The organism is Streptomyces sennicomposti (genome assembly GCF_019890635.1).
Classification (GTDB): Bacteria; Actinomycetota; Actinomycetes; order Streptomycetales; family Streptomycetaceae; genus Streptomyces; species Streptomyces sennicomposti.
In genome coordinates this window covers 1-57,671 of record NZ_JAIOAB010000007.1, presented here as the reverse complement: position 1 = coordinate 57,671, position 57,671 = coordinate 1, and the positions used below count along the sequence as shown (strand labels likewise).

37 protein-coding genes (1 of these 37 running past the window's edge) are annotated in these 57,671 nt (G+C 76.1%); 19 read left to right on the top strand and 18 right to left on the bottom strand.

All coding sequences use genetic code 11. From position 1 onward, the window contains the following. Positions 1 to 406, top strand: the 3' portion of a protein-coding gene (locus K7787_RS06460) for a sulfite exporter TauE/SafE family protein (RefSeq protein WP_223000756.1). 410 nt of this gene lie to the left of the window's left edge; only the last 406 of its 816 coding nucleotides appear in the window; its start codon lies beyond the left edge, outside the window; it ends in the stop codon at positions 404 to 406. A 21-nt stretch (positions 407 to 427) separates the two neighbouring features. Here the strand turns inward: K7787_RS06460 and K7787_RS06455 are convergent, their stop codons facing one another. From K7787_RS06455 to K7787_RS06430, 6 genes are all read right to left on the bottom strand, one after another. After that, a complete protein-coding gene (locus K7787_RS06455; RefSeq protein WP_223000755.1) occupies positions 428 to 2,368 on the bottom strand; it encodes a hypothetical protein in 1,941 nt (646 codons plus the stop codon). Continuing rightward, the gene (locus K7787_RS06450) at positions 2,365 to 6,879 is read right to left on the bottom strand and encodes a vWA domain-containing protein (RefSeq protein ID WP_443742879.1); all 4,515 of its coding nucleotides are present in this window, start codon (positions 6,877 to 6,879) and stop codon (positions 2,365 to 2,367) included. The genes K7787_RS06455 and K7787_RS06450 overlap by 4 nt, the downstream gene beginning before the upstream one ends. Continuing rightward, entirely contained in the window at positions 6,876 to 8,045 is a 1,170-nt protein-coding gene (locus tag K7787_RS06445) for an ATP-binding protein (RefSeq protein ID WP_223000754.1), read from the bottom strand. The genes K7787_RS06450 and K7787_RS06445 overlap by 4 nt, the downstream gene beginning before the upstream one ends. Before the next feature lie 104 nt (positions 8,046 to 8,149). Then, entirely contained in the window at positions 8,150 to 13,405 is a 5,256-nt protein-coding gene (locus K7787_RS06440) for a hypothetical protein (protein ID WP_372456611.1), read from the bottom strand. Beyond that, positions 13,402 to 14,256: a DUF4132 domain-containing protein gene (locus K7787_RS06435; protein WP_223000753.1), complete on the bottom strand. Its 855-nt coding sequence runs from the start codon at positions 14,254 to 14,256 to the stop codon at positions 13,402 to 13,404. Before K7787_RS06435 ends, K7787_RS06440 begins: the two co-directional genes overlap by 4 nt. 243 nt (positions 14,257 to 14,499) lie before the next feature. After that, positions 14,500 to 15,459 (bottom strand): NADP-dependent oxidoreductase, encoded by a 960-nt coding sequence (locus K7787_RS06430; protein WP_164387764.1) that lies wholly within the window; start codon positions 15,457 to 15,459, stop codon positions 14,500 to 14,502. Between the two features lie 71 nt (positions 15,460 to 15,530). Between K7787_RS06430 and K7787_RS06425 the strand changes: the two genes are divergently transcribed. Together K7787_RS06425 and K7787_RS06420 are read left to right on the top strand one after the other, a co-directional pair. Continuing rightward, positions 15,531 to 16,529, top strand: a complete 999-nt coding sequence (locus K7787_RS06425; protein ID WP_247720607.1) for a GlxA family transcriptional regulator — start codon at positions 15,531 to 15,533, stop codon at positions 16,527 to 16,529. Positions 16,530 to 16,838: 309 nt separating this feature from the next. Then, on the top strand, positions 16,839 to 18,188 hold the full coding sequence (locus tag K7787_RS06420; protein WP_223000752.1) for a chloride channel protein: 1,350 nt from the start codon (positions 16,839 to 16,841) through the stop codon (positions 18,186 to 18,188). A 207-nt stretch (positions 18,189 to 18,395) separates the two neighbouring features. Here the strand turns inward: K7787_RS06420 and K7787_RS06415 are convergent, their stop codons facing one another. From K7787_RS06415 to K7787_RS06405, 3 genes are all read right to left on the bottom strand, one after another. After that, the gene (locus tag K7787_RS06415) at positions 18,396 to 19,226 is read right to left on the bottom strand and encodes a hypothetical protein (RefSeq protein ID WP_223000751.1); all 831 of its coding nucleotides are present in this window, start codon (positions 19,224 to 19,226) and stop codon (positions 18,396 to 18,398) included. 124 nt (positions 19,227 to 19,350) lie between these two features. After that, entirely contained in the window at positions 19,351 to 20,001 is a 651-nt protein-coding gene (locus K7787_RS31610; protein ID WP_247720605.1) for a hypothetical protein, read from the bottom strand. Continuing rightward, the gene (locus K7787_RS06405) at positions 20,001 to 21,152 is read right to left on the bottom strand and encodes a molybdopterin-dependent oxidoreductase (RefSeq protein ID WP_223000749.1); all 1,152 of its coding nucleotides are present in this window, start codon (positions 21,150 to 21,152) and stop codon (positions 20,001 to 20,003) included. The genes K7787_RS31610 and K7787_RS06405 overlap by 1 nt, the downstream gene beginning before the upstream one ends. Before the next feature lie 250 nt (positions 21,153 to 21,402). On the opposite strand from K7787_RS06405, the gene K7787_RS06400 reads away from it, so the two are divergent. Beyond that, entirely contained in the window at positions 21,403 to 22,455 is a 1,053-nt protein-coding gene (locus K7787_RS06400) for an NAD-dependent epimerase/dehydratase family protein (RefSeq protein WP_223000748.1), read from the top strand. A 312-nt stretch (positions 22,456 to 22,767) separates the two neighbouring features. Here the strand turns inward: K7787_RS06400 and K7787_RS06395 are convergent, their stop codons facing one another. Further along, a complete protein-coding gene (locus tag K7787_RS06395; protein ID WP_223000747.1) occupies positions 22,768 to 23,880 on the bottom strand; it encodes a sensor histidine kinase in 1,113 nt (370 codons plus the stop codon). Then, positions 23,870 to 24,607, bottom strand: coding sequence for a response regulator transcription factor (locus K7787_RS06390; protein WP_164388996.1), 738 nt, complete (start codon positions 24,605 to 24,607; stop codon positions 23,870 to 23,872). Before K7787_RS06390 ends, K7787_RS06395 begins: the two co-directional genes overlap by 11 nt. A 113-nt stretch (positions 24,608 to 24,720) precedes the next feature. On the opposite strand from K7787_RS06390, the gene K7787_RS06385 reads away from it, so the two are divergent. From K7787_RS06385 to K7787_RS06360, 6 genes are all read left to right on the top strand, one after another. Next, the gene (locus tag K7787_RS06385) at positions 24,721 to 25,446 is read left to right on the top strand and encodes a glycosyltransferase family 2 protein (protein ID WP_308036295.1); all 726 of its coding nucleotides are present in this window, start codon (positions 24,721 to 24,723) and stop codon (positions 25,444 to 25,446) included. Further along, on the top strand, positions 25,443 to 26,108 hold the full coding sequence (locus K7787_RS06380; RefSeq protein ID WP_223000746.1) for a TIGR04282 family arsenosugar biosynthesis glycosyltransferase: 666 nt from the start codon (positions 25,443 to 25,445) through the stop codon (positions 26,106 to 26,108). Before K7787_RS06385 ends, K7787_RS06380 begins: the two co-directional genes overlap by 4 nt. Positions 26,109 to 26,113: 5 nt before the next feature. After that, entirely contained in the window at positions 26,114 to 26,962 is an 849-nt protein-coding gene (locus tag K7787_RS06375) for a class I SAM-dependent methyltransferase (RefSeq protein WP_223000847.1), read from the top strand. Beyond that, positions 26,959 to 28,401, top strand: coding sequence for a glycosyltransferase 87 family protein (locus K7787_RS06370; RefSeq protein ID WP_223000745.1), 1,443 nt, complete (start codon positions 26,959 to 26,961; stop codon positions 28,399 to 28,401). Before K7787_RS06375 ends, K7787_RS06370 begins: the two co-directional genes overlap by 4 nt. A gap of 327 nt (positions 28,402 to 28,728) precedes the next feature. After that, positions 28,729 to 30,177, top strand: coding sequence for a molybdopterin-dependent oxidoreductase (locus tag K7787_RS06365; protein ID WP_247720604.1), 1,449 nt, complete (start codon positions 28,729 to 28,731; stop codon positions 30,175 to 30,177). A gap of 2 nt (positions 30,178 to 30,179) precedes the next feature. Further along, the gene (locus tag K7787_RS06360) at positions 30,180 to 30,683 is read left to right on the top strand and encodes a hypothetical protein (protein ID WP_223000845.1); all 504 of its coding nucleotides are present in this window, start codon (positions 30,180 to 30,182) and stop codon (positions 30,681 to 30,683) included. A gap of 105 nt (positions 30,684 to 30,788) precedes the next feature. Here K7787_RS06360 and K7787_RS06355 read toward each other — a convergent pair whose 3' ends face one another. Then, positions 30,789 to 30,956, bottom strand: a complete 168-nt coding sequence (locus tag K7787_RS06355) for a hypothetical protein (RefSeq protein ID WP_443742878.1) — start codon at positions 30,954 to 30,956, stop codon at positions 30,789 to 30,791. Between the two features lie 155 nt (positions 30,957 to 31,111). Beyond that, complete coding sequence (locus K7787_RS32055) at positions 31,112 to 31,243, bottom strand: hypothetical protein (protein ID WP_267907394.1); 132 nt, start codon at positions 31,241 to 31,243, stop codon at positions 31,112 to 31,114. 261 nt (positions 31,244 to 31,504) lie between these two features. Between K7787_RS32055 and K7787_RS06350 the strand changes: the two genes are divergently transcribed. Together K7787_RS06350 and K7787_RS06345 are read left to right on the top strand one after the other, a co-directional pair. After that, complete coding sequence (locus K7787_RS06350) at positions 31,505 to 32,614, top strand: acetate/propionate family kinase (protein WP_308036294.1); 1,110 nt, start codon at positions 31,505 to 31,507, stop codon at positions 32,612 to 32,614. A gap of 371 nt (positions 32,615 to 32,985) precedes the next feature. After that, entirely contained in the window at positions 32,986 to 39,948 is a 6,963-nt protein-coding gene (locus K7787_RS06345; protein ID WP_223000742.1) for a glycoside hydrolase domain-containing protein, read from the top strand. A gap of 276 nt (positions 39,949 to 40,224) precedes the next feature. Here the strand turns inward: K7787_RS06345 and K7787_RS06340 are convergent, their stop codons facing one another. Then, complete coding sequence (locus K7787_RS06340) at positions 40,225 to 43,521, bottom strand: LuxR C-terminal-related transcriptional regulator (protein ID WP_308036293.1); 3,297 nt, start codon at positions 43,519 to 43,521, stop codon at positions 40,225 to 40,227. A 683-nt stretch (positions 43,522 to 44,204) separates the two neighbouring features. Between K7787_RS06340 and K7787_RS06335 the strand changes: the two genes are divergently transcribed. Further along, entirely contained in the window at positions 44,205 to 45,809 is a 1,605-nt protein-coding gene (locus K7787_RS06335; RefSeq protein ID WP_223000741.1) for a S8 family peptidase, read from the top strand. 132 nt (positions 45,810 to 45,941) lie between these two features. Here K7787_RS06335 and K7787_RS06330 read toward each other — a convergent pair whose 3' ends face one another. Then, entirely contained in the window at positions 45,942 to 47,084 is a 1,143-nt protein-coding gene (locus K7787_RS06330; protein ID WP_164393244.1) for an FAD-dependent oxidoreductase, read from the bottom strand. 179 nt (positions 47,085 to 47,263) lie between these two features. Here K7787_RS06330 and K7787_RS06325 point away from each other — a divergent pair, with 179 nt between their 5' ends. The 5 genes from K7787_RS06325 (at position 47,264) to K7787_RS06305 (ending at position 51,448) form a co-directional block, all read left to right on the top strand. Beyond that, positions 47,264 to 47,848 carry a TetR/AcrR family transcriptional regulator gene (locus K7787_RS06325; protein WP_223000740.1) on the top strand — a complete coding sequence of 195 codons (585 nt, stop codon included), beginning with the start codon at positions 47,264 to 47,266 and terminating at the stop codon, positions 47,846 to 47,848. A 107-nt stretch (positions 47,849 to 47,955) separates the two neighbouring features. Then, positions 47,956 to 48,174 (top strand): hypothetical protein, encoded by a 219-nt coding sequence (locus K7787_RS06320; protein ID WP_169437212.1) that lies wholly within the window; start codon positions 47,956 to 47,958, stop codon positions 48,172 to 48,174. A gap of 188 nt (positions 48,175 to 48,362) precedes the next feature. Continuing rightward, on the top strand, positions 48,363 to 49,553 hold the full coding sequence (locus K7787_RS06315) for a glycoside hydrolase family 6 protein (RefSeq protein WP_164393237.1): 1,191 nt from the start codon (positions 48,363 to 48,365) through the stop codon (positions 49,551 to 49,553). A gap of 272 nt (positions 49,554 to 49,825) precedes the next feature. Next, positions 49,826 to 50,134, top strand: coding sequence for a hypothetical protein (locus K7787_RS06310; protein WP_019981184.1), 309 nt, complete (start codon positions 49,826 to 49,828; stop codon positions 50,132 to 50,134). A gap of 135 nt (positions 50,135 to 50,269) precedes the next feature. Next, positions 50,270 to 51,448, top strand: coding sequence for a PP2C family protein-serine/threonine phosphatase (locus K7787_RS06305; protein WP_239116118.1), 1,179 nt, complete (start codon positions 50,270 to 50,272; stop codon positions 51,446 to 51,448). A gap of 134 nt (positions 51,449 to 51,582) precedes the next feature. Here K7787_RS06305 and K7787_RS06300 read toward each other — a convergent pair whose 3' ends face one another. The 3 genes from K7787_RS06300 to K7787_RS06290 form a co-directional block, all read right to left on the bottom strand. Continuing rightward, positions 51,583 to 52,542 carry an XRE family transcriptional regulator gene (locus tag K7787_RS06300; RefSeq protein ID WP_223000739.1) on the bottom strand — a complete coding sequence of 320 codons (960 nt, stop codon included), beginning with the start codon at positions 52,540 to 52,542 and terminating at the stop codon, positions 51,583 to 51,585. Positions 52,543 to 52,729: 187 nt separating this feature from the next. Continuing rightward, positions 52,730 to 53,935 carry a S1 family peptidase gene (locus K7787_RS06295; protein WP_308036292.1) on the bottom strand — a complete coding sequence of 402 codons (1,206 nt, stop codon included), beginning with the start codon at positions 53,933 to 53,935 and terminating at the stop codon, positions 52,730 to 52,732. Positions 53,936 to 54,331: 396 nt separating this feature from the next. Next, the gene (locus tag K7787_RS06290; protein WP_247720603.1) at positions 54,332 to 55,288 is read right to left on the bottom strand and encodes a helix-turn-helix domain-containing protein; all 957 of its coding nucleotides are present in this window, start codon (positions 55,286 to 55,288) and stop codon (positions 54,332 to 54,334) included. A gap of 363 nt (positions 55,289 to 55,651) precedes the next feature. Between K7787_RS06290 and K7787_RS06285 the strand changes: the two genes are divergently transcribed. Next, the gene (locus K7787_RS06285; RefSeq protein ID WP_247720602.1) at positions 55,652 to 57,151 is read left to right on the top strand and encodes an MFS transporter; all 1,500 of its coding nucleotides are present in this window, start codon (positions 55,652 to 55,654) and stop codon (positions 57,149 to 57,151) included. Positions 57,152 to 57,671 lie beyond the last annotated feature (520 nt).

Below are 57,671 nucleotides of genomic sequence, written 5' to 3'. Positions count from 1 at the left end.
GGCCGCCGCCGTCCCCGCCGCGCTCGGCGTGCCGATCGGCTCGGTGGCCTCGTTCCTCGGCGTCGGCGGCAGCGTGCTGACGGTGCCGCTGCTGCGCCGCTCAGGGCTGCGGATGGCCGCCGCCACCGCGCTCGCCAACCCCCTCACCCTCTGCATCAGCGCACCCGCCTGCGCGGTCTTCCTGACCACGAGCCCCGCGACGGGCGACGCCGGGGACACCGGTGCGCTCCTGCTCGCCGCCGGTTCGGTCGACCTCGGGGCCGTCGCGCTGCTCCTGCTGGGGGCCGTGCCCGTCGTCGTCCTGCTGCGCCGCAGGCCGCCCCGCATCACCGACCGGGTCCACGCCCGGGGCTACGTCGCCCTGCTGGCCCTCGTCCTCACCGCCATGCTGCTGCGCCTCCCGTGACTTCAGGGGCGCGCGGCGGACTCAGAGGCGTGCGGCGGACGTCTGCGGCGCGGGCGCTCCCCAGCCGTCCGCGCACAGCGCTCGTTCGACCGTCTCGGTGTAGACCGCGGCGGCGAGCCAGGCCCGGGCGAAGCGGTCCGGGTCGGCCGGGAGCAGCCGGCCGAAGGCGTCGCGGGTGCGGTCCGCGGCGGCGGCGTGCAGTTCCCCGAGGAGAGCGGCCGCCGTCGCCAGGCCGTTCCGGCGCAGCCGCTCGCCGTCGCCCGCGCCGCTCCGCGCGGACGCGAGGACAGGGCGGCCCCCCGACACCGCCTGGTGCACCCGGCGGCGCAGCAGGTGCAGCGGGGCCTCGTCCACGGCGGGCACCGCCACGGCCGGTGCCGCCGCCGCTCCGACGGGCAGGTCCGCGTGCCGCAGGCGGTCCAGGCCGAGATCCACCCGTGCCGCCGGATCGGTGGGGTGCCGCACCGCCAGCAGCAGGGCACGGGGACGCGGACCGGGCGCCAGACGCGCGACGATCCGCAGCCGGCTGCCCTGGGCGGCGGCGAGCAGGCGCAGGTTGTCGCGGTAGGGGAGCGCGAGATCGTCGTGCGCCACAGCCAGCCGCAGCGGCACGCCCCCGCAGTCCGCCAGCAGACTCTCGCCGCCCGCCTCCCGCACCGCGCCCGTCAGCGTCACCTCCAGGAACAGCAGGTCGTGCCCGCCGTCCAGGGCCCGGGCCACCTGCTCGGCGGCCGGTACGGCCCACAGCCGCCGCAGCGGCTCGGAGTCCCAGGCGACGCCGGACGCGCGCACCGCCCGCACCCCGGCCCCCGCGCCCAGCCGGCCCGTCGGGGACACCGTGGCGCCCGACACGGCCAGCCCCGCCCGTGACAGTTCGCGGTGGGTCAGCGCGGTGTCGCCGAGCCGTACGGCCCGGTCGGCGGCGCCGGTCGCCCGGGACGGGCCGCCCGGCGCCACGTCCGACACCGAGTAGAGGCGGCCGCCCGCGTCGGCGGTCCAGGTGACCGCGCCCGCGTAGCCGGTCGCCGTGAGCACGGGCTCCGAGAAGAGCCCGTACAGCCGCAGGGAGCCGTCCGGGCGGTACGGCCGGCGGACCGTGCCGCGCAGCGCGGCCAGTTCGGGCCCGGCGGCGTACGGCAGGCGGTGCGCCACGCCGAGGACGCCGGACAGCGCGGTCGCGAGGTCCGCCAGGCGGTGGCCGGGGTCGGCGGAACGGGCGGCGCGCACTCCCGTCACCACGGCGACCGCCGCCGCGGCGGCCCGGGGGAGGCCGGCGAGCCGGGCGGTGTGCGCCGCGCGCAGCAACTCCGCCTGGAGCACGGCGCCGGAACCCTCCGTCCCGGCGTCCAGGACGGCGGCCGCCGCGTCGAACACCGCCCGTGCGGCGGTGCGTTGTGCGTCGGTGACGGACTCGGCGTCCTCGGTGTGCCCGGTGTGCCCGTCGTCGGCCGTCGGCGGCGGACCGGGCTGGTGCGGTCGGTCCGTCTGTCCGCTCGCTCCCGGCCCGCCGGCCCGGTCGGCCGGTTTCGGCTGCCTCGTACGACTCACAAGACTTGAAGGGCCTTGCGGGCCGGGCTGTTTCGCCGGCTCCGCCGCGACCGGTTCCCTCTCCGCTCCGGCGGTCTCGCCGGGGGCCGCCGTCTCCTCGGCGACCGGGGCCGCCGCCTCGTCCGCGACCGGGGCGGCCGAGGCCGCCGCCGCGCGGTGCAGGCAGTCGGGGGCCAGCAGGCAGCCGCAGCGGATCGCGTCCGCGCCGGTGACCGCCCCCTCGGGCGCGTGCAGGACGACGTCGGTCTCGTCGTCCACGGCGATCCGTACGGTGTCGCCCGCGCGGACGGCCGGACGCGCCAGGAGCTTGGCGACGCCCGCGTCCAGCCGCTTGCGCAGCCGGGGCGAGAGCGCCTCGACGAGTTCGGCGGTGACGGACGGCGCCACCGGCGGTAGCTGCGGCTGTGGGCTCATGCGATCTTCTCTCCTACCCAGCGGGCGAGTTCGAGCGGGCTCAGGGCGGCGACGGGCATGCCCGCGGCGACCAGCCGGCCGGCGACCCCCGTGGAGTAGCGGGGCCGGCCCGTGTCGTCGAGGCTCGCGCAGCCCAGGACGTGGCAGCCGGCCGAGACCAGCGCGCGGACCTCGGCGAGCAGGCCGCCCAGCGGATAGCCCTCCTCGAAGTCGCTGACGACCACGACGAGGGTGCGCGACGGCACGGTGACCAGTTCGCGCGCGTGCCGCAGCCCCGCGGCGATGTGCGTCCCGCCGCCCACGCTGACCTCCAGCAGCAGCGACAGCGGGTCCGCCACGTGCCCGGTGAGGTCGATGACCTCCGTGGAGAACGCCAGGAAGTGGGTGGACAGCGTCGGCACTCCGGCCAGCACCGAGGCGGTCAGCGCCGCCCACACCGTGGACGCCTCCATGGACCCGGACACGTCCGTGACCAGGATCAGCCGCCAGTCGGCGGCCCGCCGGCCTCGGGTGCGGAACACCGGCCGTTCCGGGATCACCCGGACCGTGCCGTCCGGGGCGCGGCGCGCGGTCGCCAGGTTGGCCCGCAGCGTGCGCGGCAGGTCCAGGCCGCCACCGGGCCGCCGGCTGGGGCGGGGCAGGGTGGTGCCGTGCAGGGCGGGGCGCAGCCGGGTGGCCAGCTCCCGCGTCAGCGCGTCCACCAGCCGCCGGACGAGCGGACGCAGCGCGGCCAGCCGCGCTTCGGGCAGGCCGCCCGCGTGCCGCAGCACGGTGCGCAGCAGGTCCACCGAGGGCCGTACGCTGTCCGCGTCCAGCTCGGTGAGGACGTCCTTGCGGCCCGCCGCCGCGGCCGCCGCCAGAACCTCCTCCCGGATGCCCGGCCCGAACAGCGCGGCCAGTTCCTCGGACCACTCCCGCGCGCCGGGGTACGACGCCTCGCGGCCACCGCCGCCGCCCGGCCCCGTCAGACCTCCCCGGCTGCCCTCGCCGCGCCCGCTGCCGTACAACTCGTCCAGCGCGGTCGCCAACGGGACCGCGGAGGCCGGCAGCCGGTCGCTGCCGCGCCCGAGGAGAAGCCGCCAGCGGTCGGCGGGGGCGAGGAAACGGTCTTCGGCGGGGGGCGCGGCGGCGCCGCCGACGGGCGCGGTCCCTGCGGCCCGGCCGCCGCCGGGGCCACCGTCCACCGCCCGCGCCGCGGCGGGGCCGGGCTCCTCCGGTGCGGGTTCGTCCGCCGGTGGGGCGTCAGGGGCCGGTCCCCGGCCTGGCCCGCCGTGCGCCGGCTGCGCCGTGGCGGTGTCGCTGTCCCGTGCGGGTTCGTCTTCCGGCGCGGTGTCTTGGGGTGGGGTGGTGTCGGGGGTGTCGTGCGTGGGTGGTTGCGGGGTGCTGGTGGTTCGGCCGTGTGCCGGCTGTGGTGCGGCCGGGGCGCTCTCCGGTGCGGGGCGCCGCTCCGGGGCGTCGGCGCGGGCAGGTTCGCCCTGCGGGCCGACGCGCGGCCCGGGCAGCAGGGCCAGCGAGCGGAGCGCTTCGCGGGCGGCCAGGTCCGCGCCGGTCCAGACGGCGAGCGCGGCCGGGTCGACGCCGCCGGTGTCGGTGAGCCGGGCCGTGTCCAGGCGTTCCTCGACGGCCGCGAGGAGCCGGTCGCGGGCCGCCGGGCTGAGCGTGTCGAAGCCGCCGCGCAGCGCCGGGAGCCGGTCCAGGAACGCCCGGTCGGGCAGCGCCGACACCCGGTTCAGCAACGGCTCCAGCGCGGGCGGCGCCGCCTCCAGCAGCGGCCCCGCGGCGGTCAGCAGACCGGAGAGCCGGGCCGTGAGCGCCGCGCGGGAGCCGGAGTCGGTCGCCCCGTCCACCCAGGAGGCCACGCGGTCCCCGAACTCCCGCGCGTCCTCGTGCCCGAGCAGCACACGTACCGCACCGGCGGCCCCGCGCATCAGCGGGGAACCGTCGGCGGCCAGGCGGGCCAGGGCGTCGGTGAGCCGGATGCCGCCCAACAGGTCGGCGCGGTGCGCGAGTTCGAGCAGGGCGTGGGCGTCGGCGGGGTCCTCCGCGCCGGTCAGACCGTCCACCTGCCGTACCGCCGCCGCCGTGAGCAGTTCCGCGACGGCGGCCGCCTCGGCCGTACGCTCCGGGTCGGCGCCGAGCCCCGGGATGTGACCGGCCCGCAGCCGGTCCAACAGGGCCAACGCGGCCAGGAGTTCGGGCAGGGTACCGGCGTGCGGCACGATCTCGGCGACGTCGTCCAGCCGGTCGTCCGCGAGGCCGGGCAGGCCGCACTCGGCCGCCCGCTCCAGCCCTTCGAGGACCTGCGCGGCCGTGGGGCCGCCCTCGTCCCGCTCCGCGCGCCGCCGTTCGCGCAGCACACCCTCGGCGGCCTGTTCGAGGGTGACCCCGCGCACGCCGGCCACGGTCAGCATCGCCGCCGTGGCGGGCGTCCAGCGCACCTCCCAGCGGGAGGTGAGCGCCGTGGCGCCGCCCGCGCCGACGACCTCCCGCGCCTGCCCGTACGGCACCCCGCACACCGCCAGGCGGCGCAGCAGCAGTTCACGGCGCCGGTCGAGGTCGGAGCGCAACGGGTCCAGCCGCAGCTCCCGCGCCGCGCCCGGACCACCCGCCGCCGGTCCGCGACCAGCCGCCGGTCCGCGCCCCGCAGCCGGTACGCGGCCGTCCGTCGCGCCGGAACCACCCGCCGGACCGGGGCCGTCCGCCGCCGGACCGGGCAGGCCGAGCCGCGTCAGCTCGGCCTCGACGGCGGGGGCGAGGCCGCTGCGCGGCGCCCTCGGGGCGGGGCGTCCGGCGCGGGTGCCGACGAGCACCCGTTCCATCGCCCGCGCCACGGCACGTCCCCGCCCGTACGGCTCACCCTGCGCCAGCACCGTCTGCACGGCTTCGACCAGTTCGCCGCGGCCCGCCGCGGGCAGGCCGCGCAGCCGGGCGAGATCGGCGGCGAGCCGGCTGATCTCGCGGGCGTCGGCGGGCCCGGAAGGATGGCCGAGATCGCGCAGCTCGGCGCAGATCCGGACCGCGGCCCGCGTCAGCGCCTCCTCCAGCGCCGCCGGATCGCCCGCCGCGTGCAGCACCATGTCCTGCCACTCCGGGTCCCGGATGCCGGCCGGGTAACCGGACCGTTCGTCCAGGAGGGCGTACGTGTACGGAATCAGTGACGTGGTCCACCCGCCCGTCCGCGCGCCGCCGCCGACGGCGGCCGTGTCCTCCCCGGCCGCCGGGACGGAGGGCACCCTTCCGCCGGCGTCCGGCACGGCGAGCGCGGGGGAGTCCGGGAGATCGCCCACCGGGATGTCAGCCGCCGGGAGGCCAGCAGCTGGGAGGCCAGTAGCTGGGGTGTCGGCCACCGGGATGTCGGCTGCCGGCGGGTCGGCTGCCGGGACGTCGGACGCAGGCTCGGGTGACGGCTCCTCCTCCGAGGGCCGCCCCGCGACGGCCGGCGCGACTTGGGCGCCGGTCGCCGGGGCGGGTGAGGCGTCGTCCTCTCCGTGCTCCTCGCCGTGCCGTGTGACGGGGACCGGGTCGCCTTGGGCTCCGCCCGCCGGGGCGTGCGGGGCGTCCTCTCCGTTTTCCTCGCCGTGTCGTGCGACGGGGGCCGGGTCGCCTTGGGCTGCGGTCGCCGGGCCGGGCGGGGCGTCCTCCCCGTTCTCTCCGCCGGCCCGCCCGACGAGAGCCGGTGCGTGGAACGCGCCCACCAGCACTGCCGCCCGTTCCCCGCGCGCGGTGGCCTCCGCCAGCCGGGCCCGCATCCAGCGCTCGCGCCGCAGGTCCAGCTCCGGCACCCCGCCCGCCGCGGCCGCGTCCTCGCGCAGGGCCCACCCGGTGAGCAGGGCGGCCCGGCGCAGGGCCTCGGGCGGGGAGCCGGGGGCGGTCGCCTCGACGAGCCGGTCCCACAGGTCGTCCCCGGGACGGCCCGTCAGCCGGGCCCGCAGCGCGTCGGCGAGACCGGGGCCCGCCGCCGGCACTCCCGCCGCCCGCCGTCCCTCGCCCCACGCGCGGTCGCCCAGCGGCAGATCGCAGGCGACCACCGGCACACCGCGGCGGGCGGCCCAGCGCACGGCCGCGAGTTCGGGCGAGAAGTCGGCGAACGGATAGAACGCCGGACCCTCGCCGCCCGCGCCGCTCCCGTCGGAGGGGGCGGCGGCGAGTGCCACCGGAGCGCGGGTCTCCTCGTGCGCCAGCCAGGGCAGCCACGGCTGCATCTCGGCGGGCAGCTCGACCAGCAGCACGTCCGGTCCGGCCTCGTCCAGCAGCGCCGGCACGACGGCCGCCAGGGAGGGCGCGTGGTGGCGTACGCCGATGAGGTAGGGCGCGCCCGGAGCGGTGAGCGCGGCCAGCGCCTCCTCGGGCCGGACCCGCAGGTCCTCGGGCGAGCGCGGCACGAGGCGGTCTTCGCGACCGGAAGGACCGGACGGACCGGAAGGACCGGACGGGACGCCCGAGTCCCCCGGATCGGACGGGACACGTGAGTCGGCGGAGCCGAGCGCAGGGGGGAAGGACACGGCCGTCATCCCTCCAGGACCGTGCGCAGGTCCCACAGGGTGCGCCAGGTGGCGGAGCCCTGTTCGGCGCGGCGTCGCACCGGACCGTCCCAGTAGCCGCGCAGCCGGGCCGCGTCGGCGGGGTCGTCCTTGCGGACCACGCCGAGCAGATGCCCCGGCAGCAGCCCGAGCACGTCGCGGTCGCCCGGGAAGTACGCCGCCGCCAGCGCGAGCGCACCGGCGACGGACACGGCCTCCGCGGTGCTCATCACCGTGGACGGCCGCTCCACCTCCCAGCCCTCCGCCGACCGGCCCTCGCGCAGGTCCCGGAACGCGGTGACCAGGGCCTCCAGCACCGCGTCGTCGACCTGGAACGGGGCCCCCGCCCGCTCCACCGAGGCCCGGGCCTGGCTCCGCACCAGCGCGGTCTCCGCCTCCAGGTCGCCGATGGGACCGACCGTCTCGAAGTTGAAGCGGCGCTTGAGGGCCGCGGACATCTCGGAGACGCCCTTGTCGCGGAGGTTGGCGGTGGCGATGAGGTTGAAGCCGGGAGCGGCGTGCGCCAGGGCGTCGGCGGTGCCGGCCAGTTCGGGCACGGCGATGCGCCGTTCGGAGAGCAACGACACCAGCGCGTCCTGCACTTCGGGCAGACAGCGGGTGATCTCCTCGACCCGGGCGACGGCGCCCCGGGACATCGCGGTCAGCACCGGGGAGGGCACGAGCGCCTGCCGGGTGGGGCCCTGCGCCAGCAGCAGCGCGTAGTTCCAGCCGTACTTGAGCTGGTCCTCGGTGGTGCCGGCGGTGCCCTGCACGACCAGGCCGCTGGTGCCGCACACGGCGGCGGACAGCAGTTCCGACAGCATCGACTTGGCGGTGCCGGGCTCGCCGACGAGCAGCAGACCGCGCTCCCCGGCGAGCGTCACCACGCACCGTTCCACCAGCGCCCGGTCACCGACGAACTTGCCCTCCACCACCAGGCGGCGCGGCACGCCCCCGGGCGCCTCGGCGTCGTCGGGCAGCTTCAGGGCCGCGCCGTCGCTGCCCATGACGAAGGTGACGACCGCGCGCGGGGTGAGCCGCCACGCGGGCGGGCGCGGACCGTCGTCGTAGGCGGCGAGGAAGGCGAGTTCGGTGGCGTACCGGTCCTCGGGCGGGACGATCTGGCGGTCCGGGGCGGCGGGGAGCACGGTGGTCATCGGCACGGGTTCTTTCGACTGCGGGTGGACGGTGGTGGCGGTGCGCGGGGGCGCCCCCTGAGGGCGACGCCCCTTCGCGTGCGGCCGCTGCGGGCCGGCCGGGGTCATCGGCGGCGGCCCTTGCGGGTGGCGCGGGTGGTCAGCTCCTCGTAGGCGGGCGCGTCACCGGAGCGGACGCGCTCCCACGCGCGCGTGAACAACTCGGGCACCGGCATGGGCGGCACCGCGCGGCGGTGGTCGTCCACCGGGTAGAGGCCCTGCTTCCACACCTCCACCGGCAGCGCGGGCGCCTTGAGGTCCAGCCAGCCGCCCGGCAGGAACAGGGTGCGCCCGGCGCGCGCCCGCTTCGCCTCCACGACCAGCCCGGAGGCCGCGAGTTCGGTGCGGGCCCGCTTCGCGCGGGCGGGCTTCCAGCCCGTCCAGCGGGTCCGGTCGCGGTCCGTGGGGTCGGGCAGCGCCAGCAGTTGCAGATACAGCGCCGCCGCGTCCTCGGTGAGGCCATGGGCCTCGGCGACCTCGGTGACCAGAGCGGGCACGCTGACGGCCGGGTCCTGCGCGTGCCCGGCGGGCGCGTCGGGGTCCGTGCCGGCCGCGAGGGCGTGGGCGAGTTTGTCGCCCAGGATCGCGCGCAGCGCCCGTACGCCCGTGCTCCGCCAGGACGCGACGATGCCCTCCAGCAGTCCGAACACCGGGTCGTCCGCGCCGTCCAGCCCCGCCGGGCGGATCAGGACGGCCTCCTGGTCGCCGTACCACGGGCGCAGCACCAGCGCCTCGCCGACGCGCGTCAGACCGTCCGGGCCCGCCCCGCCCGCGGCGGGCAGCCCGTGGACCTTGCGCAGCTCGGCCGCGACCGAGGAGCCCTTGTCCGTCCAGGTCAGGTCGAGGTCGAGCAGCAGCCCCGGGTCGGCGACGCGGCGGCGCAGCGCGGCCAGCGCCCCGGGCAGCCCGGCGCGCAGCGGGTGTCCGTACGGCAGGTGGTAGGCGAGCCCGGCGAGGGCTTCCACGGCGCGCGTCAGGTCGTACCGTCCGGGCAGCGCGTGGGGGTCCTCGGCGACCAGGTCGCCGTCCTTGTCCGGCCGTTGCACCGTGGTGCGGCTGATCCAGGGCGTGCGGCGGGGGTTGAGGACCTCCTCGGCGGCCGCGGTGGACAGGCCCGCCCGGGTGAGCTCCGCGGCGAGGTCCTCAGGCAGGCGGACGACGTCGCCGAGGCGCTCCGCCCACACCCGGCCCGCGGCCTCCGTGTCCGGTCCGGACGTCCACAGCGCGGCCGGGTCCTCGGGCAGCAGCGCGCCGACGAGCGCCGCCCGGTCGGCGGACCCCAGCACGTCCAGCAGCGCGTCGCCCAGCTCCTTCTGGCGGGGCTTCAGACCGGTCGCCGCGATCACCTCGTCGGTGAGCTGCGCCGGCTTGCCGGCCAGCAGCAGGGCCGTCTGCACGGGCCCGAGGCCGTCGCGTGTCGCGGCGGCCAGCGCGGCGGGCGCCTCGGGCTGCCAGGGCGCGGCGCCCTTGTCCCGGATCAGCCCGGTCACCGCGGCCAGCGCGGCGGCCGGGAACACCGGCGGGTGTGCGGTCTCCCGCTCCAGGGTGAAGTGCGCGATCGCGCCGAACGCCCCGGCCGGGTCGTGGTCCAGGGCCAGCCAGTGCACGCGCCCCTCGCGGTGGTCGATGTTCTGGCAGCCGAGGACGACGACGGTACGGCCGCCCTGGCGCAGCACCTGGCCCACGCGCTCCTGCTTGTGGTGCGGCTCGCTCAGCCGGATCTCGCGCAGCGCGCCGCCCGGCGCGGCCAGCGGGCCCTCCGTGATCGCCTCGAACAGCAGCAGCAGCGCCTCGCGGTGGGCCTCGGGCAGGGCCGGCGACGCGGCGCGGTAGGCGAGCGGGCGCAGCGCGCCCAGCACGGACGGCCACAGCACGCCGATGCCCGGCACGGTGAACTCGTCGCTGTGCCAGCCGTCGTCCGCCCCGGCGAGCCGGGCGGCGGCGGACAGCGGCTTGCCGTCGGCGGGCCTGCCGGACAGGACGTGGTTCACGGCGCGGATCTGCCGCAGCGCGCTCCAGCGCACCTCGCCGCCCCACCAGCCGTGCAGGTCGGCGAGGCCGGTGACCGCCTCGCGCAGCGTCTGGTCGTCGCCGTGCTCGGGGCTGTGGTCGGCGAACATGCCCTCGGTGCGCCTCAGGTCCGTCTCGGTCCGCTCCACCGGGGGCGCCACGAACGCGGCGGCCGAGCGCCCCAGCCGGAACACCCCGTGCACCAGGGCGGCGACGCCGATGAGCAGACGGGGCTCGGTGAGGGCGGGCAGGCAGCGCGCGACGGCCGTCCGCAGCACCTCGTCGGCGGTCGGCACGGCCGGCTCCCCGGCCCCCGCGGACCCCCGCGCACCCGCGCCCTGCCCGGACCCCTGACCGGCGCTGTGCCCGGTCACCTGGCCGGTGGCCGCTGCCTGCCGTCCCGCGGCCAGCGCCTGCCGCTCGGCCAGCGCCTCGGCGGCGGCGCGCAGCAGTTCGTCCGCCTGCTCGTCGCCCAGCGCCCGCAGGAGCGCCGACGCGGCCTCGTCGCGCGGCCGCAGCGCGTGCCAGAAGTCCACCGGCGGCACCAGCCGCGTTCCGGCGGCGAACTCGCCGCCCCGCTCCAGTGCCGTCACCCGGCCCAGCTCCCGCACCCCGTCGTCGTCCCGCGCGTACAGGGCGATCTGGCGGTGCCGGGCGACCACGAGGGGCTCGGCGCCGCCGGGCAGCCGCAGCGCGCCCACCGGAACGCCCGCTCCCCGGCCGTCCGGCGTCGGCAGGGCGGCGGTCCGCCCGTCCGGGGTGCCCACGGTCGTACGGGCCTCCTCGCCCTCGCCCTCGACGCGCACCCAGCGGCCCAGCACCGCGCCGTCCGTGCCGAACGGGCTGTGCTCGAGACCGGGCTGGAGGGGCAGCACCGAGCAGTGCGGCTGGATCAGGGTCGCGCCCTCCCGGATGCCCGAGCGCAGGAACGCGGGCAGCGAGGCACGCCCGTGCGTGCCGCTCGCCGGGTCGTACTCCAGCCACACCTGCCGCCGTCCCTGCCGGCCCTGGCGCCAGTACGAGGTGCCGTCCCCGAGGACGGGGCGGCCGGGCGGCAGCACGGTGTCGCCGGCGTGCAGGGCGCGCCCGCCGGTGGCCCGGCCGCCGCCCGGCAGCGGCAGCGAGGTGTCGTCCGGGTCGCCGCCGTACCAGCGGGCCGCCCTCTCCCCGCCGAGCTGGAGGACGTCGGCGGGCCGGGCCGACCAATAGCCGTACTGCTTGCCGTTCTTGTGCCACGCCACCAGCAGTTCGCCGTCCGTGTACCGGAACGACGGGCGCTGCCAGCGGTCCAGGCCCGGCGGCAGCCGCAGGTCGTGCTCCAGCAGGACCTCCTCGGGTCCGACGACGACCGCCTTGTGCGCGCGGGCGAGGATCAGCGCGGGCCAGGCTTCGTGGACGCAGAGCGAGTCGTTCGGGTCGCGCCGGGTCTCCGCGTCCAGGCGGCGCAGCGCCTCGTCGAGGGCGGGCCAGCCCAGCTCGTCCAGGATGCCGGCGCGCAGCGTGCGGCCCAGCAGCGGCGCCACGTCGACGGCGGCGACGGTGGCGACGGCCCCCGGGGCGACCCGGGCGGCCACCGCACGGAACGGACGCATCCGCTCCAGCGCCGTGCGCGCGGCGGGCAGGCCGGTCGCGGCGGCCAGCTCGCCGGCCGCGTCCTCCAGCCACTCGCGCAGCACGTCGGCGAGGACCGGGTGAGCGGCCAGTTCCTCCAGCGTCGAGGTGTCGTGGCGGTGGCCGCACACGGTGCCGACGGCCCGGTACAGGAGACGGCGGCAGCCCGCGTCGGCGGCCACGGCCGTCAGGTCGCGCCGGCCGGGCCGGGTGTCCGTCAGCCACTGCTTGACGGGGAGGCAGTCGTCGTGGAGGTCCTCGGCGGACTCGGGCAGCGTCAGCGGTATGCCGTGCGCCGCGCACAGGTCCAGCAGGTCGAGATCGGCGCTCGGGCGCCAGCGGCCGGTGAACAGGTCCACGGGACGCCCCTGTTCGCGCAGACGGGCGGCCATGCGCTCCACCAGGGAAAGGGTGGTCCGCGACCGCACCGCGGCCAGGGAACCGCGCTTGCGGTGCAGCGCCCAGCGGCTCAGCCAGTCCGCCGCGTCGACCGGACCGCCCGCCGCGTCGACCGTACCGCCCGCCGCGTCGACGGGACCGTCCGCCGGCTCGGCCGAACCGTCCTCCGGGCCGCTCTCGCCCGTCAGCAGCCGGTCGGCGCCGGTCTCGGCGAGCAGCGCCAGCCAGAAGTCGTCGTCCTCGGGCGAGCGGCCCAGGCCGGCCGGCATGATCTCCAGCAGCCGGGCCCGCACGGCGGGCTGCCGCTCGGCCAGGGCGACGAGCGTGGCCCGGTAGGTGTTCCAGAACGACGCGGGGGCCCGCACCGCCGCCGGGGAGGCGAGGAGTTCCGCCACCAGGGCGCACTCCTCGGCGTCCCGGTCCAGCCCGGCCGCCTTGATCAGAGCGCGCGCGTCCTGGGGCAGCGACGCGTACGGCGGCAGGCCGGCCGCGCAGCGCTCCACGCTCAGCTGCCGGAACTGCGCCCACGCCTCGGCCGGGGTGAGCCGCGCCGCGAGGGCCCGCACGTACTCCTTGAGGGCCTTGACCGTCAGCGCCCCGGCGAAGGCGAACTCCAGGAACACCGCCCGCTGCCGCTCCTCGTCCACCGCCAGCGCGTGCACCCGCTCCGCCTCGCGGGCCTTGCCGAAGAAGGCGGCGGCGTACGTGGTGTTGTCGTACTGGAGGAAGACCCGGGCGGCCTGCTCGTAGAAGGTGGGCAGGAAGTGCGGCACGGCGCGGCCCAACTGCTCCCCGAGCGCCTCGAAGCCCTCCTTGGCCGCGCCCGGGCGGGACTTGGCCTGCCGGGCGAGCCGTTCGACGTCCCGGACCAGGGCCAGCGCGTGGTGGCCGTTGGCCGGGTCGTTCACCAGCGCCCACGCGGGAAAGCCGAGCGTCTCCCGGCGCACCTGGCCGACCTCGCGGACCTCCTCCTCGCGGACGAGCCCGAGGAAGTCCAGGGCGAGGTCCTCCGCCTCGCCGAGGGTGCCCGGCACCAGCCGGACCGTCCTGCGGCCGTCCAGCGCGGGATGCGTGTACGCGCGCGCGGTGAGAACGTCGGCGTCCTCCCGGTCCGTGGCGCCGAGGGGCAGCACGGCGCCGCCGTCGAGCAGGGCCGCGGCAGCGGCCTCGTCGTAGGTGAACCCGTCGTACGTCATCGCCCCGCCCGCCGTCACTTCGTACGCCGCCCCGTCGGCCCTGGCCGCGCCGGTCGTCGTCTCGCCCGCCGTTTCGTCCCGCATCGTCGTGCCGCTCGCCGTCATGCCGCGCGCTCCTCGTCCTCGACATCGCGCCCGGCGTACAGCGCGGCCGCCATGCGCATGCCCTCCGACCAGGCCACCGGCCCGACCTGACCGAGCTTCAGCGCCCGGCCGGCGGGGTCGGTGAAGACCAGCGGGCCGGTCTCCGCCTCGTCGTAGCCGTCGTAGTCGCCGACCCACACCCGGGCCTCGACGCCGCGGCCGTCCTCCAGCACGGAGCACACGGCGTGGCCGCCGCGCACCCGGTACCCGAGCTGGGCGGCGCGGCCGTGCAGGAACCTCAGCTCCTTGAAGGCGCCGCCCGCGTAGTCCTCGACGGACGTGGCGTCGGCGTCGAGCGCCGCCGGGCGGCGCCACACCTCGCGGAAGAGCTGACCGGCGCGCTGCTCGACGCCCAGCTCGACGGCGAACTCCCGCAGTTCCTCCAGGTCCTCCAGGAGCACCGGGTGCGGCAGGCGGACCAGGCCGGGGGAGAGGCGGACGGTGTCGCCGTCGAGGTCGACCAGGCCGAGGCCGCGCTCGGGGTCGGCGTCCCGCAGGAATCCGGCCACCGCGCCGTCCGCGCCCGTGACCACCAAATCGCGCAGGGCGGCCTGCCAGGCCGGGTCCGGCCACACCCGCGCCAGGACCGCGAACGGCACCGGCAGCGAGCGCACCATCCAGCGCTCCACGTCGGCCAGGCACTGCCGTTCGTGCCGTTCCAGCCACTCGGCGAGCTGCCGCAGCCCCACCACCGCCGGATCGTCGGCGATCTTGGGCGGCACGGACTTCAGCCGCCGCCCCGCCGCGTTGCGGCACACCACCTTGCCGTCGTCGAGGGCGACTTCATAGCCGCCGGCCGACACCCACCCCATACAGGCCTCCCGCACCCGCGAAACGATCAAGTGCCGGGAACTGTAGATCAGGCCACTGACAACGAGACCGGGGAAGCGCGAGCACGGTCTGTACCTACTGGTAGGGCAGGCTGTGCCTACTAGTAGGTACAGCCCGGTGACCGGCCCCTCGGCAACGGCGACGCCCAGTGTCTGGGGCAGTGGTCGACGCGCCGACGGGACCGGGTGGGGCGGGGGCGGCCCGGCCGAACGCCGGAGGCGGCCTCAGTCCATCACCAGCACCAGCTTGCCCGTGGTGCGTCCCGTCTCGCCGAGCTCGTGCGCCTTGGCGGCCTCGGCCAAGGGGAACGTACCGGCGACAGTGGGCCGCAGCCGCCCCGTCTCCACGAGGTCGGCGATCGCCCGCATCCCGTGGTGGTCGGCGTCCACCAGCATCCTGACCGCCCGCACGCCGAGCCGTTCCGCCTCCGTGGGGAAGTCGTCGGAGCCGACCGGGAGGATCGACACCACGACCCCGCCCGGGCGCAGCGTGCGCAGCGAACGGACGGAGGTCTCGCCGCCGAGGGTGTCCAGGACGACGTCGACGTCCCGTACGGCCTCGGTGACGTCGGTCGTGCGGTAGTCGACCGGCTCGTCCACGCCGATCTCGCGCAGGAAGTCGTGCTTGCCCGCGCTCGCGGTGCCGATGACGTACGCGCCGTGGGCCTTGGCGATCTGCACCGCCACATGGCCGACCCCGCCGGCCGCCGCGTGGATCAGCACCCGCTGTCCGGCGCGCAGCTCCGCCCGCTCCACCAGAGCCTGCCACGCGGTCAGCGACACCAGCGGCAGCGCTGCGGCCTGGACGTGGTCGATGCCGGCGGGCTTGGCGGCGAAGGCGCGGGCCGGGGCGGTGACGTACTCGGCGTGCGAGCCGTGGCCGAACGGATAGGGGAGCATCCCGAAGACCTCGTCCCCGGGCCGGAACAGGGCCACGCCGACGCCCGTCGCCTCGACGACACCGGAGACGTCCCAGCCGAGCACGTACGGCGGCTCGCCGAGGAAGACGCGCTGGGCGCGGTGCTTCCAGTCGGTGGGGTTGACTCCGGCGGCCCGCACCCGGACCAGCACCTCGTTGGGGCGCGGCACCGGCCGCTCCAGCTCGATCTCCTTCAGCACCTCGGGGCCGCCGAGGACGTCCTGGCCGACGGCGCGCATCGTGTTCGCGGTCTTCACATCGTTCATGGTGAACCAGCCTGCCCCGGCCCGCCCGCCGGGGAAATGGCACGATGGTCAATCTCCGATAGGATCGTGCCATGCGGCAGGCGGAACGGGCAGGACGGGAGACGGCCGGGGAACCGGCCGCGGGCAGGACCGTGGAGCGGGTCGTCGTGCTCGCCCTGGACGGCGTCTACCCCTTCGAACTGGGCATCCCCAGCCGCATCCTCGGCGCCGCCGACGGCCGGTACGAGGTGCTGACCTGCTCGGTCGACGGCCGGCCGGTGGGCACCAGCACGGACTTCACGATCGGCGTCGCCCACGGCCCGGAGGCGCTGGCGACCGCCGACACCGTGGTGGTCGCCGCTTTCACACCCGACCACGTCACCGAGGAACTGACCGCCGAGACCGCCGCCGCGCTCGCGCTGATCCCGTCCGGCGCGCGGATCGTCTCCATCTGCACCGGCGCGTTCGTGCTCGCCGCGGCCGGACTGCTGGACGGCCGCAGGGCCACCACGCACTGGCACCTCGCCGACCGGTTCCGGCGCGCGTTCCCCCGGGTGGACCTCGACCCGGACGTGCTGTTCGTGGACGACGGCCGCATCCTCACCTCGGCCGGCGCCGCCTCCGGCGTGGACGTCTGCCTGCACCTGGTGCGCAAGGACCACGGCACGGCGCTGGCGAACTTCGTGGCCCGCTGCTGTGTGGTCCCGCCCTTCCGGGAGGGCGGGCAGGCGCAGTACATCGTGCGGCCCATGCCCGAGCAGAACGCCGCCGGCACCGCCGCCACCCGGGCCTGGGCCCTGGAACACCTCGCCGAGCCGCTCACCCTGGCCGACCTCGCCGGGCACGCCCGGATGAGCCTGCGCACCTTCGTCCGCCGGTTCAACGACGAGACGGGCGTCAGCCCCGGCCGGTGGCTGATCCAGCAGCGCGTCTCCCGGGCCCGGGACCTGCTGGAGTCCAGCGACCTGACGGTCGACCAGATCGCGGGCCGGGTCGGCTTCGCCACCGGCGCCTCCCTGCGCCAGCACCTGCACGCGTCCATCGGCGTCTCCCCGCAGGCGTACCGGCGCACCTTCCAGGCGACCCGCTGACCGAGGCCGCCCGTCCGCCGGAGGCCACCTGTCCGCCGGAGGCCGCCCGTCCGCCGGAGGCCGGTCGCCTCGGCAGCTCGGCCTCGCCGGCCATCGGGGCGTCTGCGTAACGCCGGCCGTCGCGGCCACCACCGCGGCCGGCCGCCGACCCGATTCGGCCTCTCGTCCAGCGTCCGGTACGGCCGGCCGACCCGGCCCGCGTGTCGCGGCGCGCCGGGCTCAAGGGGCGGCGCGTGCCGGCCGATGAGGAGTCCGAGGGCCACGGGCGCCGTCCCTGGCCGCCCCGTGCCGACACCGAGGAAGGACGCCGTGACGCAGCCGGGATCGCCCGCCGCACCCCCCGCCGGTACGCAGCCGGAAGAGGCGGACCGTCTGCGGGACCTGCTGCGCACCTCCGCGTACCGCAGGACGCTGGCGCTCTCGGCGGCCGTCGGCGTCCCGGTGTCCCTGGCGGCCTTCTGGTTCCTCGCCGGACTCCACGAGCTGGAGCACGCGCTGTGGACGGCGCTGCCGGACGCCTCGGGGTGGAGCGCCCCTCCGTGGTGGTGGCCGCTGCCGCTGCTGGCGGTGGCGGGCGTCGCCGTCGGCCTCGTCGTCCGGCGTCTGCCGGGAACGGGCGGACACGTCCCCGCCGCCGGACTGCACTCCTCGGGGACCGACCCGGCCACCCTGCCGGGAGTGGTCCTCGCGGCGGCGGCGAGCCTCCCGTTCGGCGCGGTGCTCGGCCCGGAGGCCCCGCTGATCGCGCTCGGCGGCGGCCTGGCGCTGCTGCTGCGGCGCCTGGCCCGCGCCCCGGTGACCCCGGGGAGCACCGCGCTCCTCGGCGCGGCCGGCGCGGCGGCGGCCCTCTCCGCCATCTTCGGCAACGCCCTGGTCGGCGCGGTGATCCTGGTGGAGGTGGCCGGTGCGGGCGGCACGCGGCTGTTCGCCGTCATGCTGCCGGCGCTGCTGTCCAGCGGGATCGGATCGCTCGTCTTCACCGGGTTCGGCCGCTGGACCGGCCTGTCCACCGGGAGCCTGTCGCTGAAACCGGGCGTTCCGGTGCCCCGTCTGGACGCCGGGGACGTGCTCTGGGGGCTGCCGATGGCGGTCGGCGTCGCCGCCGTCCTCCATCTGCTGCTGTGGACCGGGAGACGGGTCGCGGTCTTCGTGTCGGCGCGGCGGACGGTCGCCCGTACGGCGCTCTGCGCGCTGGCGGCGGGCGTGTGCGCCGCGGCGTACGCGCTGGGCACGGGTCGGTCGCCGGTCGAAGTCGCCTCGTCCGGCCAGGCCGTGCTGGCCCGGCTGGCCGCCGAGCCGCACGCCTGGGGCGCCGGGGCACTCGTCGCCGTACTGCTGTGCAAGGCCGCGGCCTACGCGCTGTGCCTCGGCAGCCTGCGCGGCGGCCCCGTCTTCCCGGCGCTGTTCCTCGGTGCGGCGGTCGGGGTGCTGCTCGCTCCGCTGCCCGGCCTGGGGATCGTCCCGGGCATGGCGGCGGGCGTGGCCGCCGCCGGGGCGGCCGCCCTGCGACTCCCGGTCAGCAGCGCGTTGCTGGCCGCGCTGCTGTTCGGCAGCGCCGAGATGATCCCGCTGGTGATCCTCGCCGCCGTGGCGGGTTTCGTGACGGTCGAGTCGCTGCCGGCCGGCCGCACCGCGCCGCACGCCGCGGAGGCGGGCTGAGCGCTGCCGCGGGGACGGCGTCCGCCCCCGGCCGCGGACGTCTGCCTCCGGCCGCGCCGGGTTACCGGACGCCGTCCGGCCGAGAAGCGGGCGTGACCGGGAATGCCCCGAATGCCCCTGGTCGGCAAGTGGACGCCAGGAACCGGGCGTCAGGAACCGGGCATCAGGAAACAGGCATCAGGAAACGAGTGCTCAGAAAGCGGGCGGTCAGGAAGCGGGCGTCGGTGAGGCGGACGACGGGGCATGACTCGGGTGCAGCGACGGGGGCAGCGGGGCCAGCGACGCGCACAGCGAGACCGGGAACGCCCGCTCCCGCTGCCGCACGGCACGGCAGCCGCCGTCCGTGGTCCGGGCGATCGGCTCCCAGCCCGACTTCTTCGCCCGGAAGAACCAGCGGTCCCCCAGCCGGGCGGAACAGGCGGGCTCCGGCGAGCCGGCGCAGGCCGGACCGGTACGCCAGGAGATGTCCAGCACCAGCCACTTCCCGTCGCACCGCTCCGCATTCCGGTACGTGTGCAGGGGCGCGTCGACCGTCGTCAGCGCCTGCTCGTAGGAGCCCGCGGTGCAGCCGGTGACCGGCGGGGTGCAGCCCAGCTTCCCGCACAACCGCAGCGCGGGCGGCTTCGCGCCGTCGGCGGTGAAGCGCGTGTAGTTGTCCACGACGACGTCCCGGCCGCCGAGCGGTTCGGGCAGCGTGAGCCGGGCCGTGGCCGAGCTTTCCTTCGTGCACCCGGAGGCCCTGTCTCCGGAGGGTGAGACGAAGGTCACCTGCACCCGTACGAGGTCGGACATCGGCTCGGTGAGCACCGCCTTGAGATCGCGCACGCACGCGTGCGGGCCGCTGGGCACCTGGGTGTCGAGGAGCAGTGTGCGGCGGTCGCCGCCGACCCGGACTCCGGTGACCGCCGAGGGCTGCGCCGTGGTCCACGGGATCGGCGTGCTCACCGCGGGCGAAGGCGACCCCCCGTCCCGCCCGGCCACCTGCGTCCCGCACGCCCCGAGCACTAGCACAGCGACGGCACAGAGCCAGACGGCCACGGCCGCCCTGCGTCTTCCACCTGATCGCAACTCCGCTCAACCCCCCGTGCACGCACCGACGTTGCCGGGCCAATATACGGTGACGTCCGGGAGGGGCCACCGGCCCGGCGGCGGGTGAGCCGCGCTACCGCCGGCCCCCCTCGGATACGTCGTCAGCGGCACGCTGCGGAGGGCCGCCGGCCGCCTCCGCCCTCGTCCGCCACCACCACGGACGCCGCGCGAAACGCCGTCGCACGAAGGGTCGTTGTGCGAAGCGCCGTCGTACAAAGGGCGGTCGTACGAAGTGTCGTACGGCGATCAGCGCCGTCGTGACGGCCGCCACCGCCGCCAGGGCGAGCAGCCAGTTCCGCAGGTAATCCAGCGGCAGGACCGAGGAGTTGGCCGGATCACCGGGCCGCAGCAGCGGAGGCAGGGCGACGGCCGTGAGCGCGCCCGCCACCAGCAGCGCACCCCGCACCGGCCCACGCGCCCCGCCCCGCGCCCCCCGCACACCGCCACATGTCCCACGCACACCGCCCCGCGCCCCACGCGCACCGACACGTGTGAGGGCGAGCCCCGCGAGCAGGACCAGCGGGGCGATCAGCACGTCGTGCACCGCCAGCGCCGCGCCGAGCCAGACCAGGACGCCGGTCAGGTCGCGTACGTCCAGCAGCAGCGACACACCCGTGCCCATCAGCGCCACGCCGGCCGCACCGGCCAGCACACGCACCGGTCCCGCCCCGGCGCCCCTCGACGTGTTGCCGCCCTTCTCGTCGGCTTCGGCCTGTCGGGACATCACAGCACCTCCAGCCGGCCGACCCACTTGGTCTGCAGCACACCGGGGCGGTTCGGGGCGATGAGCCGGACCGGGTATCCGTGGTCCGGGCTCAGCTCCTCGCCGTTCAGGCGCAGGGCCAGCAGGGTCAGCGGGTCGTGCGCGTGGGCGCGTCCCAGCTCGGACACCCGGTACGCGCCGCGCGGCTGCAGCGACACCACGCGCACCCGGGCGGGCCGCGGCGCGCCGGCCCGTTCCAGCAGGTCGGCCACGCGTACCCCGGTCCAGCGGGCCGACTTGCTCCACCCCTCGACGCAGGCGATCGGCAACTCCACCTCGTGCTGGGGCAGTGCGCGCAGGTCGTCGAGGGTGAGGGTGTACGGGCGCGGCCCGTCGACGGTCAGCCGGTAGGACGCGCCGGGGACCCGGCCGACGCCGGCCGCCGCGGCGGTGCGGTTGACCGGCAAACCCTGCGGGCCGTGGCCGGGATGTCGGGGAGCGAGCAGGTCGGTCCGCCCCAGCGGGGTGAACGACTGGCCGGCCGTGGTGAGCGTGACCGCGCCCACGGCCGCGGCGACCGCCGCCAGCAGCGACCGCCGGTCGGGGCCGTCCGCCGCGGGAAGGGCGAGGGCGCCGGGGGAGCGGCGAGCCCAATGCGCCCTGATCTCGGGTGCCTTGACGGCGAGGTGCAGCAGCAGCGCCCCGGTCGTCAGCCAGGCCACCGCGTAGTGCGCCGGCACGAAGGAGAACGGCCACGGGTACCACTGCGCGGTGTTCAGCAGACCGGTCACCAGCTCGAAGACGCTTCCCGCCACCAGCACGCCGACCGACAGCCGTTCCAGCGCGTGCGCCGCCGAACGCACCGGCGGCCACGCGAAGAGCCGCGGGTACACGGTCCACAGCTTGGTCAGCAGCAGCGGTACGGCGGCGATCCCGGACGCCACGTGCAGGCCCTGGGTCAGCCGGTAGCCCCAGACGGGACGGCTCGGCAGCGCGTCTGCCGCCCACGGCGGCGGATGTTGCAGGACATGACTGATCAGGCCGGTGACGAAGCAGATGGCGAAGGCGATGCCGAGCCACCGCCCGATCCGGGTCGCCGTACGGGCGTCGTGCAGCGCGCCGCGGAACACCGGCGGTCGCGGGCGGACGGGGAGCGTTCTCATGCCGACCATCACAGCGGCTGGAACGGCGTCGGGGAATCGCGCAATCCTTACAGGTCACGAACGTCGCCCCGGCCGCGCCCCGCCGGGCGTCCCGTCCAGCCCCGGCCGCGCCCCACCGGACGTCCCGTCGTCCCGTCCCGTCCCGTCCCGGCCCGGCCGCGCCCCGCCGGACGGACGGCCCGGCCGCGAAGGCTTACGGATCGCTGACGTCGCGGCGTCGTACGCCTCGTGGACGGGCCTGCGGCCGTACCGTCAGGGCATGTTGATCCTGGTCACCGGAGGCGCGGGCTTCATCGGCTCGCACCTCGTGAACGCCCTGACCGGCGCCGGGCACGAGGTGCGCGTGCTCGACGCGCTGCTGTCCGCCGCGCACCCCACGCCCCCGCCGGTCCCCGACGGCGTGGACTTCCGGCACGGGGACGTCCGTGACCACGCGGCCGTGCGCGAGGCCCTGCGGGGCGTGGACGCCGTCTGCCACCAGGCGGCGATGGTCGGGCTCGGCAAGGACTTCGGCGACGCACCCGCCTACGTGGGCTGCAACGACCTCGGTACGGCGGTGCTGCTGGCCGGCCTCGCCGAGGCGGGGGTGCGGCGGCTGGTGCTGGCGAGTTCGATGGTCGTCTACGGCGAGGGGCGTTACGCGTGCCCGTCCCACGGCGTCGTACGGCCCGGGCCGCGCCGGGTGGCCGACCTGGACGCGGGACGCTTTGAACCGCCCTGCCCGGAGTGCGGCGAACCGCTCGCTCCCGGTCTCGTGACCGAGGACGCCCCGCTCGATCCGCGCAACGTCTACGCCGCCACCAAGCTCGCGCAGGAACACCTCGCCGCCGCGTGGGCGCGGGCGACGGGCGGCCGGGTCGCCGCGCTGCGCTACCACAACGTGTACGGCCCCGGGATGCCGCGCGATACCTTCTACGCGGGCGTCGCCTCGCTGTTCCGGTCCGCGCTGGAGCGCGGCGAGGCACCCCAGGTGTTCGAGGACGGCGGCCAGCGGCGGGACTTCGTCCATGTCCAGGACGTCGCCGGGGCCAACCTCGCGGTGCTGGACGGGCTGTCCGGGCTGCCCGAGGGAGGCCTGCGGGCGTACAACGTCGGCAGCGGCGAGCCGCACACGGTCGGTGAGATGGCCGCCGCGCTGGCCGGGGCGTACGGCGGGCGCCCGCCCGTCGTCACCGGGCGGTACCGGCTCGGCGACGTCCGCCACATCACCGCCTCCTCACGCCGGTTGCGCGAGGAGCTGGGGTGGCGGCCGCGGGTCGGCTTCGCCGCGGGGATGGCGGGGTTCGCGACGGCCGCGCTGCGGGCCGGCTGACCCGCGACGGCGAGGCGCCCGGCGGCCGGTCCGGTCCGGCGGCCGGTCCAACCGGCGATCCGGGCCGGCCGGCGATTCGGGCCGGCCGGCGATCCGGTCCGGCCGGCGATTCGGTCCGGCCGGCGATTCGGGCCGGCCGGCGATTCGGGCCGGCCGACGATTCGGGCCGGCCGACGATTCGGGCCGGTCGGCGACCCGGGTCGGCGTACAGCTCGCACGGCGGCGGGCAGGCGCGCCTCGAAGCGGCAGCCGCCGGGGATGTTGGAGACCGCGGTGCGGCCTTGGTGGGCCTCGACGATGCCGGCGTACAGCTCACACGGCGGCGGGCAGGCGCACTTCGAAGCGGCAGCCGCCGGGGACGTTGGAGACCGCGGCGCGGCCCTGGTGGGCCTCGACGATGCCGCGGACGATGGCCAGGCCGAGGCCCGCACCGGCCGGCGGAGTCCGTGCGTCGGTGCCGCGCCAGCCGGTGTCGAAGACGCGCGGCAGGTCCTCCGGGGGGATGCCGCCGCAGCCGTCGGTCACCGACACGACGACGCTGTCGGCCTCCCGGCGGGCGGAGACCGCGACCGTGCCGTCGGACGGCGTGCGGTGGATCGCGTTGACCAGCAGGTTGGCCAGCACACGGGACATCTCGCGGCCGTCCACCTCGACCGGGACCGGCTCGACCCCGTCGCCGACGATCGACACGCCGCGCTCCCGGGCGAGGGCGGCGGCGCCCGCCAGCGCGTCGCCGACCAGGTCGTAGACCGACATCCGGGTGGTGTTCAGGGCGAGGACCCCGGCCTGGATGCGGGAGAGTTCGAAGAGGTCGCCGACCATGCCGCTCATCCGCTCGACCTCCGTGCGGATCCGGGCGTGGTAGACGCGCGGGTCGTCCACCATGCCGTCCTCCAGGGCCTCGGCCATCGCCTGGAGTCCGGCGAGCGGGGTGCGCAGGTCGTGCGAGATCCAGGCGACCAGTTCGCGCCGGGAGCCCTCCAGGGCGCGCTCCCGCTCGCGCGAGGCGGCCAGTTTCGCGCCGGTGGCGGCCAGTTCGCGGCTCAGCGCGGCGAGTTCGGCGGTGGGCGCGGCGGCGGGCGGGGTGAACCGGCCGTTGTCCCCGAGCGAGCGGGTGGCCTCGGTCAGGGCACGGCTGCCGCGCACGACCTGGCGGCCGAGCGCGAGCGCCACCGCCAGCGAGACGACCGCCGCCATGAGGCAGACCATCGTCACGACCCACAGGTCGTGGTCGGACAGCAGCATCGCCCAGGACACCAGCAGGGTCCCGGCGAGCATCGCCGCGACCGTGACGGCGGCGACCACGGTCAGGGAGAGCGCGACGGAGCGGTTGCGCAGCAGCCGCAGCAGGCCCATGCCGAGCAGGCCGGCCCCGGCCGCCCCGACGGCCGCGTAGAGCGCGATGAGGAGGGTGTCACGCACCATCGACGGCCTCCGTCGCCCGGGGCGCGAGGTCCGTGGCGGGTGCGTCGAAGCGGTAGCCCACGCCCCACACGGTGCTGATCAGGCTCGGGTGCGCCGGGTCGTCCTCGATCTTCTCGCGCAGCCGGCGCACATGGACGGTGACGGTCGACAGGTCGCCGAACTCCCAGCCCCACACCTCGTGCATCAGCTCCTCCCGGCTCGTGGCCCGGCCCGGATGCCGCAGGAAGTACTCCAGTAGGTCGAACTCCCTGATGGTCAGGCGGAGTTCGGCCCCGTTACGGGTGGCGCGGCGGGCGTGCGGGTCCAGGGCGAGCGGGCCGGCGCGCAGCCGGGACCCGGGCGGACCGGCGGGGTCCGGCGCCGCCCCGCCCGTGCGGCGGAGCACCGAGTGCACCCGGAGCACCAGCTCGCGGGGGCTGAAGGGCTTGGTGACGTAGTCGTCCGCGCCGACCTCCAGACCGAGGATGCGGTCCTCCTCGTCGCCCCGCGCCGTCAGCATGATCACGGGGAGCGGGCCCCTCTCGCGCAGGAGCCGGCAGACCTCCAGGCCGTCCATGCCGGGCAGCATCAGGTCCAGCACCACCAGATCGGGCGGCCGGGCGGCGGCCCGGGCCACCGCGGCGGGCCCGTCGGCCGCCACGTCGACGGCGAAGCCCGCCCGGTCCAGATAGCCGCTGACCACCTCGGAGACGGTGGGATCGTCGTCCACGACGAGTACGCGTTTCACACCACCGAGTCTCGCACCGGCCCGCGGTCGCCGGACCGGGCGGCGTGTGACGTCAGCACTCCGTAAGATCGCCGAATCCCTTATGTCCTTTTCGTCCCCGTAGGGTGACTGGGGTGATCGAGAACTCCTCCTGTTCGCCCGCCCCCGTGGACGTGGTGCTGCCCTGCCTGGACGAGGCCGAGGCCCTGCCCTGGGTGCTCGGCCGGATCCCCGCGGGGTGGCGCGCGATCGTCGTGGACAACGGCTCGACCGACGGCTCGGCGGACCTCGCCCGCGCCCTCGGCGCCCATGTCGTGCACGAGCCGCGCCGCGGGTTCGGCGCCGCCTGCCACGCGGGACTGACCGCCGCCACCGCGGACGTCGTCTGCTTCTGCGACTGCGACGCCAGCCTCGACCCGGCCCTCCTGCCCGCCGTCGCCGAGCCCGTCCTCGACGGCGCCGCCGACCTCGTCCTCGGCCGCCGCCGGCCCGTCACACGCCGCGCCTGGCCCCTGCACGCCCGCCTGGCCAACCTGGAACTGGCCCGGCTGGTCCACCGCCGCACCGGGCTGCGGCTGCACGACCTCGGCCCGATGCGCGCCGCCCGCCGCACGGCCCTGCTCGCCCTGAACCTGACCGACCGCCGTTCCGGCTACCCGCTCCAGACCGTCGTCCGGGCCGCCGACGCCGGCTGGCGGGTGACGGAGACCGACGTGCCCTACCGCCCGCGCACGGGCCGCTCGAAGGTCACCGGGACCTGGCGCGGCACCTGGCAGGCGGTACGCGACATGCGCGCCGTCCTCGCCGAACGGCCCGCCGCCCGCCCGGCGTCCGGCACCGCCGCCGGAGCCCGCCGATGAGCGCCCCCAGCCCGCCGATGAGCGCCCCGCCCCTGGCCACCGTGCTGGTCATCGCCAAGGAACCCGTGCCCGGCCGGGTCAAGACCCGGCTCACCCCGCCCTACACCCCGCGCGAGGCGGCCGCCCTGGCGGAGGCGGCCCTCGCCGACACCCTGCACACGGTCCGCCGGGTCCCCGCCCGCCGCCGCCTCCTCGTCCTCGACGGCGCGCCCGGCCCCTGGCTGCCGGCCGGCTTCGACGTAGCCGCGCAGTCGTCCGGCGGCCTGGACGAGCGGATCGCGGCCGCGTTCGGCCTGTGCGGGCGCGGACCGGCGCTCCTGGTCGGCATGGACACCCCCCAACTGACCGCCGAACTCCTCCACGACGTCGGCCGCGACGGCCACGACGCCTGGTTCGGGCCCGCCGCCGACGGCGGGTTCTGGGCGCTGGGCGTCGCCGAACCCGCGCGCGCCGCCGGCCTCGTACGGGGCGTGCCGATGTCCACCCCGCACACGGGCGCCGTCCAGCGCCGCCGCCTGGTCGAGGCGGGACTGCGGGTGGGCGACCTGCCCGTGCTGCGCGACGTGGACACCGCCGCCGACGCCGCCGAGGTCGCCGCCCGCTGCCCCGCCGGCTCCCGGTTCGCCGCCGCCGTGGCCGCCCTGACGGGGGCCGGCCGGTGAGCGGCGTGCCGAACCGCGCCGAGGCGGCCCTCGCCGGGCGGACCGCGGGGAGCGCGGACCGCCGCCCGCACACCGCGGTCCTGGAACCCGGACGCGACGCGGTCCTGGAACCCGGACGCGCCCGGCCCGCCGGCCGGCCCTGGATCGACGACCCCTACGCCCGCGCCCTGCGCGCCGGGCGCGGCCCGCTCTTTCTGCGCCGCCTGACCACGCCGGACCGCCCGGACGACGCCGTGGGGGAGGGCGACCTGCTGCCGCTGGACGTGGAACGCTGGTGCGCCGCACCCGACGCCGCCGACGCCCGCGTCCTGGACCGCTGCACCGGACCCGTCCTCGACGTCGGCTGCGGACCGGGACGGCTGGTGGCGGCACTGGCCGCCCGGGGCGTACGCGCGCTCGGCGTCGACGTCAGCCCGGCCGCGGTGGCCCGCACCCGGCGGGGCGGCGGCGCCGCGCTGCGCCGGTCTGTCTTCGACCGCCTGCCCGGCGAGGGCCGCTGGGGCACCGTGCTGCTGATGGACGGCAACGTCGGCATCGGCGGCGACCCGGTCGCCCTCCTCGCCCGGCTGCGCGCCGTGGCCGCGCCCGGCAGCCGCCTGCTGGCCGAGGCCGCCCCGCACGACGTCGACGAACATCTCACCGTCCGCGTCGAGGACGCCCACGGCCGGCACGGCCGCCCCTTCCCCTGGGCCCGCCTCGGCGCCGCCGCGCTGTGCCGGGCCGCCGGCGCGGCGGGCTGGACCGTGGCCGGCCGGTGGACCGCGCGGGACCGCACGTTCCTCGAACTCGGCCGTCCCCTCCCCGGACAGCGCACCGCACCCCCCACGGCCGGCGGGAGGCGCGAACGCCCGTGAACGACACCGCCCCTGCGCACCCCCGGCCGTCGGCGGACCGCCCTCCCGCGCCCGCGCGCCGCACCACCGCCCGGGTCGCCACCGCCGTCACCGCGGTTCTGCTCGCCGCGCTCACCGCCGTCGTCGCGGACACCGTCCGGGCGGGCGACGACCAGCACGACGCAGGACGCCTGCTCGCCGGATACGCCGTCGCCTGGACCCTGTTCGCCGCCGCGGCGTGGACCGTGCGCAAGGTCCCGCGGCGGGCCGCGACCGCACTGGTCCTGGCCGGCGCCGCCGCCGTGGCCGCGGCCGCGCTCGCCGCGCCGCCCCGCACCTCCACCGACATGTACCGCTACGCCTGGGACGGCCGCGTCCAGAGCGCCGGCATCTCCCCCTACGCCCACCCGCCCGCCGCACCCCAGCTCGCCCGGCTCCGCGACGGCTGGCTCTTCCCGTCCGGGGCCGCCTGCACGGGCTGGGGACTGACCCGGACGAGCGACGGCCTGTGCACCCGCATCAACCGCCCCACCGTCCCCACGATCTACCCGCCCGTCGCCGAGGGCTGGTTCACCGCCGTCCACCTGCTCTCACCCCCCGGAAGCCGCCACAAACCGCTCCAGACCGGCGGCGCCGTCCTGGCGTTCGGCACCACCGTCGCGCTGCTCGCCGTGGGCCGCCGGCGCGGCGACCCGCACCGCGCCCCCGCCCGCGCCGCCCTGTGGGGATGGTGCCCGGCCGTCCCGTTCGAGGCGGTCGACAACGCCCATGTCGACACCCTCGGCGTCCTGTTCACCGTGCTGGCCCTCGGCACGGCCACCGCCGGGGCCCGGCGCGGCGCCCTCCTCGGCGCCGCCGTGGCCGTGAAACTGCTGCCCGTGCTGGCGCTGCCCGGCGCCCTCTCCGGGCAGCGCGGCCCGGCGCGGATCGCCCGCACGGTCGCCGCCCTGCTCGCCGTGGTCGCGCTCTCCTACCTGCCCTACGTCATCGCCTCCGGCGCCGACGTCCTCGGCTATCTGCCCGGCTACCTCCAGGAAGAGGGCTACCAGCCCGGTGACGTGCACCGCTTCGCCCTGCTGCGGCTACTGCTCCCGGACGCCGCGGCCGAGGCGACCGCCGTGCTGCTGCTCGTCGGGACGGCCGGGTACGTGTGGTGGCGCGGGGACCCGCTGCGCCCCTGGCGCGGCGCCCTGCTGCTGACCGGCGTCGCCCTGCTGCTGATGTCGCCCGGCTACCCCTGGTACGCGTTGCTCGTCGTCGGCCTGGTCGCCCTCGACGGCCGCTGGGAGTGGCTGACCGTACCGCTGGCCGGCACCGTCCTCTACCTCGGCGGCCGGCTGCTGCCCGGCGTCCCCCTGCAGGCGTGGACGTACGGCACGGCCGCCGTGTGCGTCGCCGTCGGCGCGGGCCTGCGCGCCCTTCCGGCACGGCGGCGGAAGCGCTACGGGGCGCACCCCTGACCCGGACCGGCGTCTACGGCCGTCCCCCGGCGTCTACGGCCGTCCCCCGGCGTCTACGGCCGTCCCCCGGCGTCTACGGCCCGCCTCTCCGGCGTCCATGGCCCACCCCCGGCCCCCTGCGGACCCGCGCCGGAACCGGCTCGGCCGTCCCGGTGACGACGCCCGCCCGCACCCGTGCCAGAGGAGGCCCGCCCACCGGGGCCGTGGCAGCTTGTAAGCGCCCGCCGGGCCGGACACCGCCGTGCCGGAGCGCGGCCCCGGAAAGGGTTTCTCAAGCCGCGCCCCGAGAGCGTTCCCGGGTCGCCCCGCAGAGGGAGGAGACGGCCGATGGACCGTGACGGACGGCCGCCCCCGGACCCGTCCGGCGGGCGGACCGGGGCGCGCCCACGACGGGTGCGCCCCCGCCTCCTACGTATGCGTGACCGCCTCGGACGGGCCCGCGCGGCCGTCGCCCACCGCGCGACCCGAACCGCCGCGCGGCTGCGGGCCGTCGTACGGCGTGCCCGGCAGGCGCCGCCACCGCCGGGCCCGTTCCGCCCCGGATTCTGGCGCAGCCCCCTGCGCGGCCCCTGGCTCACCTCCGTGTTCGGCCTGGTCCTGCTGGCCGGCATCCCCGTGCTCCTGGTCACCGGACTGCTCTCGTACGCCGCCTACAACCCGGGGCTCGGCCCGCCCGACGACCAGACCCCGGACAAGGGCGTCCTCGGCTTCTATCTCTTCGACTGGCCCACGCACCCGTACTGGCTCTACCGGCTGACCCAGGGCGTGCACGTCACCCTCGGCGTCACCCTCGTGCCCGTCCTGCTGGCCAAGCTGTGGTCCGTGCTGCCCAAGCTCTTCGAGTGGCCGCCGGTGCGCACCCTCGCCCACGCGCTCGAACGGCTCTCCCTGCTCACCCTCGTGGGCGGGGCGATCTTCGAGTTCGCCACCGGCATCCTCAACATCCAGCTCTTCTACGTCTTCCCCGGCTCCTTCTACACCCTGCACTTCTACGGCGCCTGGGTCCTCGCCGCCGCCTTCGCCGTCCATGTCGCCCTCCGGCTGGGCCGGATGGCCCGCGCCCTGCGCTCCCGCGACCCGGCGGCCGAACTGCGCACCGACCTCGCCCACACCCGCCCCGAACCCCCCGACCCCGACCACCTGGTCCCGGCCGCACCCCGCGCGCCGAGCATGACCCGCCGCGGCGCGGTGGGCATGGTGGGGGCGGGCTCACTGCTCCTGCTCGTGGTCACGGCCGGGCAGAGCATCGGCGGCCGGCTGCGCGCGAGCGCCCTGCTCGCACCCCACAACCGCGACCCGGGCAGCGGCCCCAACGGCTTCCAGATCAACAAGACGGCCGCCGCGGTCGGCGTCACCCCCGCACACGTGGGCCCCGGCTGGCGGCTGGAACTCCACGGCCACGGGCCCGCCCTGGTCCTCACCCGGGACCGGCTCCTCGCCCTGCCCCAGCACGCCGCCGCGCTGCCGATCGCCTGCGTGGAGGGCTGGTCCACCGCCGACCAGCACTGGAGCGGCCTGCGCCTGACCGATCTGGCCGCCCTGGCCGGACTGCCCCACGCCGGCAGCGTTCTGGTGGAATCCGTCCAGCCGCCCGGCCCCTACAGCTCGGTGCTGCTGCGCGGCAACCAGATCCACGACCCCCGCTCGCTGCTGGCCCTGCGCGTCAACGGCGCGGACCTCTCCATCGACCACGGCTTCCCCGCCCGCGTCATCGTCCCGGCCAACCCCGGCGTCAACAACACCAAATGGGTGCGCCGCCTCACCTTCAGGGCGTGACCATGTCCCGCTTCGCGCGCTGGTACGGCGCCAACCCCTTGCACCTGCTGGCCCTGGTCAGCTCCTTCGCCCTCACCGGCTACGCCATGGTGCGCCTGTTCGCGGTCCGGCCCCTCGCCGTCGCCCTCTGGTTCGTGGGCGCGGCCGTCGTCCACGACCTGATCCTGTTCCCGCTGTACTCGCTCGCCGACCTGACGGTCCTCGCCGTGCTGCGGCACCGCGCCGCCCGCGTGCCACGGCTGCCGTGGATCAATTACGTGCGCGTCCCCGCCTTCCTCTCCGGCGTCCTCCTGCTCGTCTGGTTCCCGCTGATCTTCGCCCTGTCCACGCCCTACACCGGTGCGACGGGGCTGTCCGAGGGCGGCTACCTGGGGCGATGGCTGGCTGTCACCGGCGTGCTGTTCGGCGCCTCCGCGGTCTCCTTCGCGTTCACCGTCCGGCGGGCGCGTCGGCGGGGCGCAGACGGGGGGCGACGGGCGCCGAACGGTGAGGGCACCGCACGGTGAGAGCAGCGCCGGTGGCGTACCTGAGGCGCGGGCGGCGCTCGGCGGCGGACCCGCGGTCGGGGGCCGCCTCACGGTGTGCCGCTGACCCGCCCGCCCCCCGATCGCTCACCCCGCGGCCGGGAGCGCGAACCGCACGGAGGTGAGGTCCTCCGACAGGTCCCACAGCCGGCGGCCGCTCCCGGCGTCCAGGGCCCGGGGCGCCAACGGCACCGTCCTCGGCGCGCCGCGCAGCTCGCCCACGCCGTCGGGACCGATGAGCTGCCCGCCCGCCACGTCCGGGGCGGTCGCCGTGTAGAGCGTGGGCAGCGCCCCCGATCAGCGCCGCCCGCGGACTCCTGACCTGGCGGCCGCCGCCGGGTCGCGGCCGGGGCGGTGACCCGTCGGCGGGTGTCCTGTCGCCCGGTTCACCAGGTCGGCCAAGTGACCGGTCACCAGGGGAAGACGTGCGCCCGCGAGAAGGAGACCATGAACCAGAGCACCAGAGGGAGAAGGACCAGCAGGACGAAACCCGCCAGCACCTTCGCCCAGGTGGCGCTCCCGCCTCTGCCCTCGGTCGTCACGGCCTGCGCCCCCTCGCTCGCGATACGACGGAAGACCCGGAGTCTAGGCGGCGGGTCGCGTCGGCGGTAGGTGCATGGCGGTGGCAGTGGCCGTGGCGGTGCCAGGGGGCGCTGACGGTGGTGGTGGCGGTGCCGGGGGTCGGCGGCGGCCGGTGGCCAGGCAGCTGTTTCCCCCGGCCCGGGCCGGGTACCTCGGTGCCGCGGCACACGTGTGCCGCGCGGCGCGTTCCCGGACCCGCCGGAGAGGGGTGACGTGTGCCGGTGGACAGCAACGGCCCGGTCCTGGTGGCCGACGCGGGCTCGTCGAGCCTGCGCCTGACCGTGTTCGGCAGCGGCGGCGAGGTCCTCGCCGAGCACCACAGCGAATCGGCGCCCGGCGACGACGCCTCGGACCCGCTGCGGCGGCTGCTGGACGAGGCGCCCGCACCGGTCGCCGTGGGCCATCGCATCGTCCACGGCGGGCCGGACCTGCGCGCCCACACCCTGGTGGACGACGCCGTCCGCGCCCGGCTGGACCAGGTGGCCGACCTCGCCCCGCTGCACGTCCCCCCGGCCCTCACCGTCCTGGACGCGGCCCGGCGACTGCTGCCCGGCGTCCCGCACGTCGCCTGTTTCGACACCGTCTTCCACGCGGAACTGCCCGCCGCCGCACGGGAGTACGCCGTCCCCGCCGAGTGGCGCGACGGCCACGGGCTGCGGCGTTACGGCTTCCACGGACTGTCCTACGCCTGGACGCTCGGCCGGGCCGCCGAACTCCTCGGCCGCCCGGCCGAGCGGCTGCACCTGGTGATCTGCCACCTCGGCGGCGGCTGCTCCGCGTGCGCCGTGCGCGCCGGGCGCAGCGTGGACACGACGATGGGGTTCACACCGCTGGAGGGCCTGGTGATGAGCCACCGCAGCGGCAGCGTCGATCCCGGCGCGCTGACCTGGCTGCAGACCCGGCACGGGCTGACCGCGGACGAGATCGAGCACGCGCTGAACCACGACTCGGGGCTGCTCGCCCTCTCCGGCGCCTCGGACGACACCCGCGACCTCGTCCGCGCCCGGGCGGCGGGCGACGAGGCCGCCGCGCTCGCCCTGGACGTCTTCACCCACCACTGCCGGCGGGGCGTCGCCGCGATGGCCGCCTCCCTCGACCGGCTCGACGCCCTGGTGTTCACCGGCGAGATCGGCGAGGACCAGCCCGAGGTGCGCGAGGAGATCTGCGCCCGGCTGCCCGCGCTGGGCCTCACGGGCGGTCTGCGGCCCCTGGTCGCCGAACGCCCCGAGATCGTCTCCCCGCCGAACGCTCGGGTCCCGGTCGTCGTCGTCCCCACGGGAGAGGCGCAGCAGGTCGCCCTGGAGACCCGGGCACTGCTGAACCGCCCCTGAGGCGGCGGGCGTACGCCTCTGCCGTCCCCCTCACCCCCCATCCCTCGGCGACGAACCCACCCCAGCGCCGAACCCACCCCCAGTGACGAGCTCCCCAGCGGCGAACCCGCCCCGCGAACCCGCCCCGTACGACCCCCCGTCGCGCCCCCCGCGCGGCGACCGGTGCGCAACTCCTGTACGAATCTTGTTCGCCCGCTGTACCTTTCCCCCGTGTCTGATGGCGGACGGCCGTGAACGCCGCGGGGGCGACCCCGTATGTCCACTGCCGCCTCGCCCCCGAGTGCGCATACTCCGGACCTTCGTTCTGACAACGTTGTCAGAACGTCCCGGCCCCCGGACCGTGCGCGAGTACCGCGACGCTGGAGAGGTTCGTGCCCATCAGATCCCACGCCCCCGTCCCCCGCACCCTTCCCGGAAGACCCGCCCGCCGGCGTCCGCGGCCGCTGCGCGCGGCGGTCGCCGCGCTGCTCGCCGGCGCGCTCGGCCTCACCGCGCTCGCGGGCGGCGGCGCGGCCGTGGCGGCGCCCGCCGCGGCCGAGTCCACCGCCTCCCCGGGGACTTCGGGCGGCACGGACTACACGAAGCTCGTCGACCCGTTCGTGTCGACGGCCGGCGACGACGGCAACGATCTGCCGGGCGCCCAGGCGCCGCACGGTCTGGCCAAGGTCAACCCGCTGACCACGCCCGGCCGCAACCACTCCGGCTACGACTACGACGAGGACCACATCGCCGGGTTCACCGCCACGAACCTCGACGGCGTCGGCGGCTCGGGCGGCGGCGGCGACCTGCTCGTCGTGCCGACCTCGGTACGGTACGACAGCCGCCCCGCGCCCGGCAGTTACGCCCACGCGTACAGTCACGACGACGAGAGCGCGACGCCCGGCTCCTACCGGGTGGGACTCGGGGCCCTCGCCGGAACCGGGTCGTCGGTGACCCGGGCCGCCGGCACCATCGACGCCGAGATGACCGCGACGACGCGCACGGCGCTCGAACGCTACCGCTTCCCCGAGGGCGCGGAACCCCGCCTCGTCCTCGACCTCGCGAACAACTTCACCAGCCGCACCCGCTCGACCCTGAAGGCGACCACCCTCCCGGACGGCACCACCTCGATCACCGGGCTCGTCGCGGGCTCGTTCAACGGCGCCTCGTACCAGCTGTACTACGTCGCCACCACCAACGTCCCCGTGACGTCCCTGCGCAGTTGGGGCGACGACGGCAGGCTGAGCGAGGCGAGCGCACAGGACGGCACCGACACCGGAGCCGTCCTCGACTTCGGCACGTCCGCCGGGCGGGACGTCGAACTGCGCATCACGCTCTCGCCGATCAGCGCCGAGCAGGCCGCGACCGACCAGCGCAACGAGGTCGGCGGCCTCACCTTCGACCAGGCGCGCGAGCGGACCAGGGCGGACTGGAACAGCACGCTCGGCGCGGTCGCCGTGCACGCCTCCGCGAAGTCCGACCCCGGCGCGACGCTCACCAAGGAGTTCTACACGCACCTCTACCGCATGTACGCGCTGCCGGTGAACGCCACCAGCACCAGCGGCACGTACCGCGGCGTCGACGGGGCGGTGCACCGGACGAACGGCTTCACCTACTACGACGGCTGGTCCACCTGGGACGACTTCCGCAAGTACTCCGTCGAGGCGTACATCGACCCGGCCGGCTACCGGGACATGGTGCAGTCGGCCGTCACCCTCTTCGCGGACGCGCGCGCCTCCGGCAAGAGCCTCGGCAGCCTCACCCACTCGGTGCCGACCGTGCGCTGGGAGCGCTCGGCCGTGGTGATCGCCGACGCGCTGTCCAAGGGCTACAAGGACTTCGACCGGCTGGACGAGGCCTACCCGGCCCTCGCGTCGTACACCGGCTACTACACGGGCGCGCAACTGCGCCAGGGATACATCGCGGGCGACCCCGGCACGACCGTGCAGCGCGGCTACGACCAGTGGGCGCTGTCCGTCATCGCCGACGCGCTCGGCAAGGACGCCGACGCGCGGAAGCTGCGCACCCAGTCCACCATGGCGATCGACCACCTCGTGAAGTCCGGCGCCTGGACCGCGCCCGACGGCACCGAGGTCGGCCTGCTCACCCCGCGCGCCGCGGGCGGCGACTGGCAGAGCGCCGACCACGAGAAGTTCGAGGCGGCCGGCCTCTACCAGGGCACCCTCTGGCAGTACCACTGGTACGACGCCTACGACATGGGCGGCCTCATCGAGGCCATGGGCGGCGCGAAGGCCGGCCGGGCCGCGCTCCGGCACATGTTCGGCGAGGACTCCGCCGCCGACGACGGCTCGGCCATGCTGCACTCCAACGCCAACGAGATCGACCTCCAGGCGCCCTACCTCTTCAACTACGTCGGCGAGCCGAGCCTCACCCAGAAGTGGGTCCGCGCCATCTACACCGGCACGACCTGGAACCGCTACATCGCGACCGGCTCCACCGACGAAGCGCCCAGCTCCGGCGGCGAGTTCAGGCCGCCGGTGAAGACGCGGGTCTACCGGCTCTCCCCGCACGGCTTCCTGCCGACCATGGACAACGACGCCGGCACCATGTCGACCATGTTCGTCGCCGCCGCGCTCGGTCTGTTCCCGGTGACCGCCGGCTCGGGCCAGTTCCAGTTCGGCAGCCCCTTCTTCGACTCCACGACGATCACCTACCCCAACGGCGCCCGGTTCACGGTGAAGGCCGACGGCGTCTCGCCGAGCGACTACTACGTGCAGAGCGCCACTCTCGACGGCAAGCGGTTCACGAACACCTGGCTCGACTACGCGCAGATCGTCGCCGGCGGCACCCTCGCCTTCACCATGGGCGCCAAGCCGTCCGCGTGGGGTGCGCACACCGAGCCCGCGTACTCCCTGAACACCGACGCCGGTGACACCGGGGGCAGCGGCACGGGCCGGGGCGGCACCGTCGTCTCCGCCCGCCCGGGCACCGTGAAGACCGCCGCGGACGGCGCCGTCGACGGCCGTGTCCGACTGGCCCTGTCCGGACGGGCGTCGTTCGCCGCCCGCGAGGGCACCAGCCTCACCGGGACCGGGGCGGCGAGCGTGACCGGCCTGCCCAAGGGCGTCACGGCCGATCTGCGCGTCACCGGCCCGCGTACGGCGACGCTTTCGCTCACCGGCGCCACCGAGGCCGACGCACGTGTCGGCCTCGCCTTCCGCGACGCCGCCTTCGCGCACGGCGTGCCGGCCGCGACGGTGAGCGGCACCGGGGTGTCGGTGACCGACCCGCTGGTGATCTCCGCCGCCGCGGTGCACCGCGAGGCGCTCGCCGCACTGGTCGACCAGGCGTCGCCGGTGCGCAGCGGCAACTACTCCGCCGGCTCCTGGAGCCTGTTCCAGTCGGCGCTCCAACGCGCCCGCACCGTCCTCGCGGACCCCGCCGCCGCGACGGGCGCCCTCATGGGAGCGAACGACGCGCTGCGCTCCGCCGCCGACGCGCTCACCATCGACGAGGGCGGCTACGCCGTCCTCCAGGCCGAGAACCCCGACCGGATGGAGGGCCCCAGCCTGGTGAAGGAGGCGTACTACTCGGACGGCGACCTCGGCGGCGTCACCGACGGGGCCTGGGAGCGCTACGCCAAGCTGGACTTCGGCGGCGTCGCCCCGCGCAGCGTCTCGGTCCGCTACGCCAACGCGCAGCCGGCGACCGCCACTCCGAGCAGCGTCGACATCCACGCCGGCGCGGCGGACGGCCCCCTCGTCGCCACCGTCTCCCTTCCCGGGACCGGCGGCTGGCAGTACTACACCACGGTGCAGGCGGCGGTCACCGACCCCGAGGCCCTGCTGAGCGCGAAGAGCGCGACCTTCGTGTTCCACGCCCCCGCCGGCCGGCAGTGGGTGGCGAACTTCGACCGGTACCAGTTCTCCCCGCAACCGGTCACCACGTCCCCCACGACCACCCTCGCCACCCTGACGGCCGCCGACAGCACCACCACAGGCGGCGGTTCGCTCCCGCTGAGCCTCACCAACGGCATCTTCGAGAACGTCACGAACGGCGCGTGGGCCGAGTGGAAGGACACCGACCTGCGCGACGGCGCCGACACCCTCACCGTCCGCTACGACAAACCGCAGTCACGCGCCGCCTCCGACTCGCGCATCGAACTCCGCCTCGGCTCCGAGGACGGCGCGAAGAGCGTCACCGTCCCGCTCGACTACACCGGCTCCGGCTGGGGAACCGTCGCCACCACGAGCGTTCAACTCGACCCGGGCGTCTTCACCGGCGTCCAGGACGTGTACGCGGCCTTCGTCTCCAGCACCCAGTCGAGCGCCCAGCCCTACGTCGGGAACATCTACGCGCTGACCCTGACCCGGAGCGCCGACGCCCCCGCCGGGTTCGACGCCACCGCGTTCCGCGCGAGCAGCGGCGGCGGGCTCAAGAGCGAGCCGGCCGGCTGGAGCGGCGCGGGGTCGGCCACCGACCTCGGCGGCACCTACGACGGCGCCTGGCTCGACTACGGCGACCTCGACTTCGGCACCTCCCCGAAGAACACCGTCACCCTCACCTACGTCAACAACTCCGCCCGCTGCGGCACCGGTTCGGCCGTCCAGCTCTATCTGGACTCCTTCGACGCGGCGAACCCCGGCACGCCGTACGCGACGATTCCGCTGCCGGTCACGGGCGCCGCGTGGTCGGCGGGCGGCACGACGAGCCTCACCCTGCCCAAGGCGATCACCGGCACCCACGCCGTCCACCTCCGGCTGACCACCCACCCGGACTCCGCGCACCCGTACGTCGCGAACCTGGGCCGGATCACCTTCAGCCACGTCGACACACCCGCCGCCACGGACAAGACCGCCCTGCAGAAGGCGATCGACCGGTACGCGGGGCTGTCCGACGACGCGAAGCGCTACGACGCGATCGACTTCGCGGTGTTCCGGCGCGAACTCGCCGCCGCGCGCGACCTGCTGGCCGCCGACGGCGTGACCCAGCTCGACGTGGACACCCGCACCCGCAGCCTCACCCTGGCCGCGAACCAGCTGGTCCCGCTGCCGAGGCTGAAGCTGGAGGACCTGGTCGCCACCGCGTCCGACCTCGACGACGCCCGCTACACGGACGCGTCGTGGAAGGCGTTCACCCAGGCGCTCACCGCGGCGAGGACCGCGCTGGCGGACGACACGGCCACGGACGACACCCTCACCGCACGGTACGCGACCCTCGGCCACGCCCTCGCCGCCCTCACCGCCAAGCCGAGGACGGCGCCCGCCGCGCCCGACGCCGTCTCGGCGACCGCGTCCGGCACGAGCGTCACCGTCGCCTGGTCCGCGCCGAAGGACACCGGCGGCTCACCGCTCACCGGCTACCGGGTCACCCTCGACCGCGACCACCAGGTCGAGATCCACGACCCCAACAGCCGCAGCACCACGTTCACTTGGCTGCCGGCCGGCCGGTCGTTCACGGCCCGCGTCCAAGCCGTCAACAAGATCGGCGCGTCCCGCCCGAGCGCCGCCACGGCCCCCGTGGTCACCGGCGGCGGCCGGCCGCAGAAGCCGGCCGTGACGGGCGTCCTCACCGACGGCAAGAGGGTGCGGGTGACCTGGCGGCCCGCGGCCGACAGCGGCCTTCCCGTCATCGGCTACACCGTGACCCTCGGCGACGGCACCACCGCGCACCTGCCCGCCACCGCGGACACCGCGCTGCTCACCGCCGCGAGCCGGACGAAGACCCACACCGCCACCGTCACCGCGGTCACCCTGGCCGGCACCTCGGACGACCAGGAGCCGACGGCCACCGCCGCCGCGGCCGACGACACCACCGACCCGACGGCCTATGTGCCGACCCCCTTCCCGGACGACACGCTGAACGCCGCCTACCCGTCGGACGAGTGGCCGGCCACCGGCGACGGAACGGACTACTTCGACGGCCTGCTCAGCGGCTTCGACGACCTGCGCTCCGACATCCTCGGCGCGAACGAGAAGGCGCCCGCCGGCACACCGCTCACCGCCGAGAACGACAGGATCGCCGTGGGCGTCAACAACGCGGCCACGCAGAAGGAGGTGGACCGGGCCGAGGTGGACGCCACGCACAGCGCCACCGTCACGATGGCCGACGGCCTCGGCTCCCGGCTCGGCCGGATCTACGAGGACGCCCTGAACAGCGGTCAACTGCCCAAGACCAGCGCGCTGTTCGGCCGTGTCGCCAAGAGCCTCGACACCCATGACGCGGCCAAGGACCACTTCGGCTATCTGCGCCCGTACGTGCGGCTCGGGTTCGCCGGCGACGGCGGGTACGTCTACGAGTCGCAGGACGGCTCGTACAGCGGCCTCGCCACCAGCGGCTCCTACCCGAGCGGTCACACCTACGGCGGCTACGAGGCCGGGACCGTCCTCGCCACGCTCCTGCCCGAGCTGGCGCCCTCGATCCTCGCGCGCACCTCGGAGTACGGGAACAACCGGGTGATCCTCGGCTTCCACTACCCGCTCGACGTGATGGGCGGCCGGATCACCGCGCAGGCCACCGTGGCGCACCGCTGGGCGGACCCCGCCTTCGAGGACCTGCTGACGCAGGCCCACACCGAGATCGAGAACGTCCTGCTCCAGCAGTGCCTGAAGCAGGGGTACGGCGACACGCTCACGGCCTGCGCGGGCGACCCCTACGGCGGCCTGAGCACGGCACAGGACATCGACCTGTACACGCAGCGCCTGACCTACGGGTTCTCCCAGGTGGGCAAGGCCGGGCAGCCCCTGAAGGCGCCGTCCGACGCGGCGGCCCTGCTGATCACGGCCTTCCCGGACCTCACCGCCGAGCAGCGCACCCAGATCCTCGAACAGACCGCGACGGACTCCGGCTACCCGCTCGACCTCACCGCGGACGGCGGCGAGAGCTGGCAGCGGATCAACCTGGCGGCCGCGCTGGCGGCGCACGTGGTGGTGAACGCCGACGGCTCGGTCACGGTGACGAACCACCCGGACGCCACCCGGGCGAGCGTCGCCGACGCCCGGGCGATCACGGTGGGCGGCGCCGCGATCGACGGGTTCGCCCCGGACGGGACCACGTACGTCGTCGACTGGCCGAGGAACCGGCCGATCCCGGCCGTCACCGCCGTACCGGCCGAGTCCGGCGCACGGGTGAAGGTGACGGACGGCGGCACGGTCCTGACCTCGCCCGCGTCCCGGCTCATCACCCGCACCATCGCGGTGACCTCGCCCAACGGCAAGGTCACCCGCACCTACTCGGTCGCGTTCCAGCGCACGGACCACGACCACCGCCCGGCCGCGACCGGCGGCGGCGCCGCAGGCGCCCCTGGAGGCCACGGCGGCGGATCGGGCCCCGCCCCGGGTCTCTGGTCGCGGGGCACGGAATGGGCGCGGACCCGGGGCGTTCCCCGGGCCTGAGGCGCCTACGGCGCACCCGCCCGCCACGTTCGCCACACCCGACGTGCGCGGGCGGCCCGCCGCCCCGCAAGATGGAGACACCTGGCCTCCGCTCCGCGTACCCCGAGCCGGAGCGGAGGCCACTCCACGCACGGCCCGGCCCACCGCCCGTACGCCCGCCCGGCGTCCCGTCCCCGGACGGCACCGCCCGGCCGGCCCGGCCGCCGCCCGGGGCCGCGTCCACTCCACCGGCCTGCTCCCCTGAGAACGCTCAGCGGCAGACCGGACCGGCCCGGGTCACCGCCCCCCGGCGGCCGACGCGCCGTCCCCCGTCCGGCCCGCCAGGGCGATGTCCGTCCTGGCCGTGACGTTCAGTTTCCGCAGGACGCGGGCCACATGGTGTTCCACCGTCCGGACGGACAGGACCAGACTCTCGGCGATGTCCCGGTTCGACCGGCCCTGCACGACCAGGCGGGCCACCTCCCGCTCGCGCGGGGAGAGCTGATCGCCGTAGCCGAGGCGGCCGCGGCGATGCGTGGAGACGATGTCGTGGCGGCGCAGCAGCCGCCGGCAGCGGGCCACGTCCCAGCGGGCGCCCAGCTGCCGGTACGTCTCGATGACGCTCCGGACGCAGTCCGCCGCCGCCTCGTCGCGCAGCTCCAGCAGGAAGCGGCCGCGCGCCTCGGCCGCCCGGGCCGCGTCGAAGGGCCGCCCCAGCCGCCGCCACCGCCGCTCAGCGTCCGCGAGCGGACCGACCGCCTCGGCCGGGCCCTCCTCGGCCCCGGCGAGCAGCGCCCGGCACACCGTCAGCGCCGCCCGCGCGGCCGGCGCGTCGCAGTCCTCGGTCCCGGCCGCGAAGTCGGCGACCAACCGGTGCGCCCGCCCGCTCTGCCCGCTGCCGAGCAGGGCCTCCACAGCGGTCGGCGCGACCTCCCCGGCCCACACCCAGCCGCCGGTGCGCTCCAGCCGGTGCAGGGTCTCCTCCATCGCCTCGCACGCCTGCCCGGGCCGCCCGGCCTCCAGATGGACTCGGGCGGTGGCGGCGGCGGAGGCGGTGAGGATGACGCCGGTGTCGTAGCGGGTGACGCGGGCGGCCTCGGCCAGGTCGCGGCGGGCCCGGGAGACGTCGCCCAGCACATGCAGCGCGGTCAGCCCGCGCACCAGCATCGCCTCGGAGGCCAGGTCGGGTATCTCCCGGTACAGCAGGGCGGTCCGGTCGGCGGCCTCGTGCAGCCCCGGCCAGCGGCCCTCGTGCCAGGCGAGCACCAGGCGGGCGGTCTGGGTCAGCCCCTCCAGATAGGGGCTGCTGGTGTCGGCCAGACCGGCGGCGGCCCGGCCGAGGAACTCGTGGGCCCGGACGCCGTAGCCGAGCGCGGTGGCCGCGTGCGCCAGATTGGTCCAGCCCCGCGTGCGGTGCGCGGCCTCCATCGCCGTCCCGGCCGGAGCGTCCAGCGCCTCGGCGGCGGCCCAGGCCCGCGGGCTGCCGAGCAGCATCAGCGCGGTCGCCCGGTTGGCGGCGATCGCGGCCCGGGCGACGGGGTCGGCGACCCGGTCGCCGAGCGTCTCACCGCGCCGCAGCCAGTACAGGTGGCGCTCGACGTGCCAGCCCTTGATGGACGGGATGGCGGCGACCGCCATGGCACGCGCGGCCGTCGGCGGGTCGGAGGCCTCCAGGTCGGGGATGGCGCGGGCGACCTCGTTGAGACTGTCCAGCGCCCCTCCGCTCTGGTTGCGCAGGACGACGCTCAGCTGGAGGCGGATCTCGCCGCGCAGCCGGGGCGGCGGGTCGTCCTCGTCCAGCACCCGCCGGACCACGGCCACCACACGCTCACCGGCCCGGGCCAGTTGCGCCGTGCGGGCGAGCTTCCCGGCGGTGCGCACCCGGCCCGCGGCCCGCGGGTCCTCGGTGACCGCCCGGGTGTAGAGGCGGGTGGCGGTGGCGTAGTCGCCGGCGGCCGCCGCCCGGTCGGCCGCCGCGACCAGACAGCGCGCCGCCTGCACCACCTGCCCCGCCATGGCGTACAGCCGCGCCAGTTCCTCCAGCGACGGCCGGCCCGCGTCGCCGCGGCGCAGCGCCCGGGCGGCGCGCAGACCCAGCCGGGCCAGGCGCGGCCCGGGCACCCGCTCCAGCGCGGCCCGCCGCTCCAGCGGATGCCGGAAGGCGGGGCACGCCCCGTCGGCCCGCAGCGCCGCCCGGCGCAGACACGCGTCCACGGCCGCCTCGGCCCGCCCGGGCGCGAGGCCGGCCACCTCGCCGAGTACGGCGGCCGGGACCGGCCGGCCGAGGACGGCCGCCGCCTCGACGACGCGCCGCGCGTCGTCGGTGAGCGGCGCGCACCGCCGCGCCCACTCCCGCCGTACGGCCGGGGGCGCGCCGACCTGCCGCAGCGCGGCGAGCGGCGAACCCGGGCGGGCCGGGCGGGCGTCCTCCCGATCGGCGGCCCTCCCGTCATCCGCCCACGCCTCGCGGGGAGTTGCCGCCGCGTCGGCCCGTGTCGCCGGGGACTGTGCCGCTGCGTCGGCCCGTGTCGCCGGGGACTGTGCCGCTTCGTCCGCCCATGTCGCCGGAGACTGCGCCGCGTCGTCCGCCCGCGTAGCCGGAGGCCTTGCCGCTTCGTCCGTCCGCCTCGCCCGGGGAGCTGACGCACCGGTGGTCCACACCGCCGCGTGAGTCCCGGCCCCGTCCGCCCACGCCGCCTCACCACGTCCCGTATCGCCGGTCGGCGCCGCCCACGGGGCCGCCGTGTCGCCCGCCCCTGCGGTGCCGGGCCGTTCCGCTTCGCCCGCCCGCAGCAACTCATCGGCAGAGCACAGCAGTTGGACGACGACCTCGGGCAGGCCGCGGGTCAGCTCGTGCACCAGCGCGGCGGTCTCCTCCAGCTCCGCCAGGTGTTCCGGCCGGAAACCGCCGAGCCACCGCCGGACATACTCCTCCGTCTCCGCGGGCGTCCAGGGCCGTACGTCGATCTCCCCGGTCCGCAACCGTCCCGGCGCGCGGAAGCCGAGGTCCGGCAGACCGGGGGAGGGGTCCTCGGTGACGACCAGCCGCAGCCCGGCCGGCATCGCGCCGATCAGACGGCGGAGCAGCCCGAGGGTCGCCGGGTCCGCACGGTGCGCGTCCTCGACCACCAGGACGACATCGCCGTACGCCGCGAGCAACGCCTCGAACGCGCGCGGCGCGAGGGACCGCCGCACCTCCGGATCGGCCGCCCCGGCGGGCGGCGGCGGCAGCCGGTCGGCCAACTCGGGTACCAGGAAAGCCAGAACGCCGGTCACCGGCGGCAACGGCCCACCGGACAGCACGGCGGGCCACGGCAGCCGGGCGAGCGCGTCGGCGAGGGGGCCCAGCGGCACCGCCTCCACCGCCTCGCCGCACCTCGCGCGCAGCCGCGGCCACCGCGCGAACTCCGGTGCGGCCAGCACCTCGTCCACCAGACCGGACCCGCCCGCCCCGGCCTCCGCCCGCACCACGGTCAGGCTCGGCCCCTCTCGCAGCGCCTCCCGCAGCCGCCGCGCCTGCGCCGCGCGGCCCGCGCACATGTCACCGCCGGCCGCCCCCGCGCCGTGCCCCGCGTCGAAGCACCGTCTCTCCACGGCACCGCCTCTCACCGACCGCACACCCGGCAGGACCGCCACGGGCCCGAGCCGCCCGGGGCCGCGGCGGAGTGCGGCCCGGGGCCGGACCGCCCTGCCCGTCGAAGAGGTGGTCTATCCGTCCGACGGCCGCACTGCAATAGGCGTCCACCACCTACGGATTGCCGGCGCTGCCTCCCCGACTCCGGTGCCGCCCACGCCCGGACCGGGCCGGCGGACGAGCACGCCCGGTTCCCCGGCCGTCGCGCTCCCGTCGCCCAATCTTTAGGTAGCGGTACGCATTGCCGCCTTGGCCGGCGGTGTCCCAAGCTCTGGGCAGTTCGGCGACGTCATCCCCGTACCCACGGTCCCTGGCCGGCAGGACGCGCGGTACGGGGCGGCTGCACCCCACAGTCGTACGGCGCCGTCGGACCCGTGCCGCACGGAACCTCACTCCGTGCGGCACATCGCCCCCCATTCCGCCGCGGAAGCCGAGACCCCGAGGCGACCGCGCGACCGCCGTGACCCATGCTTGTCATGCTCGCAACATGCGCGGTGTGACGCTGCGTCAGGCAGCCGCCCTCCCGGACACACCCCTTCCCGGGCACACCCCGCCCGGGCGGGGCCCGCCCGGAGGGCGGCAGGGGCGCGAGGCATCCCCTCCGGGACCGCACCGGCCCGGACCGTTCCCCAAGGGAGAAACCATGGAGTTCGACGCTCGCGTCGTCCGGCGGACCCTCGCCGCCGGCGCCAGTGCCGCCCTGCTGCTGGTCGGCGCGGCCGCCGCCGGGGCCACCGCCGCCCCCGCACCGCCCGGCGGCCCCGAGGGCCGTATCGTCGGAGCCGACCGCCCCGGCGCGGTCGACGGCTCCTACATCGTCACCTTCAAGGATTCCGTCGCCCGCTCCGACGTCCCCGCCGCCGCGAAGACGCTCGCCGAGCGCCATGCGGGCAGCCTGCGGTACACCTACACCGCCGCCCTGCGCGGCTTCGCGGTGCGCATGTCCGAGAAGCAGGCGAAGGAACTGGCCGCCGACCCGTCGGTGGCCCGCGTGGAAGCCGACGCGGCGGCGTACGCGGTCGACACCCAGACCAACCCGCCCTCCTGGGGCCTGGACCGCGTCGACCAGCGCGACCTGCCCGTGGACAAGCGCTACACCTACGCCACCGCCGCCGCAGGTGTGAACGCGTACATCGTGGACACCGGCGTCCGCCTGAGCCACCGCGACTTCGGCGGCCGCGCCGTCAGCGGCTACGACTTCATCGACAACGACACCAACGCCTCCGACTGCGCCGGCCACGGCACCCATGTCGCGGGCACCGTCGGCGGCGGCTCCTACGGCGTCGCCAAGGGCGTCAAGCTGGTCAGCGTCCGGGTGCTGAACTGCCAGGGCACCTCAGGCGACACCTGGGCCCCGGTCCTCGCCGGCATCGACTGGGTCACCAAGAACGCGGTCAAGCCCGCCGTGGCCAACATGAGCATCGGCGGCGGCAGGACGCAGTCGGTGAACGACGCGGTGGCGGCGTCGATATCCTCCGGCGTCACCTGGGTCGTCGCGGCCGGCAACAACAACGCCGACGCCTGTTCCTACTCCCCGGCCTCCACCTCCTCGGCGATCACGGTCGGCGCCACCGACAGCCGGGACGCCCGCGCCACCGGCTGGGCCAACGGGCAGGGCTCCAACTACGGTTCCTGCCTGGACGTCTTCGCGCCCGGCGACAGCATCGTCTCCACCTCCAACTCCGGCGACACCGCCTCCCAGACGATGAGCGGCACCTCCATGGCCACCCCGCACGTCGCCGGCGCGGCCGCCCTGCTGCTCGCCGCCCACCCGGACTGGACCCCGGCCCAGGTCCGCGACCGGCTGGTCGCCGACGCCACGGCCGGCAAGGTCACCGACGCCCGCACCGGCTCCCCGAACAAGCTGCTGTACACGGGCGCCGGAACCACCACCCCGCCCACCGGCCCGAAGTTCGAGAACACCGACGACTACGCCGTCCGTGACAACAGCACCGTCGAATCGCCCCTCGCGGTCACGGGTGTGAGCGGCAACGCCCCGGCCGCCCTGTCCGTCACCGTGGACGTCCGCCACACCTTCCGCGGCGACCTGAAGGTCGAACTCGTCGCCCCGGACGGCACCGCCCACCTGCTGAAGGACTACGACAGCAACGACAGCGCCGACAACGTCCAGGCCACCTACACGGTCGACGCCTCGGCCCACGCGGCCGACGGCACCTGGAAGCTGCGCGTCACCGACAACTGGACCAACGACACCGGCTACATCAACGCCTGGTCGCTGCAGTTCTGACCCGCCGCCGCACCCGCCGCACCGGGGCCGCGCCCCGGCGGGCACCACGCCCCGGCCCGCGGCGGCCCACGGCGCCGGCCCGCTCCCGCTCTCCCGGGAGCGGGCCGGCGTCCGTCCTCCCCGCGCGGGAGTTCAGCGCCCGGAGCCGTCGTGGTCCAGGTCGTGCTCCTCGGCGGACAGCAGATCCTCGGCGCGGCCCTCGAGGGCGCGGGCCGTCTCGACCGACCGGGGCAGCATGGTCTTCTCGTAGGCGCGCAGGGCGCCGTCGACATCGGCCGCGTGCGCGAGGGCGAGGGCGAGGTCACTGGCGTCGAGCATGGCGAGGTTGACGCCGACCCCGAGCGGGGGCATCAGATGGGCGGCGTCTCCCAGCAGCGTCACCGTCGGGCTGGGCCGCCAGGTGTGCGGGACGGGCAGGGCGAAGATCGGGCGGTGCACGTACGGGCCGTCGTTGTCGGTGATCATCCGGCGCAGCCGGGGGCCCCAGTGGGCGTAACGCTCCAGGAGCAGGGCGCGGATGCCCTCGGTGTCGTCGGCGGCCGGCCCGCCGGCGCCGATCCAGTCGGCCGGGACCCGCTGGACGAGGTAGGTGCGGATGTGGTCGCCGCTGTTGCGCTGGGCGAACATGGCGCGTTCCCCGTCGGCGGCGTGGGCGCTGCCCCGGCCGACGAGTTCGGCGATCTCGGGGTGACGGACCCGCACGTCGGAGAACCAGGCCTCCAGGAAGCTCACCCCGGTGTACTGCGGGACGGCGGGCGACACGGCGGGGCGGACCCGCGAGGAAGCGCCGTCCGCGCCGATGACCAGGTCCGTCTCGACGGTGGCGCCGTCGCTGAAGTGCAGCAGGCGCGGGCCGTCGTCCGGTCCGCCGACGCGTTCGAGGGCGCGGCCCCAGCGGACGGTGCCGGGCCGCAGGGAGCCGAGCAGCAGGTCGCGGAGCTGACCGCGGTCGATCTCCGGCTTGAACAGTTCGTCGGGCTCCGGGACGAGGTGGCCGGTGAGGGCGCCGGATGCGTCCAGGCGGCGCATCTCCTGCCCCTCCGGGCGGGCCAGCCGGAAGAACGCGTCGAGGAGACCGGCCTCGCGCAGGGCGATCTGGCCGTTGTCCGCGTGCAGGTCGAGCGTTCCGCCCTGGTCGCGGGAGTGGGGGCCGGTGTCACGGTCGTAGACGGTCACGGGGATGCCGTGCCGCTGGAGGATCCGGGCGCAGGTCAGCCCGCCGGGGCCGGCCCCGATGACGCTGATCCGGGCGTGGGCGGGGGTGGGGGAGGTCATGGGCGTGCCTTTCGCCGAAGGAGACGTGGGAGACGAGGAGGGGCGAGGGGCGACCGCGGGGCGCTCGCCGCCGGGCCCGGGCGCACAACCGCGGGCCGTCGACCCCGAAAAGTAGAATACGAGCAAAAGTAGAATGTGACAACTAAGAATCGGATTCCACTGTCGAGTAGACTCCTGTCATGACCGAACCCCCCGTCAGCCGCCGCGAACGCAAGAAGGCCCAGACCCGCCAGGCGATCGCCGACGCCGCACTCGCCCTCTTCCTGGACCGCGGCTACGACCACGTGAGCATCCGCGACATCGCCGAAGCGGCCGACGTCTCGACCGCCACGATCTTCAAGCACTTCCCGGGCAAGGAAGCCCTCGTCTTCGACCGGGAAGAGGGCGTGGACGCCCAGCTGATCGCCGCGGTACGGGAGCGGCCCGACGGGCAGGGCGTCCTCGAGGCGCTGCGGCAGCACCTGATCGACACCTGGCTGCCGATCGCGGCGCACCCGCAGCGGCGGGAGTTCGTCGACCTGGTCGACTCCACGCCGGCGCTGCGCGCCTACGCCGAACGCATGTGGGCGCGCCACACCGACACCCTGAGCACCGCCATCGCCGACGAACTCGGCGTGCCCCACGGCAACCTCGCCTGCGTCACCCTCGCCCGCTTCGTGCTGGAGGTCCCCGTCCTGTCCCAGGGGCAGAAGGACCATCGGGCCGCCGTCGAGGAGATCTTCGACATCCTCGCCCACGGCTGGCGCCCGCCGAGCGCGCCGTAGCGTCGCGGTGCCGCGGCGCCGAGCGCGGGCCGTCGAGGCTCGTGGGCGGCGCACCGGTGCGCCCGTGGGCCGCGTGCCCTCCGCCCCCCGGGATCGTTGGAGCGGGTATGCGAAAGACGATCACCACCGCGGTACTGGTCCTCGCCGCGGCAGCCCTGGCCGGGCCCGCGCACGCGGACGGCGGAGACAGCGGCGGCAACGGCGGTGACCTCACCGTCGTCGGCGGCAAAGCGGCCTCGTACCTGTGCGCGCTGACCTCGGCCACCGGCACCACCACCGGCGCGCGGTACCTCAGCTGCTCCGGCAACATGCCCGTCCACCTGTGAACCCGGTGTAGCCGCGGCCCGTCCCGCCGCCTCGTGACAGGCTCCGCGTCTTCACTTCTTGGAGCCTGTCCGAGGGATTGACGCGGCTCCCGTAAGAGGGGTTAATTCCTTGGTGCCGTGCATGGGAGCGCTCCCAAAGCATCGTGGACGCGCACGGCCGCCCCTACCCAGCCGAGGAGCCCATCCGCATGACCGCACGGACCGCCGGAGCCCTCCGCCCGCTCGCCCTCACCGCGGCCGCCGCCGCGCTGGCCGCCACCGCGCTCGCCGCCGCCCCCGCCGAGGCGGCGCCGGCGCACCCGGCACGGCCCGCCGCCCTCTACACCCCGCCCGCGAACCCGGACGCCCAGCGGCAGATCCTGGACCTCGCCCGGCACGGGAAGATCAAGGACGCGGCCGGCGTGCTGGCGATGACGCTGACCCCGCAGGCCGTCTGGTACGGCGACGGCACGCCCGACGAGGTACGGGCGTCGGTGCGCCGGACGGTCGCGGACGCGGCCCGCCGCCACGCGCTGCCGGTGCTGGCGCTCTACAACATCCCGGGCCGGGACTGCGCCCAGTACTCGGCCGGCGGCGCCGCCGACACCCCGCAGTACGAGGCGTGGATCGACGCCGTGCGCGCGGGCATCGGAAACCTGCCCGCCACCGTGGTCCTGGAGCCGGACTCGCTGTCGCTGCTGCCCTCCGACTGCGGCCAGGACGACGCGCAGGGCAGCAGGACCGCCGCCCGCTACACCGAGATCCACTACGCGGTGGACGCCCTGGAACCGCTCGCCGGGACCAAGGTCTACCTGGACGCCGGGCACAGCGGCTGGCACAGCGTCAACGACATCGTGCCCCGCCTGGCCGCCGGCGGCGTGGCCGACGCCACCGGCTTCTTCCTGAACATCTCCAACTACCGCTCCGACGGCGAACTGGCCTGGTACGGCAAGCTGGTGTCGTCCTGTCTGAGCTACGTGTCGGCGGGCGGCGCGGCGGCCGACTGCCCGAACCAGTGGTGGCCGGTGAACGACGCCCAGGCATGGATCGACGCGCATGTGCACGCGGCGCCGTCCGCGATGAAGCACTTCGTCACCGACACCAGCCGCAACGGCCAAGGCCCGTGGACCGCGCCGGCCGGCGTCTACTCCGACCCGCAGGACTGGTGCAACCCGCCCGGCCGCGGCCTCGGCGCCCGCCCCACCCTCGACACCGGGGACCCGCTCGCCGACGCCCGGCTGTGGGTGAAGATCCCCGGCGAGTCGGACGGCCAGTGCACCCGCGGCACGGCGGGCCCCGACGACCCCGAGCGCGGCTACCCGGACCCGGCGGCCGGCGCGTGGTTCCCGCAACAGGCCCTGGAACTGGTGCACAACGCCGACCCACGCCTGCTGCCCTGACCCACGAACGCGAACGCGGACAGGGACAGGGACGGGGACGGGGACGGGGACGTACGAGACTGCCGGGACCCGGCCACGGCGTGGGTCCCGGGGCCCGGCCAGGCTACGACCCCGTCCGGCTCGCCCTGGCCGCCGCCTGCGCCACCGCGGTCCGCCTGTCCCTCACCCTCCGCCCCCACACGGCCGGTTCGGCGGAGGCTGAGAAGAAGACATATGCCCCGTAGTTCCCGGGTACAGTCGGTTCCGGCCTCCCCCACCCCAGGAGCACTGCCATGCCCGACGTCACGGAGACGACCACCACCGCCGGCGACCTCGTGCACCGGCTCACGCCGGACGCCGTCCGGGCCGCCGCCGAACGGCTGAGCCCCGCCGACTCCGCCGACCCGCATCCGAACCGCAGTTGGTACGCCCTCGTCGGCACCCATCTGTACTACGTGGTCGATCTGGTCGAGACGGCCACCGGCGCCCCGCGCGTCGATGTCAGGACCGCCCGGCTGCGCCTGGCCGAACTCGGTTTCCCCGTGTTCGCCCTGGCCTGGAACACGCTGCTGACCCGCGGCCACCCCGGCCACACCGGCTGATCACGAAGGATGCGGCCCGCCGCCGCCCGTGGTTCGCTGAGGGCTGTGAGGGAGGACGGCGATACGCACCGAGGCGGCCCGGTCCGGCGGTACGGGGTCCGGCCGCGCCGGTTGTCGGGCGGTGCGGGTCCCGACCTGCCCGGCACCGTCCTGCGCGGGGGCGGCCGGGACGTCACGCGCGGGCGCGGGCCGCTGTCGGTGCGCGGGCGCAGCTACGCCTGGGTGCCGCCCTTCGTGCTGCTGGTCGCCATCGTGCTGCTGGACTGGAACACCAGCGGAGCGTTCCGGGTGCTGTCGTGGACCGTGCTGGTGCCGGGATTCGCCGCCGCCGTCTGCGGGGTGTGGGCGACGGCCGTCTTCGCGGGACTGGCGATCGGCGCGTACGTCCTGTTCGACAGTGCCTGGCCGCACCAGTACCGCATCGGCCTGCCCGACTTCATCCTCGTCGTCGTGGGCAGTGCGCTCGCCGTGCTGGCCTGCGCGGTCCGCCAGCGCGGGGAGCGGCAGCGGCGGCACATGGAGGACGTGGCCGAGACCACCCGCCGTACCGTGCTGCGGCAGTTGCCGGCGGGCTGGGGCGGCCTGGACCACGCGGCCGTGTACCTCGCCGCGGACGCCGCCGCCCGGATCGGCGGCGACTTCTACGACATCCAGCCGAGCCCCGCCGGCCCCCGGGTCCTGGTCGGCGACGTCCAGGGCAAGGGGCTCGGCGCGGTCGAGGCGGCCGCCGCGCTGCTCGGCACCTTCCGGGAGGCCGGCTACCACGAGCCGGACCTGGCGAGGGTCGCCGAGTGCCTCGAACTGCGCATGCTCCGGCACCGCGAGCACGCCAGAGCCCTCGGCAGGAGCGACGGCGACCGCTTCGCCACCGCGCTGCTGCTCGGCTTCCCGGACGACGACCCGGACATCGTCAGGGTCGTCAACTTCGGCCATGAACCGCCCCTCGTCGTCGGCCCCGCGGGCGTCCGGCAGTTGCCGCCCGGCGACGGACTGCCCCTCGGCCTCGGCGACCTCGCCGGTCCCGGTCTGCCGCCGGTGCGGCGGGCGCGGATCGTCCCCGGCGAGACACTGCTGCTGTGCACGGACGGGGTGACCGAGGCCAGGGACGGCACGGGAGCGTTCTATCCACTCGCCGCCGAACTGGCCCGCGCCGTCGCCGCGGACCCGCGCACCGCCGAGCCGGACCGCCTGGTCGACTACGTCCGCCGGGGCACGCTGCGGCACTGCGGCGGCCGGCTGGGCGACGACACGACGATCTTCGCGGTGCGGCGGACCGTCGCGCGGGACCCCGCCGTCGGCCGCCCCCGGACGTGACCCGCGGCCCCCGCCGCCCGGCCGCCCCTGCCGCCGCCCCCTTGTCCCCGCCGCCCGCTTGTCCCCGCCGCGCCGGCGATCCCGCGCGGTGCGGCGATCCCGCGCGGCCCGGCGATCCCGCGCGGTGCGGTCGGTCAGCGGGGCCAGGTCCAGGAGATGCCGTGCACGCCGGGCGGGCACTTGTGGAGCAGCATGTGCGAGGAGTGCGACACGTCCAGGGCGAGACGGCGCTCATAGCGCCTGGGCGCGTCGATCCGCTCCTTGAAGAAGCGGTGACAGCCGACCGGCAGCGCGTCCGGGTGGAAGCAGATCTGCAGCAGGTACTCGTGCGGGCTGGTGCGGATGCGCCGCTCGTGGTGCAGCGACTGCGTCGGCTCGGAGCCGTAACGCAGGGTGTAGGCGATCAGCGCGGTCTCGTCGCGGGCCAGCGGCCGGCCGAAGTCCAGTTCGGCGACGACGGCCTGCAGCTCCGGCAGCCGGCGTACCGTGCCGAGCCGGCCGTGGTGGGCGGTGACGGTCGCGTCCTCGGCGGGTATCTCGTCGTGCACGACGGTGATGCGGCGCGCCCCGTCCCGCGTGGCCCGCAGGACCTGCTTCACGGTGATGGACCGGCACCGGCGGTGCGCGTCGACGCGCACCGTCTCGTGGATGCTGAGCGCGAGGAGGTCGTGGTTGAACCGGTGGAACCCGGCGCCCAGGGCGAGTTCGACGCGGGACCTCTCCCCGAAGACCCGGCGGGAGACGTCCGGTCCGGGACCCTCGCCGGTGATCCGGCCGCGCGGGCGGCTCGGCCCGATGAGGGAGCGCAGGGCGCCCGGCGGGAGACCGAGGATGTCCTCCAGGGCGTCCACGGCGCGCAGGGAGTGGGCCTGTTCCGGCTGGCTGCGCCCGCGCTGCCAGTAGCTCAGGGTGGCGAGGCTGACGCTGATGCCCTGCGCGGCCAGCCGCTCGCGCACCCGGTCGAGGGCGAGGCCGCGGCGCCGGACGGCGTCCCGGAAGGCGGCGGCGAAGGTGCCAGCCGGGTCCGCGGCGCCGGCCTGCCGGGCGCGGGCGGAGGTCTCGTCGGCGGGTCCGGCCCGGTGCGGCCTGCTCATGGCGCCTCCGCGTCGCTGGTGCGCGTGCTGCGGCCCGCGTGCCGTGTGCGGTGCGCGTGCCGTGCTGTGGTGCGCGTGCTGTGACGAGCGTGCTGTGGTGTGGTGCGCGTGCTGTGGTGCGGGATCATACGCCCGGCCGGGCGGGCCCGCCGTCGGCGGACCCGCCCTTACGCCCCGCGCGCCGGGGTCAGTTGGTGTTGAGCGTCAGACCGTAGTACGACAGGGCGTCGTCGAGGGGCTGGAAGTACGACGAGCCGGAGGAGTTGGTGCCCGAGCACTGCTGACCGGTGGGCCCGCCCGAGGTCATCCCCTGCGCCTGGTTGCCGGAGATGTACGCGCCGCCGCTGTCACCGCCCTCCGTGCACACCGACGAGCTGGCCAGCCCGGTGACCACCGTGTCGGGGCCGCCGTGCTCGTCCACGTACGTGACGGAGACGTTGTACGACTTCACCGCGCCGCAGGTCCAGCCGGTGGTCTGCCCCGACTTGCACAGCGAGGAGCCGGAGGGAGCGCGCTTGCTGCCCTTGACGGCGATGTTCGCCCCGTTGCCCCAGGTGCCGACCTGGGTGGCGACGGAGTCGTCGGAGTCCACCTGCGCGACGCCCATGTCCACGCTCCGGCGGCCCAGGGCGTAGCGGCTGTGGACGCCCTTCGCGAAGTGGGCGTTGTTGTAGTACAGGTCGGTGAGGTCGGCGACGCAGTGGCCCGCGCTCACGAGGTACTGGCGTCCCGAGGAGTCGTGGGCGCCGTAGCCGACGGAACACACCCAGCTGCCCTGGCTGTTGGTCCAGGACATGCTGCTGCCCGGGTAGACCGTCGTCTGGGGCGAGAGGCGCTGCCCGTCGTTGACGACCCGTACCGCGCTGCCCTGCGCGGCCGCGGTCTTCAGGAACGACTTCGCCGCGGCCGACGTGCGGCCGGGGGTGACGTGCACGGTGACGGTGTCGCTCGGCAGGTCCACCGACCACGAGGCGACGCCGTCGGGGGCGGCGCGCAGGGCCTGCGCGTCGAGCGCCGCCTTGATCCGGTCCAGGGCGCGCTCGCCGTGCTGCGGGACGCGCGCCGCCAGGCCGTGCTCTCTGGTCCGCGCGGCCGCGGCGGCGGAGGAGACGTTCACCGTCAGCTTGCCGTCGGCGGTGAAGTAGGCGCCGTCCGTCGCCGTGCCCGAGCGGCTGAGGTCCGCCAACTCGCTCTGCTGGGCGGCCTGCTGGTCGAGCCGGGCCACGGCGGCGTCCTCGCTGACGCCGAGGGACCGGGCCAGCGCGGCGACCATGGCCGGCTGGTAGCGGGGCGCGGTGGGGGAGGGGGCGGCCTGGGCGGCGCCCGTGGCGACGGCCGCCGCGAGCAGTGTGCCGGCCGCGGTGGCCACCAGGGATATCCGGGAAACGCGCACAGCTGTCCTTTCGTCATGGGCATGTCACGTCCATGGGTGGGGGTGACGGACGGTCTCCTGGGGACGGAGACGGCCGTCGGCGGGACGTGGGATGCCGGTCCGGCGGCGTATGGGGGTGCGCCGCCGGACCGAACTCTGGCCCAGCGCAAGGAGGTTGTTCAAGACGCGTTCATCGGTGCGTTTTCAACAGGATGCGTGCAGCTGTTGAATCCGGTGATACCCACGTGCCCTGCCGGCCGGCGCCGCCCACGCACCCTGTCCTGTCCGGGCCGCGCCGCCCACGCACCTGTCCTGTCCGGCCGGCGACACCCGCACGCCTCGCCCGGCCGGTGACGACGGGGATCGCGTCCGGGACGTGGCGACTCCGCCGTCCCCGCCCCCGCCCCCGGGCCGGTGTCAGGTGAGCGGCGCGGAGGGGGTCAGCGGACGGGGGCGGTGCTGCGGCGGGGCGGCGGGGTCCTCGGCGACCGATTCCGGGTGCCCGGAGGCCGTTTCCTCGCGCCGGGAGTGCGCGGCGTCGAGCCGCAGCATGGCCCGCTCGTCCGGGCTGCCGGACGGCGCCTGGTAGACCACCACCCGCTGGCCTCCCGTGCGGGCCAGCCGCATCACCTCGTACGTCAGGGTCATCGATCCGACCTGCGGATGGCGGAAGGTCTTCTGTCCGCCCCCGCGCTCGCACACCTCGTACCGCTCCCAGATCCGGGCGAATTCCGGTGATTTCAGGAGTAGTTCGCCGACCAGCGAGGTCAGTTCGGGGTCGTCCGGGTCGGCGCCGGCGACCGCGCGCAGATGGGCCACCGAGTGGGCGACCGTCTCCTCCCACGGCTCGTACAGGGTCCGGCCCACCGGATGCAGGAAGAGGTACCGGGTGAGGCTGCGCTGTTCCTCCGGCCAGTCCCACAGGCCGGGCAGCAGCCGCCGGCCGGGCGGGTTGGCGGCCAGGACGCGGTTGTGGCGGCTCGCCACGTAGGCGGGCAGCGGGCGCATCGACTCCAGCATCCGCAGCACCGAGTCGCGCACCGTCCGGTCGGCGCAGGCCGGCAGCTCCGAGACCCGCCCGGAGGCCAGTTCGGCCAGCTCGTGCAGGCGCTCGTAGCCGTCGCCGCGCAGCCGCAGGGCGCGGCCGAGTGCGTCCACGACGGCGGGGGAGGGATTGGTCTCCCGCCCGCGCTCCAGGCGGATGTAGTAGTCGACGCTCACCCCGGCCAGCGCGGCCAGCTCCTCCCGGCGCAGCCCGGGGGTACGGCGCAGCCCCGCCCCGGCGGGCAGGCCGACGTCCTCCGGACGCACCTGTGCCCTGCGGGCCTTGAGGTATCTGCCGAGTTCGGTACCGCGCGCCTCTGCTGCTGCCATCCGGCCATTGTGACAGGGGCACGGCACGCCTGAGGGGGTGTGTCAGGGCCTGGAACACGGCACCCCGGGAACAGCGCGGTCTGCCGCGTGGCGGACGTGTGCCGGAGAGTCGTTCCCGGAGCGGGCGGCCCGGACGCCGGGACCCAGGGGGTGCGAGACACCGGACCGCGGCCCGGCGTCACCGAGGCCGCCCGCCACCCCACCACACGCCACCCCACCACACGCCACCTCACCACTCGCCACCCCACCACTCGTCACCCCACCACTCGTCACCCCACCACTCGTCACCCCACCACTCGTCACCCCACCACACGCCGCATCACCCAATGCGCCCGAACCGGGTTCCACACAAGGGAGTTCACCATGACCGCCACCCGTCGCCCGCTCTCCGCGCCGCCCGTCGCGTCCGCCCGCGGGCGCGACGCCAGGGCGCCGGAGCCCCTGCCGCGACAGCCGGCTCCGCTCGCGCGGCGTCCGGAGGGGACGCGACCGGACGCGCCGCCCGCGCTCACACCTCGGGCCGCTCGGCGCAGAGGAGTCGAACTGATCGCCGCGCTGCTGGGGTTCACGGTGATCACCATCGACGTCTCGGCGGTGAACATCGCCCTGCCCGCGATCCGCGGCTCCCTCAGCGGCGGGATGACCGGTCTGCAGTGGGTGGTGGACGCCTACACCCTGATGTTCGCGGCCCTGATGCTGTCCGCGGGCGCCCTCGCCGACCGGGCCGGCGCGCGCCGCGCCTACGCCTGGGGGGTCGCCCTGTTCACCCTGGCCTCCCTCGCCTGCGCGCTCGCGCCCGGCATCGGCGTCCTGGTCGCGGCGCGGGTGGCGCAGGGCGGCGCGGCCGCCGTCGTGATGCCGGCCTCGCTGGCGCTGGTCCGGCAGGCCTACGAGGACGCCCGCGCCCGGGCCCGCGCGATCGCGCTGTGGACCGTCGGCGGCTCGGTGGCGATGGCCGCGGGCCCGGTGCTCGGCGGACTGCTCACCGACGTGGCCGGCTGGCGGTCGGTCTTCCTGCTCAACCTCCCGGTGGGCGCGGTCGTCCTGGGCCTGCTGGTCCGGGTGGAGCGCTCGCCGCGCCGGCCCGCCGCGCTGGACGCCGCCGGTCAGCTCACCGCCGTACTGGCCCTCGCCGGGCTGGCGTTCGCGGTGATCGAGGGCGGCCATCTGGGCTGGACCGCCGCCCCTGTGCTGGCCGCCGGTGCGCTCGCCGTCGCCTCCGGGTGGGCCTTCTACGTGGCCGAGGCCCGGCAGGCCCGGCCGATGGTGCCGCTCGGGATGCTGACGGACCGCCGGGTGGCCGTCCCGCTCGCCGTCGGCTTCGCCGTCAACGCGGCCTTCTACGGCGGGATCTTCCTTCTCGGCCTGTACTACCAGCAGTTGCGCGGGATGTCGGGGACCGAGGCGGGGCTGATGTTCGTCCCGATGTCGGCGGTGGTGACGGCGAGCAACCTGGTCTCGCCCCGGCTGGCGGAACGCATCGGACGCCGGCAGGTCATCGTCGTCGGGCAGCTGGTCTTCGTCGGGGCGATGGCGGCCATGCTGCCGCTGGCCGCGCACACCCCGGTGTGGCTGGTACTGGTTTTGCTGCTGCCGCTGAGCACGGGCGGGGCGCTGGCGGTCCCGGCGGTGACCGCGCTGCTGATGGACGCCGTTCCGGCGGAGCGCGCGGGTACGGCGTCGGGGTTGCTCAACGCCCTGCGGCAGACCGGCGGTGCGCTCGCCGTCGCCCTGTTCGGCAGCCTGCTGGCCGGCAGCGACGGCGGCTTCTCGCTCCCGGGGATGCGGATCGGCCTCCTCGCCGTGGCCGTCGTCGTACTGGCCACCGCGGCGGTCACCCGTTTCCTGCTGCCGCGCGACTGACGCGTGCCGGGACGCCGACGCGCTGACGGCGCGTCAAGGACGCCCACGTGCGCCGGGGTCCACGGGCTTCGATCCCGACCGTGCGGGATCGCGCTCGATCAATGCCGTGGGGAGGGGGCCGAGCCGGCCCCTCCCCACGGCGTTCGGCTGTCCTCGGCGGGTCCGGTCAGGGGCGTGTTTCGGCCACGTGCCCCGCCGGCGCTGCACCGATCGGGCTAATTAGGTTAGGCTTCCCTAAGTAAGAGGAGCTTCGGAGGTCCGGGTGCGCCATCCCCCAGCCATGCCGGTGCGCCGACGGCCGTCCGACGCGACCGTCGGGTCCCGGCGCCGCCCGCTCGATGGCGAACCCCCACGCGGCATTCCCCACGCTCCAGCGCCCCGCTGCCGGACCCGTCCCGGACCGTTCCCGGAACGCTCGTCCGCGCCCCCGTCGCGGCAGGCGCCGCAACAGCCCGAACGAAAGAGCCGATGACACGGTGACTTCCCGTTCCGCCCTCCTGCCCGCCGCCCCGGCCGCGCA

Excerpts from the sequence above, each read along its gene's own strand:
- K7787_RS06455 (WP_223000755.1), bottom strand. The coding sequence starts at position 2,368 with ATGAGCCCACAGCCGCAGCTACCGCCGGTGGCGCCGTCCGTCACCGCC.
- K7787_RS06450 (WP_443742879.1), bottom strand. The coding sequence starts at position 6,879 with ATGACGGCCGTGTCCTTCCCCCCTGCGCTCGGCTCCGCCGACTCACGT.
- K7787_RS06445 (WP_223000754.1), bottom strand. The coding sequence starts at position 8,045 with ATGACCACCGTGCTCCCCGCCGCCCCGGACCGCCAGATCGTCCCGCCC.
- K7787_RS06440 (WP_372456611.1), bottom strand. The coding sequence starts at position 13,405 with ATGACGGCGAGCGGCACGACGATGCGGGACGAAACGGCGGGCGAGACG.
- K7787_RS06435 (WP_223000753.1), bottom strand. The coding sequence starts at position 14,256 with ATGGGGTGGGTGTCGGCCGGCGGCTATGAAGTCGCCCTCGACGACGGC.
- K7787_RS06430 (WP_164387764.1), bottom strand. The coding sequence starts at position 15,459 with ATGAACGATGTGAAGACCGCGAACACGATGCGCGCCGTCGGCCAGGAC.
- K7787_RS06425 (WP_247720607.1), top strand. The coding sequence starts at position 15,531 with ATGCGGCAGGCGGAACGGGCAGGACGGGAGACGGCCGGGGAACCGGCC.
- K7787_RS31610 (WP_247720605.1), bottom strand. The coding sequence starts at position 20,001 with ATGTCCCGACAGGCCGAAGCCGACGAGAAGGGCGGCAACACGTCGAGG.
- K7787_RS06405 (WP_223000749.1), bottom strand. The coding sequence starts at position 21,152 with ATGGTCGGCATGAGAACGCTCCCCGTCCGCCCGCGACCGCCGGTGTTC.
- K7787_RS06400 (WP_223000748.1), top strand. The coding sequence starts at position 21,403 with ATGTTGATCCTGGTCACCGGAGGCGCGGGCTTCATCGGCTCGCACCTC.
- K7787_RS06395 (WP_223000747.1), bottom strand. The coding sequence starts at position 23,880 with ATGGTGCGTGACACCCTCCTCATCGCGCTCTACGCGGCCGTCGGGGCG.
- K7787_RS06380 (WP_223000746.1), top strand. The coding sequence starts at position 25,443 with ATGAGCGCCCCCAGCCCGCCGATGAGCGCCCCGCCCCTGGCCACCGTG.
- K7787_RS06365 (WP_247720604.1), top strand. The coding sequence starts at position 28,729 with ATGGACCGTGACGGACGGCCGCCCCCGGACCCGTCCGGCGGGCGGACC.
- K7787_RS06360 (WP_223000845.1), top strand. The coding sequence starts at position 30,180 with ATGTCCCGCTTCGCGCGCTGGTACGGCGCCAACCCCTTGCACCTGCTG.
- K7787_RS06335 (WP_223000741.1), top strand. The coding sequence starts at position 44,205 with ATGGAGTTCGACGCTCGCGTCGTCCGGCGGACCCTCGCCGCCGGCGCC.
- K7787_RS06330 (WP_164393244.1), bottom strand. The coding sequence starts at position 47,084 with ATGACCTCCCCCACCCCCGCCCACGCCCGGATCAGCGTCATCGGGGCC.
- K7787_RS06325 (WP_223000740.1), top strand. The coding sequence starts at position 47,264 with ATGACCGAACCCCCCGTCAGCCGCCGCGAACGCAAGAAGGCCCAGACC.
- K7787_RS06320 (WP_169437212.1), top strand. The coding sequence starts at position 47,956 with ATGCGAAAGACGATCACCACCGCGGTACTGGTCCTCGCCGCGGCAGCC.
- K7787_RS06315 (WP_164393237.1), top strand. The coding sequence starts at position 48,363 with ATGACCGCACGGACCGCCGGAGCCCTCCGCCCGCTCGCCCTCACCGCG.
- K7787_RS06310 (WP_019981184.1), top strand. The coding sequence starts at position 49,826 with ATGCCCGACGTCACGGAGACGACCACCACCGCCGGCGACCTCGTGCAC.
- K7787_RS06300 (WP_223000739.1), bottom strand. The coding sequence starts at position 52,542 with ATGAGCAGGCCGCACCGGGCCGGACCCGCCGACGAGACCTCCGCCCGC.
- K7787_RS06290 (WP_247720603.1), bottom strand. The coding sequence starts at position 55,288 with ATGGCAGCAGCAGAGGCGCGCGGTACCGAACTCGGCAGATACCTCAAG.
- K7787_RS06285 (WP_247720602.1), top strand. The coding sequence starts at position 55,652 with ATGACCGCCACCCGTCGCCCGCTCTCCGCGCCGCCCGTCGCGTCCGCC.